Annotated in this window: 44 protein-coding genes; 28 read left to right on the top strand and 16 right to left on the bottom strand. The window is 61.1% G+C overall.

Annotated elements, in window-relative coordinates; translation table 11 throughout:
- Positions 1-237: 237 nt before the first annotated feature.
- The 3 genes from ACODTO_RS23750 to ACODTO_RS23740 all read right to left on the bottom strand — a co-directional run bounded on the left by ACODTO_RS23750 (position 238) and on the right by ACODTO_RS23740 (position 3,665).
- Positions 238-1,332, bottom strand: coding sequence for a DUF1615 domain-containing protein (locus tag ACODTO_RS23750; RefSeq protein ID WP_139641817.1), 1,095 nt, complete (start codon positions 1,330-1,332; stop codon positions 238-240).
- Positions 1,333-1,818: 486 nt separating this feature from the next.
- A complete protein-coding gene (hemB, locus tag ACODTO_RS23745; RefSeq protein ID WP_175385319.1) occupies positions 1,819-2,793 on the bottom strand; it encodes a porphobilinogen synthase in 975 nt (324 codons plus the stop codon).
- Positions 2,794-2,966: 173 nt separating this feature from the next.
- Complete coding sequence (locus tag ACODTO_RS23740; RefSeq protein ID WP_489107134.1) at positions 2,967-3,665, bottom strand: glutathione binding-like protein; 699 nt, start codon at positions 3,663-3,665, stop codon at positions 2,967-2,969.
- Between the two features lie 324 nt (positions 3,666-3,989).
- Here ACODTO_RS23740 and ACODTO_RS23735 point away from each other — a divergent pair, with 324 nt between their 5' ends.
- The gene (locus ACODTO_RS23735) at positions 3,990-4,664 is read left to right on the top strand and encodes a histidine phosphatase family protein (RefSeq protein ID WP_489107133.1); all 675 of its coding nucleotides are present in this window, start codon (positions 3,990-3,992) and stop codon (positions 4,662-4,664) included.
- 205 nt (positions 4,665-4,869) lie between these two features.
- Entirely contained in the window at positions 4,870-5,922 is a 1,053-nt protein-coding gene (locus tag ACODTO_RS23730) for a permease (RefSeq protein ID WP_175361283.1), read from the top strand.
- Positions 5,923-6,147: 225 nt separating this feature from the next.
- Here the strand turns inward: ACODTO_RS23730 and mnmH are convergent, their stop codons facing one another.
- Both mnmH and selD read right to left on the bottom strand, forming a co-directional pair.
- Positions 6,148-7,251, bottom strand: coding sequence for a tRNA 2-selenouridine(34) synthase MnmH (mnmH, locus tag ACODTO_RS23725; RefSeq protein WP_175385317.1), 1,104 nt, complete (start codon positions 7,249-7,251; stop codon positions 6,148-6,150).
- Positions 7,251-8,285 (bottom strand): selenide, water dikinase SelD, encoded by a 1,035-nt coding sequence (gene selD, locus ACODTO_RS23720; RefSeq protein WP_139641808.1) that lies wholly within the window; start codon positions 8,283-8,285, stop codon positions 7,251-7,253. The genes mnmH and selD overlap by 1 nt, the downstream gene beginning before the upstream one ends.
- Positions 8,286-8,478: 193 nt before the next feature.
- Here selD and ACODTO_RS23715 point away from each other — a divergent pair, with 193 nt between their 5' ends.
- The 3 genes from ACODTO_RS23715 (at position 8,479) to ACODTO_RS23705 (ending at position 10,472) form a co-directional block, all read left to right on the top strand.
- A complete protein-coding gene (locus ACODTO_RS23715) occupies positions 8,479-9,429 on the top strand; it encodes a nucleoside-specific channel-forming protein Tsx (RefSeq protein ID WP_489107132.1) in 951 nt (316 codons plus the stop codon).
- Between the two features lie 80 nt (positions 9,430-9,509).
- Positions 9,510-9,794, top strand: a complete 285-nt coding sequence (locus ACODTO_RS23710) for a hypothetical protein (protein WP_489107131.1) — start codon at positions 9,510-9,512, stop codon at positions 9,792-9,794.
- Between the two features lie 90 nt (positions 9,795-9,884).
- Positions 9,885-10,472 (top strand): DcrB/PsbP domain-containing protein, encoded by a 588-nt coding sequence (locus tag ACODTO_RS23705; protein ID WP_175361280.1) that lies wholly within the window; start codon positions 9,885-9,887, stop codon positions 10,470-10,472.
- Positions 10,473-10,778: 306 nt separating this feature from the next.
- On the opposite strand, the gene ACODTO_RS23700 is transcribed toward ACODTO_RS23705, so the two are convergent.
- The 4 genes from ACODTO_RS23700 to ACODTO_RS23685 form a co-directional block, all read right to left on the bottom strand.
- A complete protein-coding gene (locus tag ACODTO_RS23700; RefSeq protein ID WP_489107130.1) occupies positions 10,779-11,495 on the bottom strand; it encodes an alpha/beta hydrolase in 717 nt (238 codons plus the stop codon).
- 63 nt (positions 11,496-11,558) lie between these two features.
- Positions 11,559-12,671: a M14 family metallopeptidase gene (locus tag ACODTO_RS23695; protein ID WP_489107129.1), complete on the bottom strand. Its 1,113-nt coding sequence runs from the start codon at positions 12,669-12,671 to the stop codon at positions 11,559-11,561.
- 101 nt (positions 12,672-12,772) lie between these two features.
- Positions 12,773-13,552, bottom strand: coding sequence for an ABC transporter substrate-binding protein (locus ACODTO_RS23690; protein WP_139641794.1), 780 nt, complete (start codon positions 13,550-13,552; stop codon positions 12,773-12,775).
- Between the two features lie 237 nt (positions 13,553-13,789).
- Positions 13,790-14,224, bottom strand: coding sequence for a rhodanese-like domain-containing protein (locus tag ACODTO_RS23685; protein ID WP_139641792.1), 435 nt, complete (start codon positions 14,222-14,224; stop codon positions 13,790-13,792).
- Positions 14,225-14,325: 101 nt separating this feature from the next.
- Between ACODTO_RS23685 and ftrA the strand changes: the two genes are divergently transcribed.
- A complete protein-coding gene (gene ftrA, locus ACODTO_RS23680; RefSeq protein ID WP_175361276.1) occupies positions 14,326-15,294 on the top strand; it encodes a transcriptional regulator FtrA in 969 nt (322 codons plus the stop codon).
- 104 nt (positions 15,295-15,398) lie between these two features.
- Here ftrA and cobF read toward each other — a convergent pair whose 3' ends face one another.
- Both cobF and ACODTO_RS23670 read right to left on the bottom strand, forming a co-directional pair.
- Positions 15,399-16,154 (bottom strand): precorrin-6A synthase (deacetylating), encoded by a 756-nt coding sequence (gene cobF / locus ACODTO_RS23675; protein ID WP_489107128.1) that lies wholly within the window; start codon positions 16,152-16,154, stop codon positions 15,399-15,401.
- Positions 16,151-16,717 carry a histidine phosphatase family protein gene (locus tag ACODTO_RS23670; RefSeq protein ID WP_139641787.1) on the bottom strand — a complete coding sequence of 189 codons (567 nt, stop codon included), beginning with the start codon at positions 16,715-16,717 and terminating at the stop codon, positions 16,151-16,153. Before ACODTO_RS23670 ends, cobF begins: the two co-directional genes overlap by 4 nt.
- A gap of 286 nt (positions 16,718-17,003) precedes the next feature.
- Here ACODTO_RS23670 and ACODTO_RS23665 point away from each other — a divergent pair, with 286 nt between their 5' ends.
- The 11 genes from ACODTO_RS23665 (at position 17,004) to ACODTO_RS23615 (ending at position 27,103) form a co-directional block, all read left to right on the top strand.
- On the top strand, positions 17,004-17,858 hold the full coding sequence (locus ACODTO_RS23665) for a MurR/RpiR family transcriptional regulator (RefSeq protein WP_489107127.1): 855 nt from the start codon (positions 17,004-17,006) through the stop codon (positions 17,856-17,858).
- Between the two features lie 2 nt (positions 17,859-17,860).
- On the top strand, positions 17,861-18,505 hold the full coding sequence (locus ACODTO_RS23660) for a cysteine hydrolase family protein (RefSeq protein ID WP_139641783.1): 645 nt from the start codon (positions 17,861-17,863) through the stop codon (positions 18,503-18,505).
- Positions 18,502-19,851 carry a glutamine synthetase family protein gene (locus ACODTO_RS23655; protein ID WP_175361273.1) on the top strand — a complete coding sequence of 450 codons (1,350 nt, stop codon included), beginning with the start codon at positions 18,502-18,504 and terminating at the stop codon, positions 19,849-19,851. Before ACODTO_RS23660 ends, ACODTO_RS23655 begins: the two co-directional genes overlap by 4 nt.
- On the top strand, positions 19,835-20,587 hold the full coding sequence (locus ACODTO_RS23650) for an N-formylglutamate amidohydrolase (protein WP_139641779.1): 753 nt from the start codon (positions 19,835-19,837) through the stop codon (positions 20,585-20,587). Before ACODTO_RS23655 ends, ACODTO_RS23650 begins: the two co-directional genes overlap by 17 nt.
- A gap of 61 nt (positions 20,588-20,648) precedes the next feature.
- The gene (locus tag ACODTO_RS23645) at positions 20,649-21,998 is read left to right on the top strand and encodes an APC family permease (protein ID WP_139641777.1); all 1,350 of its coding nucleotides are present in this window, start codon (positions 20,649-20,651) and stop codon (positions 21,996-21,998) included.
- A 126-nt stretch (positions 21,999-22,124) separates the two neighbouring features.
- Positions 22,125-23,141 (top strand): arginine N-succinyltransferase, encoded by a 1,017-nt coding sequence (locus tag ACODTO_RS23640; protein WP_139641776.1) that lies wholly within the window; start codon positions 22,125-22,127, stop codon positions 23,139-23,141.
- Positions 23,142-23,190: 49 nt separating this feature from the next.
- Complete coding sequence (gene astA / locus ACODTO_RS23635; protein WP_464711907.1) at positions 23,191-24,225, top strand: arginine N-succinyltransferase; 1,035 nt, start codon at positions 23,191-23,193, stop codon at positions 24,223-24,225.
- A 192-nt stretch (positions 24,226-24,417) separates the two neighbouring features.
- Complete coding sequence (locus ACODTO_RS23630; RefSeq protein ID WP_489107126.1) at positions 24,418-25,191, top strand: hypothetical protein; 774 nt, start codon at positions 24,418-24,420, stop codon at positions 25,189-25,191.
- Positions 25,188-25,847: a transposase gene (locus ACODTO_RS23625; RefSeq protein WP_175361270.1), complete on the top strand. Its 660-nt coding sequence runs from the start codon at positions 25,188-25,190 to the stop codon at positions 25,845-25,847. The genes ACODTO_RS23630 and ACODTO_RS23625 overlap by 4 nt, the downstream gene beginning before the upstream one ends.
- Positions 25,848-25,866: 19 nt before the next feature.
- Entirely contained in the window at positions 25,867-26,049 is a 183-nt protein-coding gene (locus ACODTO_RS23620) for a hypothetical protein (protein WP_139641773.1), read from the top strand.
- 184 nt (positions 26,050-26,233) lie between these two features.
- Positions 26,234-27,103, top strand: a complete 870-nt coding sequence (locus ACODTO_RS23615) for an isocitrate lyase/PEP mutase family protein (protein ID WP_041022419.1) — start codon at positions 26,234-26,236, stop codon at positions 27,101-27,103.
- Between the two features lie 147 nt (positions 27,104-27,250).
- Here ACODTO_RS23615 and ACODTO_RS23610 read toward each other — a convergent pair whose 3' ends face one another.
- Entirely contained in the window at positions 27,251-28,480 is a 1,230-nt protein-coding gene (locus ACODTO_RS23610) for an acyl-CoA dehydrogenase (protein ID WP_139641769.1), read from the bottom strand.
- Between the two features lie 189 nt (positions 28,481-28,669).
- Here ACODTO_RS23610 and ACODTO_RS23605 point away from each other — a divergent pair, with 189 nt between their 5' ends.
- The 3 genes from ACODTO_RS23605 to ACODTO_RS23595 all read left to right on the top strand — a co-directional run bounded on the left by ACODTO_RS23605 (position 28,670) and on the right by ACODTO_RS23595 (position 31,222).
- Positions 28,670-29,599, top strand: a complete 930-nt coding sequence (locus ACODTO_RS23605) for a LysR family transcriptional regulator (RefSeq protein WP_139641767.1) — start codon at positions 28,670-28,672, stop codon at positions 29,597-29,599.
- Between the two features lie 171 nt (positions 29,600-29,770).
- Complete coding sequence (locus ACODTO_RS23600) at positions 29,771-30,169, top strand: MerR family transcriptional regulator (RefSeq protein WP_024779786.1); 399 nt, start codon at positions 29,771-29,773, stop codon at positions 30,167-30,169.
- 153 nt (positions 30,170-30,322) lie between these two features.
- Entirely contained in the window at positions 30,323-31,222 is a 900-nt protein-coding gene (locus ACODTO_RS23595; RefSeq protein ID WP_139641765.1) for a hydroxymethylglutaryl-CoA lyase, read from the top strand.
- Positions 31,223-31,871: 649 nt separating this feature from the next.
- Here the strand turns inward: ACODTO_RS23595 and ACODTO_RS23590 are convergent.
- A complete protein-coding gene (locus tag ACODTO_RS23590) occupies positions 31,872-33,563 on the bottom strand; it encodes an AMP-binding protein (protein WP_489107125.1) in 1,692 nt (563 codons plus the stop codon).
- A 299-nt stretch (positions 33,564-33,862) separates the two neighbouring features.
- Here ACODTO_RS23590 and ACODTO_RS23585 point away from each other — a divergent pair, with 299 nt between their 5' ends.
- From ACODTO_RS23585 to ACODTO_RS23570, 4 genes are read left to right on the top strand one after another with little or no spacing between them, the layout of a single operon-like run.
- Entirely contained in the window at positions 33,863-35,026 is a 1,164-nt protein-coding gene (locus tag ACODTO_RS23585) for an isovaleryl-CoA dehydrogenase (RefSeq protein WP_024780883.1), read from the top strand.
- A gap of 11 nt (positions 35,027-35,037) precedes the next feature.
- Complete coding sequence (locus ACODTO_RS23580) at positions 35,038-36,645, top strand: carboxyl transferase domain-containing protein (protein WP_175385310.1); 1,608 nt, start codon at positions 35,038-35,040, stop codon at positions 36,643-36,645.
- Positions 36,646-36,658: 13 nt separating this feature from the next.
- On the top strand, positions 36,659-37,507 hold the full coding sequence (locus ACODTO_RS23575; RefSeq protein ID WP_175361263.1) for a gamma-carboxygeranoyl-CoA hydratase: 849 nt from the start codon (positions 36,659-36,661) through the stop codon (positions 37,505-37,507).
- On the top strand, positions 37,504-39,453 hold the full coding sequence (locus tag ACODTO_RS23570; RefSeq protein WP_489107124.1) for an acetyl/propionyl/methylcrotonyl-CoA carboxylase subunit alpha: 1,950 nt from the start codon (positions 37,504-37,506) through the stop codon (positions 39,451-39,453). The genes ACODTO_RS23575 and ACODTO_RS23570 overlap by 4 nt, the downstream gene beginning before the upstream one ends.
- A gap of 29 nt (positions 39,454-39,482) precedes the next feature.
- Here the strand turns inward: ACODTO_RS23570 and ACODTO_RS23565 are convergent, their stop codons facing one another.
- Positions 39,483-40,130 (bottom strand): LexA family protein, encoded by a 648-nt coding sequence (locus tag ACODTO_RS23565; RefSeq protein ID WP_139641753.1) that lies wholly within the window; start codon positions 40,128-40,130, stop codon positions 39,483-39,485.
- Between the two features lie 128 nt (positions 40,131-40,258).
- Here ACODTO_RS23565 and ACODTO_RS23560 point away from each other — a divergent pair, with 128 nt between their 5' ends.
- Both ACODTO_RS23560 and ACODTO_RS23555 read left to right on the top strand, forming a co-directional pair.
- Entirely contained in the window at positions 40,259-40,597 is a 339-nt protein-coding gene (locus ACODTO_RS23560) for a DUF6124 family protein (RefSeq protein ID WP_139641751.1), read from the top strand.
- A 484-nt stretch (positions 40,598-41,081) separates the two neighbouring features.
- Complete coding sequence (locus tag ACODTO_RS23555; RefSeq protein ID WP_175361260.1) at positions 41,082-42,233, top strand: M14 family metallopeptidase; 1,152 nt, start codon at positions 41,082-41,084, stop codon at positions 42,231-42,233.
- Between the two features lie 150 nt (positions 42,234-42,383).
- Here the strand turns inward: ACODTO_RS23555 and ACODTO_RS23550 are convergent, their stop codons facing one another.
- The gene (locus ACODTO_RS23550) at positions 42,384-42,923 is read right to left on the bottom strand and encodes a cytochrome b (protein ID WP_175361259.1); all 540 of its coding nucleotides are present in this window, start codon (positions 42,921-42,923) and stop codon (positions 42,384-42,386) included.
- Complete coding sequence (locus ACODTO_RS23545) at positions 42,920-44,014, bottom strand: catalase family peroxidase (protein WP_489107123.1); 1,095 nt, start codon at positions 44,012-44,014, stop codon at positions 42,920-42,922. Before ACODTO_RS23545 ends, ACODTO_RS23550 begins: the two co-directional genes overlap by 4 nt.
- A 167-nt stretch (positions 44,015-44,181) precedes the next feature.
- Between ACODTO_RS23545 and ACODTO_RS23540 the strand changes: the two genes are divergently transcribed.
- Together ACODTO_RS23540 and ACODTO_RS23535 are read left to right on the top strand one after the other, a co-directional pair.
- On the top strand, positions 44,182-44,688 hold the full coding sequence (locus ACODTO_RS23540) for a sigma-70 family RNA polymerase sigma factor (protein ID WP_139641743.1): 507 nt from the start codon (positions 44,182-44,184) through the stop codon (positions 44,686-44,688).
- Positions 44,685-45,437, top strand: a complete 753-nt coding sequence (locus tag ACODTO_RS23535) for an anti-sigma factor family protein (RefSeq protein WP_175385305.1) — start codon at positions 44,685-44,687, stop codon at positions 45,435-45,437. The genes ACODTO_RS23540 and ACODTO_RS23535 overlap by 4 nt, the downstream gene beginning before the upstream one ends.
- Positions 45,438-45,677 lie beyond the last annotated feature (240 nt).

The raw sequence follows: 45,677 nt of genomic DNA, 5'->3' as shown, positions 1-45,677 counted from the left end.
GCTGAAGGTGGTTCGGATCGCTTGATCGAGAATCGCGTTGCTGAAGGTGGTTCGGATCGTTTGATCGAGAATCGCGTTGCTGAAGGTGGTTCGGATCACCTGACTCAGAATCGCGCATGACCTGCCGCCCTGCTCTGCCCGACAAAAGCCCGGTCTTATCCACCGGGCTTTTTTCATGGTCGCCGTTCGCCAGGCTCTGTGTGAAAAGCTTTGAGTATCAAGGCTTTCATACAGAGCCTAGCGTCCCGCCGACCGCGCCATGCACCGCTGATAGCGCTCGTCCACCCGCTTGGCAAACCATGCAGTGGTCAGCTTGCGGGTGATTTTCGGGCTCTTGAGTACGATCCCCGGCAACACCGCACGAGGTAACGGCTTACCCTCGGCCTTTTCAGCCAGTTCGAAGACGCGCTTGTAGAGTTTACTGTCCTCGAATGCCAGGCTGTCGCCCTGCTCCAACTGATCGCGAATGGTCGGGTTACGCATTCCCAACGATTTCCCAAGCGTGCGCACCGCCAGCTCGGTGCTGCCGGGCATGATGGAGTCATGCTGGATCAGGTCACCGTCGAGGGCGAGAGAAATGCCTGAGGCGCGACTCACGGCATGCTGGAACGCCGCGTTGCGGCTGGCGTACCAACCGGCATTGAAATCGGCGAAGCGATACAGCGGCTCGGTGTAGCTCACCGGATACCCCAGCAAATGCGCAATGCCGAAGTACATCCCACCGCGCCGGCTGAACACTTCCTGGCGAATCGACCCCTCCACCGTATAAGGATAATGTCGGGCATTGGCCTGGGCGAAGGCGATACTGACCTGCATCGGCCCGCCGGTGTGCACCGGGTTGAAACCGTCGAACAACGTTTTGCCCAACGGCACCATGCCAATGAAATCATCGAAAATGCCGCTCAGCTCCTTTTCGCTGCGCACCGCGGCGAGCCGGTCGCTGTAACTCTTGCCGTTGGATGAACGCACCTGGAGTGCGCCGCTGACCAATAGCCCGGGAATATGCAACTTCGCCGCACGGCGATCGATTTCCTGCCGGGCAATCTTGCCCAGTCCCGGCACCGTGGGGTCGGCCTGGAATGTCGACTCCTGCTCAGCGACAGCCAGTACCGAACAGATATTCTGCGTCGTAGGCGGGATCTGCTGCGCGGTTAACGCATCATAGATATCCGTGGCCCAGCCTTCGCGATCCGCGGTCTTGGCCGGCAACAACCGCACGATCTGCGCCTTGACCTCGGCGGGCTGGCGCTCGGGCTCCTGGACCTGACGACTGCCACAACCGGCCAGGACCAGCAGCGCCGGGAGAATGAACAACCATCGATTGAAAGGCATAGGGCTCCATCAGGTTTGTACTCCAGAGCACCATACGATCAAAAGCTGGGACAGGCTATATTCCGTCGTTTGCCACACGGATAAAACCGGCTCGGTAACCACCGGAAAACCCATGTGGGAGCCCGGCTTGCCCGCGAAGACGGTGGCACACACAACATCAATGCAAACTGACCCACCGCTATCGCGAGCAGGCTCGCTCCCACATGGGATCTGGGGTGGATTCGAGTTCGGTGAACACCCTTAAACATTGTGGGAGCGAGCCTGCTCGCGATGACGGCGGCACAATCAACATCGATGCAAACTGACCCACCGCTATCGCGAGCAGGCTCGCTCCCACAAGGGATCTGCGGTAGATTCGATGTCTGTGAACACCCTGAAGCACTGTGGGAGCGGGCTTGCTCGCGATGACGGTGGCACACAAAACATCGATGCACGCTGACCCACCGCTATCGCGAGCAGGCTCGCTCCCACAGGGGAATGGTTGGATCAGATGCCGCTCAGTGCCAGGTCCATCGCAAAGTAGGTGAAGATCAAATCCGCTCCCGCCCGTTTGATCGCGCCAAGGCTTTCTCGCACCACTCGGGCTTCGTCAATGGCGCCGGCCTGGGCGGCGAATTTGATCATCGCGTATTCGCCACTGACCTGATACGCCGACAACGGCAGGTTCGACGCCTGGCGAATGTCACGGATGATATCGAGGTAGGCGCCGGCCGGCTTGACCATCAGCGCATCGGCGCCTTCCTGTTCATCGAGCAGGGATTCGCGCAACGCTTCGCGACGGTTCATCGGGTTCATCTGGTAGCTCTTGCGGTCGCCCTTCAACGCGCTGCCGCCAGCCTCACGGAACGGGCCATAAAGCGCCGAGGCGAATTTGGTGGAATAGGCCATGATTGCCGTCTGGCTGAAGCCAGCTTCATCCAGCGCCTTGCGAATCGCCTGGACCTGCCCATCCATCGCCGCGGACGGAGCGATGACATCGGCACCGGCGCGGGCCGCTGCCACGGCTTGCCGGCCCAGGTTGAACAGGGTCAGGTCGTTGTCCACTTCATGCCCATGAAGCACGCCGCAATGACCATGATCGGTGTATTCACAGAAACACGTGTCGGACATCACAATCATTTCCGGCACAGCGTCCTTGCAGATCGCGGCCATGCGCGACACCAGGCCACGCTCGTTCCAGGTGTCGCTGCCGTCGCTGTCCAGATGATGGGACACGCCAAAGGTCATCACCGACTTGATACCAGCACGGGCATATCGCTCGATCTCGCCAGCCAGTTTCGACTCAGGAATGCGCACCACGCCCGGCATGCTCTTGATCGGCACGAAGTCATCGATTTCTTCTTCGACGAAAATCGGCAGGACCAGGTCGTTCAACGTGAACTCGGTTTCCTGGAAAAGACTGCGCAGGCTGGCATTACGACGCAGGCGGCGTGGACGTGCTTCGGGGAACTGGCTGGACATGGGACTCCTGGGCAAATGGGGGGCAATCACAGGGGGCCAAAGCTTATGCCTTGGCCACCCCGGGTACAAACGACACCTGGAAAACAGTGTGTTACCGGCAGAGCAATAATCCGCTTACACGCTCAGCGAACCGTTGATACAAGTCAGTGCCCTTGAGCCGCACACCGCTCTGCTCACTCGGGAATCTTCAAACCCCGGACCACGGCCGGCCGCGCCAGGAAGCGCTCCAGCACCCGCGTCACGTTGGGGAAGTTCTGGATCCCCACCAGATCGCCGGCCTCATAGAACCCGATCAAGTTGCGCACCCATGGGAACGTGGCAATGTCGGCAATGGTATAGCGCTCACCCATGATCCAGTCGCGCCCTTCCAGGCGACCATCGAGTACCTTGAGCAAACGCCTGCTTTCCTCGACATAACGGTCGCGAGGACGCTTGTCCTCATAGTCCTTGCCAGCGAATTTATTGAAGAAACCCAGCTGCCCGAACATCGGCCCGATACCGCCCATCTGGAACATCAACCACTGAATCGTCTCGTAGCGCGCCGCCGATTCCTGGGCCAGCAGTTGACCGCTCTTGTCCGCCAGGTAAATCAGAATCGCCCCGGACTCGAACAACGCCAACGGCTGGTCCCCCGGACCATGGGGATCGAGAATCGCCGGGATCTTGTTGTTCGGGTTGAGTGAGAGGAATTCAGGGGAGAACTGATCGTTGCTGCCAAAGTCCACTTTGTGGGGTTCGTAGGGCAGGCCGATCTCCTCCAGCATGATCGAGACTTTCACGCCGTTGGGGGTTGGCAGGGAGTAGAGCTGGAGCCACTCGGGGTATTGGGCGGGCCATTTCTGGGTGATGGGAAATTGGGGCAGATTGGGCATGGGAGCTCCATGGCGGAAGGGAAATGCTGGAGCATAATTCAGGATCGGGTGGATGGCATCAGGAAATGCCACCCTCCTGACGGTCACAGAATTCACGCAGGCCGTTATTAATTTCGCAACATCCTGTCGTTAATGTTCATGCCATCTCATGGAAGAGAGCCGTGGCAGGATCGAACCAAAGGGCTTCAGGAGACTCAGAGCAATGCCCCGAGGAATCGAAGCGGCGTAACGACAAGGAAAACATCCGAAGCCAAGGCTTCGCGGTGCCAGGGTTTGTCAGCCTGACTCGAAGCCTGACTCGAGACAGCCGAAGAACATAATCCGATGATCAACCCACTGAAGTTCACCCGACACCTCCAACGCCGTTCATGGCTGATCCTGCCGACGCTGCTCGTGATCTGCGGTCTGGCGTTGTCGCTGGAGTCCAGCGTCAGTCGCGCCCAGCCAGTCGACGGCATCCAGACCCTGGTGTTCCTGCGCCACGCCGAAAAACCCGCCGGCGGCCTGGGCCAACTCAATTGCCAGGGTCTCAATCGCGCCATCGACCTGGCCACCCTGTTGCCGCAAAAGTTCGGCAAGGCCGACTACGTATTCGCGGCCAACCCGACCCGCAACGTTGAGGAAGGCGAGCGGGATAACTCCTATAGCTATATTCGCCCGCTGATGACCATCAGCCCCAGCGCGATCAAACTCGGCTTGCCGGTCAATATCGAGTACTCGGCCAACGACACCAGCGCCCTGGCCGACGAATTGCTGCACGACAAGTACCACAACGCCACCATCTACACGGCCTGGTCCCACGGCTATCTGCCGGAACTGATCAACAAGGTGGCTGGCGAGGCCGTGGGCAAGAAGCAGACCATTGCCGAAGACTGGGAATCGGGGGATTTCGATTCGATGTACGTACTGACCCTGACCTGGCACAACGGCAAGGCCAGCCTCACCAGCCAGAGCTACAAGCAGGGCCTGGATAACAGGCAGGAGACCTGTCCGACGTAAGCGGCAGGCATCGTAGGAGCTGGCGAAGCCGCGATCTTCTGATTTTGATCTTTCGCTTGAGGCTCAATTGTCAGTGGAGAGATCGCAGCCTCGTTGCACTCGACAGCTTCTACAGGACGGAGCCCGGCGCAAGCGCCCTCACCACAGCAAGCGTCCTCGCCACAGGGTATGATGCGTCTACATCCCTACTGCCCGGACCTTCTCCATGTCTTTATCTTCTGCCGCTCCCGTTCGGGGCTGGTCGTTCTGGTGGAAACCCGCCCTGTTCCTGCTGGTGGCTTGCGTCGGCCTGTACTACGTCAAATGGTCGCCCTACTACCTCAAGGCGTTTGTCGCCGCCGATAACCACAGCATCGGCGGTTCGATCCTCAACGATGCACAGACCACGCCGCTGATGGCCGCGCTGACCTACGCCAAGGTGTATTTCCTGGCGATCTGGAAAGCGGCGGTGCTGGCGGTGATCCTGGGCTCCCTGTTGCAGGTACTGATTCCCCGTGACTGGCTGTTGCGCCTGTTCGGCCAGGCCGGCTTTGCCTCGACTCTGCGCGGCGGGCTGTTCGCCCTGCCCGGCATGATGTGCTCATGCTGCGCGGCGCCGGTGGCGGCCGGCATGCGTCGGCAGAATGTCTCGGTGGGCGCGGCGCTGGCCTTCTGGATCGGCAATCCGGTGCTCAATCCCGCGACCCTGGTCTTCATGGGCTTCGTGCTGGGCTGGGGCTTCACCGCCCTGCGACTGGTGGCGGGCATTGTGCTGGTGTTTGGCGTGTCGATGGTGGCCCAGCGCATCGCCCGGCCCGACGTGTTACCCGAGGCGGCCGTCGAAGCCGTGACCGAGGCCAGCGCGGTCGATGCGCAGCCTTTCCTGGCGCGTTGGGGACGGACCTTGTGGCAATTGTTCTGGAGCACCATTCCAGTCTATGTGCTGGCTGTGCTGGTCCTGGGCGCCGCACGGGTCTGGCTGTTTCCCCATGTCGATGGCGCCATGGCCGACAGCCTGGTCTGGCTGGTACCGCTGGCTGTTGTCGGCACGCTGTTCGTGATTCCCACCGCGGCGGAAATCCCTATCGTTCAAACGATGATGACCCTGGGCATGGGCACCGGACCGGCCGTGGCGTTGCTGATGACACTGCCGAGCATCAGCCTGCCGTCGCTGCTGATGCTGCGCAAGGATTTCGATGCCCGGGTGCTGGTGACCGTGGCGCTGTTGACCATGTTGGTCGGCATCGTCTGCGGGTTGATCGGAGCGGTGTTGCTTTAAGGTTTCAAGCCTGACATCACCGCCGGATGATCCACCGCTATCGCGAGCAGGCTCGCTCCCACAGGGGATTGGCAGTGGACGCCTGATCTGAAATAACCCAGAAACCTTGTGGGAGCCGGGCTTGCCCGCGATGGCGGCGGCACAGCCAACATCAATGCAAGCTGGCCCAACGCCTTCGCGAGCAAGCCCGCTCCCACAGGGCTTGCGGTGCGCCTGACCCGGGGTTCATCCTGTCCGGGCGGCGCGCTCACGCAGATACTCGAGCACAGCCGCCTGCTCCCCCGCAAACTCGATCCGACTCCCCTTCTTTTCCCGCTGGAACACGTACATCGGGTCGTAATATTCACGCAGCAACCCGTCGATCCAGCCACGATGCAAGTCGACAGCCCCGCTATCGGCCTGCTCGGCCAAGGCGGCTTCCATGATTGCCATCAGGCGCCGATGACGGTCGCCCCCCAGGCGCTTGTGGATGTTGTTCAAACTCGCCAGCAACCGTTCGGAAAACAGCGAGAACCCTTCCTCGCCATATACGGCGACAAATTCGGCGCTCAGGTTGATGACGTAATCACGGAGAATCCGCTCGACCCGTCGTTCCACACTGTCTTCAAGCCAGACCACCGGGACCTGTTGCATGCGCTGGTACAACGGCAACGGTAACGCGCAGCTGCCGACCATGCGGCTTTCATCTTCCAGCACGAAATGCTCGATACCGGCGGCGCGCTTCTTCAGCACATCCACGGCCAGGCGGTTCTCGAAATCGATGTTGGAAGGCTGCCCCGTGGCCCGCTTGCCGAAGCTGGAACCACGGTGATTGGCGTGACCTTCCAGGTCCAGTCCGTTGCCCAGCTGGATCAGCATCTCGGTCTTGCCGGTGCCGGTCATGCCGCCCAGCAAGACGAAATCACACTGGGCGACCGCCTGCTCGACAGTGTCCAGCAGGAACGTACGCATCGCCTTGTAGCCGCCGCCAACCCTGGGGTATTCGATGCCGGCTTCGTCCTTGAGCCATTGCTGGACGATCTGCGAACGCAGGCCGCCTCGAAAGCAATACAGAACTCCGTCAGGATGGGCCCGGGCGAAGTCGCTCCAGGCCTGGATGCGGTGCGCCTTGGTGTCGCCGGACACCAGCTGATGCCCCAGGACGATCGCCGCCTGCTGACCCTGTTGCTTGTAGCAAGTACCGACCCGCTGCCGCTCGATGTCCGTCATCAGCGGCAGATTGACCACGCCGGGAAAGGCCCCCTTGAGAAACTCGACAGGCGCGCGAGTGTCCATCATCGGCCGGTCATTGAGGAAAATGTCGCGGTAATCGGTAATGTCGTTGCTCATCAAGACACCTCGACCGCGTTGGTCTGTCGCTCGACCAACTCGCCAATCGGCTCCAGCGCAAAGCCCAGCTCCGCGGCTACCTGAAGAAACTCGCCTTCGCCTTGCGCCGTCACGGCGATCAACAGGCCGCCGCTGGTCTGCGGGTCGCACAGTACGCGCTTGTGCAGCTCCTGGACACGGCCGACCCTGCTGGCGTAACTGTCGTAGTTACGTAGCGTACCGCCTGGTACGCAACCCAGGTCCAGGTAGTATTCGACGCCCGGCAGGCGCGGCACCGCATCGTAGCGGATGCGTGCGGTCAACTGACTGCCATCGGCCATTTCCACCAGATGCCCGAGCAGACCGAAACCGGTGACGTCGGTCATGGCCGTCACGCCATCGAGCTTGCCGAAGCGGCTGCCGGGCTTGTTGAGGGTGCACATCCAATCCCGGGCCAGGCCAACGTCGGCGGCGCGCAATTTGCCCTTCTTCTCCGCCGTGGTAAGGATGCCAATGCCCAGGGGTTTGGTCAGGTAGAGGCGGCAACCGGCAGTGGCGGTGTCATTGCGCTTCATGTGGCGCTTTTGCACCAGTCCAGTGACAGCCAGGCCGAAAATCGGCTCAGGCGCATCGATCGAATGCCCGCCAGCCAAGGGTATACCAGCCTCGTCGCACACTGAACGCCCGCCACGGATCACTTCCCGTGCGATTTCCGGGGCCAGCACATTGACTGGCCAGCCGAGAATCGCAATGGCCATCAGCGGATCACCGCCCATGGCATAAATGTCGCTGATGGCATTGGTGGCGGCGATGCGGCCGAAATCGAAAGGATCATCGACAATTGGCATGAAGAAGTCAGTGGTCGACACCACCCCGCGCTCTTCGTCGATGGCATACACCGCGGCATCGTCCCGGGAGGCGTTGCCGACCCACAACTTGGGATCGAGGTTCTGCGCACCGCTGCCGGCCAGGATCACTTCCAGCACTTGCGGCGAAATCTTGCAGCCGCAACCGGCGCCGTGGCTGTACTGGGTCAGGCGAATGGGCTCGCTCATGGGCATACCTCCTATCAGTCAAGGTGAGCGATTCTAGCAGCAACGTCGATGCTCCAGTGCTCATGCCGCAATGGCCAGGGAAAACTGGTACGGGATGTGCAAACGTTTGCGAGCCCCATCAAGGCCTTCTGATCGGGCCATTTTCCTTACATCCAGGAACACGGGCTTCGGCCCGCACGAACAAGGACTTTCCATGCATTTCATTTCCCGGCGTCGCGCCGTGCCCGGCGTATTCGCAGCCTCCCTGCTACTGACCACCGTTACCGGATTACTCAGCACTGCAACCCACGCCGCACCCGCCGAGGCGTCTGCCCAGGGCGAAGCCCTGAGCCCCGAAGCCACTGCGCCAAAAAAAGGCGCCTACCTGTCGGATTGGTACAATCAGAACCTGACGATCATCGGTAGCAAGGACATCAGCTTCGGCCCGCAACCGGTCGACGATGTCTACCTGGAGTATGAATATTTCGGCCGCAAGGGGCCGTTCGAACTGTACGGCTACGTCGACATTCCGAAAATTTTCGACATCGGCAACAGCCACGACAAAGGCGCATGGGACCACGGCTCGCCGCTGTTCATGGAGCACGAACCGCGCATTTCCATCGACTACCTGGCAGGCCGCAGCCTGGCCATCGGGCCGTTCAAGGAATGGTATGTGGCGTTCGACTGGATCTACGACCACGGCAGCAACAGCGCCAATCGCGGTAACACCTTGTACAGCGGACTGGGCACCGACATCGACACCCATTCCAGGGTCAACCTGTCGGCCAACTTCTACGGTCGGTATCAATGGGAAAACTACGGTGCCAGTAATGAATATTCCTGGGATGGCTACCGCGCCCAACTCAAGTACATCGTGCCGATCAGCCGGTTCAGCAACGGTGCATCCCTGACTTACATCGGCTTCACCAACTTCGATTTCGGTTCGGATCTGCACAAGGACAATCCGGCGCGCACCGCCAACGCCACGGTTGCCACCAACGTATTGCTGTACTCCTTCACCCACCTGCGCTTCACCCTGGTGGGCCGTTACTTCCACAACGGCGGCAACTGGGAAGACGGCAGTGAGCTGAACTTCGGCGATGGCAACTTCCGCGCCCGCTCCGATGGCTGGGGGTACTATGCTGGGGTAGGTTATCAATTCTGATCGGGGGCATTGGCGATGGAATTTTCGTTCATCGCGAGAATCACTTGAACATCAACCGCGTGCTCAACAGGAGACTGCCGATGCCCCTTTCCCCCGCCGCTGCCGACAGCACCCACCTGGATTACGGCCTCGACACGCTGTTCGGTCGGGAAACCAAAAGCGTCGACTGTCAGTTCGATGTCAAACGCCTCGATGACGGTGAGCCGCCATGGTTCGCGCTGCACATCCGGCCACCGCTGCCGGAGGATCTGGAGAAGGCCCAGATCGTGGTGTTCACTGCCGAGGGGCGGCGGATCAGTGGGATCGTCCGGCGCGCCGAGCGCCTGGCCGATGGCAGCCTGCAGCTGGATGTCGAGCCTGACTGACGCGTCTGGAAGCCTTCGCAGCACTGGAGTCCGGCGCGATGCCCGTGGGATGATCGGCTTCCAAACACGCCCTCCACGCCGAGAGTTTCAATGTCATTGCTGAGAAAACACACTGCTGCACTGTTGCTGACAGCCGTTGCCAGTCTGGTTGTCGTGCCTGCCTATTCGGCCCCGGCTAAAGCCGCCGGCGATCTGCCGGCTCAGAAAGTATCGATGCTGGGTGGCAAATTTGTCTTTACCTTGCCCAAGGGTTTCACCGCGACTGCCCTGCCTGCCGGCGATGCCGCCCAGGGCACGGCAGGGGCGACGGGGACCATGTACAGCAATGCCACCAGCAGAACCGTGGTGATCACGGCTGAAAACACCATCGTCAATGGTGCGAAGGTGAAGGATGACGATGCTGCGTTTCTCGACACGACCATGGCCGGCTTCGCCGCCCAGCGAAGCAAAGCCTTGCCGGATGCCAAGATCCTCAGCGAAAAAAGCCTGGCCCTCAAAGGCAGTGGCCTGGGCCTGCGTCAACTCGACACCAGCGCCACCCAGGGCGGCGGGCCGACCCTCGACACCACATTGCTGGGAGCCTCCGGCACACGCATGGCCGTGGTGCAGATCATCTCCCGGGCCAGTGACAAGAACGGTCATGAAGCGTTGGTGAAACAGATCGCCAGCGGCAAGTGATGGCCTGGGCGCGGAGTGCCTGAGGGACCGCGTTGCTTCATTCGCGAGCGAGCCCGTTCCCACAGGGGGGCTTCGGTGTGACATGAATCCTGCGAAGGCCTGAACCCAGGAGTGGGAGCGGGCTTGCTCGCGAAGGCGGTGGGTCTGCCTGCCTTGATGTTGGATGTGCCGACGTCATCGCGAGCAGGCTCGCTCCCACAGGGTTTTGCGGTGGGCATAAATCGTGTGAACGCCCGGGAGCAAATGTGGGAGCGAGCCCGCTCGCGATAGCGTCAGCCCATGCAACAGAGATTCAACCTGAAACCGCTAGGGATTGAGCCGCTCCAACCAGGCCCGCAGGTCCTGCGCTTCCAAGGCACTGATGGTATGCCCGACACCCGGATAGGCATGAAACTCCGGCTCCAGGGCCAAGGTCTTCAGGAACGTGTCGGCTTCGGTGCCATCGTGGTAGGGGATGATCGGGTCTGCCGTGCCGTGGCCGATGAACACCGCCAGCGACCGCCGCGATTCGTCGGGGGTCAGCTCGGCTTGCAGCACGGACAGAACCCGCCCGCCCATCGCCGCGATACCACCGACGGCTTCGGGGTGTCGCAGGGCGACTTCGTAGCTCATCATCGCGCCCTGGCTAAAGCCCACCAGATAGACCTGGCTGGCATCCGTCGGGTATTTGGCCCGGGCCTTTTCGATGAAATCCAGCAGCATCTGGCCGCTGGCCTTCAAGTCCGAGGTGTCGCCGTCATAGGCGCCCTCGCCCCGCTTCGCAAACCACTGGTAATGACCGGTCTCCATGGTCTTCGGCGCCCGCACCGAGAGGTAGTTGTAGTGTTGGGGCAGCTCGTCCCTGAGCTCGAACAGATCCTGTTCGTTGCTGCCGGAACCATGCAGGAATATCACCAGCGGCCGGTCCCTGGCCTGCTCGTCGGCCTGGGCCAGATAACTGAGTGGCAAGTCCGTGTGCAGCGAGGGCTGGGCCTGCAACCCGGACGAGACCAGCAACAGGAACAGGGCGAACGCTTTGAACATTGATCTTCCTCCATCATTCGATAGCCCATGGCAAGGGCCGTACGGTGAGGTAGACAGCACTTTTCAGTCGTTGGTCAATTTCCCGGTGCGTATCGGCTCACGTCCCGCCACTTTCGCCTGCCAGATCCCGGGCTGGGTATAACGCCCACGGTCCAGGGCGAACAGCACGCCGCTGGTGCCGGCCCGTACCGTGGTAACCCGATCATCCAACGGGTCGACCACTTCGAACAAGGGGTCGCCCCGCTCCACCCATTCACCCGCCTCGCGCAGGAAACTCACCACGCCATGGTGCGGCGCGAACAGGTACTCGGTGCCCTCGAAAGGAAATCCTTCACAGCATTGGGCTGGCACCGACGGCCAATCGCCGCCGATAAAACCCTGCTCGGCGAGAAACCCGAGGATGGCCTCGCAATTGGCCTGGGCCTGATGCACCCGCGTGTCGCCCATGCTCCCCAGTTCCAGGGTGGTCGCCAGGTTGGCCGGCGGGATCGCCGCCTCGGGAAAAGCCCTGGCCAGACGCAACCAGGGGGTGGAGCAGGATTCGTCGAACGAACTGCCGCCGGAGTCCTCGCACAGCAACGCCACGCCGGCTTTCAACCGTGCAGCCAGGGAGCGCCACTGCGGCCATTGTTGCGGCAAGGCGTACAGATGAATGGCTGCCTCGAAATCGCAGTGCAGGTCGAGGGTGATATCGGCATCGCAGGCATGGCGCAGCAGGAGACGATGCAGGGCTTCGAGCTGCGAAGGGGCTGCCGGCAAATCGTCCAGGACCTGGAGCATGGTCTGGCGGATCAAGGTGATATTGGCCGCCGGATCGTCACCCAATCGGTCGCCGACACGTTGCGCCACCGGGGCGCTGAGCTCCACGAAGGAGCGGTTGAAGTTCTTGCCGCTGCCCAACTCGAAACGCCCCATGTGGGCGCTTTGCAGATGTTGATCCAGGCCGATGGGGTTGGCCACCGGCACCAGCTCGATCACGCCCTTGAGCAAACCCTGGGCCTCAAGCGCGTTGAGCCGTTGCTTCAGCTCCCAAGCCGTGCGCATGCCGGGCAACTCATCGGCGTGCAGGCTGGCCTGGATGTAAACCTTGCGTGGGCCATGGCCATAACGAAACACACTGAGCCGACGTTCGGTGCCGAGGTGGCTCCATGGCAGGGTATGGTCGATGCGTTGCATGAAATCTCCAGATACGAAAGCGCTCATCGCGCAGGGTAAAACAATCGCCCATGAAAAAGGTGGCCGACCGCGTCAACGGTGGGCCACCTTGGTTTCAACGATCAATGCCCGTAGATGTCGAAGGCGAAGTACTTGTCCTGCACTTTCTTGTACGTGCCGTTGGCACGGATTTCGGTGATGGCGGCGTTGAATTTCTCGGCCAGGGCCTGATCACCCTTGCGCACGGCAATGCCGGCACCGCCGCCGAAGTACTTCGGATCGTCGTAGGTTGGGCCAACGAATGCGAAGCCTTTGCCCGCATCGGTTTTCAGGAAGCCATCGTCGAGGTTGACCGAATCGGCCAGCATGGCATCGAGACGACCGGCGACCATGTCCAGGTTGGCTTCCTGCTGGGAGCCGTAGCGCACCAGGTTGATGCCCGCCGGCACCAGCACTTCGGTGGCGAAACGATCATGGGTACTGGCCCGCAGCACACCGACCTTCTTGCCCTTGAGTTCGGTCAATGGGTCCTTGATCCCGGAACCTTCCTTCATCACGAAGCGTGCCGGGGTGTGGTAGTACTTGATGGTGAAATCGACGTTTTTCTTGCGGTCGTCGGTGATGGTCATGGACGACAGGATCGCGTCGATTTTCTTCACCTTCAACGCCGGGATCAGGCCATCGAACTCCTGCTCGACCCAGACACACTTGACCTTCATCTGCTCACACAACGCATCACCGATATCGACATCGAAACCGGCCAGTTTGCCGTCAGGGGTCTTCATCGAGAAAGGTGGGTAACCGGCTTCGATCCCGAGGCGCAACGGCTGGGCGTCAGCGGCCATGGCCGACAAGGACAATACGGACAGTGCCAGGGCACCGAACATTGCTAGCTTCTTCATTTTTGCTCCTGAGTGCGCAGGTTTTTTATTGGCAGATCGTAGGCAGCGTTCGGTTGGCAAAAACCGAAGTGGCCGGGAGTCTAGAGGGGCACTCAGAGGGGAGATTGTGTTGAGGCGACAAATAGTTATAAAAATAACCAGGTGTGTCCGATGTCCTTGAAGTTTGCGAAAAACCTGACAGGACAACTGCTGTGGCGAGGGAGCAAGTCCCTTGCCACAGCAGATCGCTGCAAAAACTCAGCAGTCGCAGCTGACCGCCGTGTCCGCCACCCGCTCCACCAGGCCGGTCAGGCGAAAACCCTCGTCGAGCCAGCCCATGACACCGCCGATCATTTCCTTGACCGGATAGCCCAGGGTCGCCAGGCGGACCGCCGCCTTGTTCGCGCCGTTGCAGTGCGGCCCCGCGCAATAAACCACGAACAGCGTGTTTGTTGGATAAGCGGCCAGCGTCTGGGCGGTGAGCGAACGCGTCGGGATATTGATCGCGCCTGGCACATGACCGCGCTCATAGGCCAGGGCCCCGCGGACATCCACCAGCACAAAATCGACCTCGCCGGCCTGTTGGCTGGCATGAACGTCGGAACAATCTGTTTCGAACATCAGACGACGGCTGAAATGCTGCAAGGCAATGTCAGACGGAGCAGCAGGCACTTCGCTAACCGGGCTGGGCATTGTGGATACTCCAAGGGGGATGGGGGCGTAAGGAGACTTTATCCGCCCTATGCTAACCGCTAAAGTGGCGCACAAGACACTCAGTGGGAATTTTCCGCCAAATGCAGCCCTCCCCCGGCCTGGTCGCCGTCCTCGTCTATGACGGCTTGTGCACATTCGAATTCGGCGTTGCCGTCGAGATTTTCGGACTGGCCCGACCCGAATTCGATTTCCCTTGGTATGAACACAGGATCGTCGCCGTCGATGACGGCCCGTTGCGCGCCATGGGCGGCTTCCAGGTGCTGGCCGACGGTGGCATGGAGCTGCTGGATACGGCCCGGACCATCGTGATCCCCGGCTGGCGCAGTCGCAGCGAGCCACCGTCCGAGGACTTGCTGGAAACACTGCGCAAAGCCCATGCCCGAGGTGCGCGCCTGCTGTCGATCTGCTCCGGGGCATTCGTGTTGGCGGCCGCCGGGCTGTTGGACGGTCTGGGGGCCACGACCCACTGGCGCTACACCGATGAATTGGCCGAAAACTTTCCGGCCATCCTGGTAGATCCGGACGTGCTGTACGTGGATTCGGGCCAGGTCATCACCTCGGCCGGCAGTGCAGCCGGCATCGATGCCTGTCTGCATCTGGTGGCGCGAGACTTCGGCGCCCAGGTCGCCAACACCGTGGCGCGCCGACTGGTGATGCCGACGCAACGCACCGGCGGCCAGGCGCAGTTCATTCCGTCGCCGGTCAGCCGCACCCCGCGTAGCGATCTGTCCGGAGTCATGCAGTGGGCCCGTGAACACCTGCATGAGCCCCTCGGCGTGCGCGAACTCGCCAGCCAGGCGGCCATGAGCGAACGGACGTTCCTGCGCCGCTTTACCCAGGCCTGCGGGCTGTCGCCCAAGGCCTGGCTGCAGCACGAGCGCCTGGCCCGCGCCCGCGAACTGCTGGAAAGCACCCAGGACAAAACCGACAACATCGCGCAGCTGTGCGGCTACCGCTCGGTGGAAAGCTTTCGCGTGGCGTTCCGCAGCGTGGTGGGGCTGGCGCCGTCGGTGTATCGGGAGCGGTTTGGGCGGGGTGAAGCCAGATGATCAGCGATCAAAACTGGCGAGCACCGTTGTGAAGAGGAGATTTATCTGTGGCGAGGGGATAAATCCCCTCGCCACAAAATTGATGCAGCGGCGCCATTCGGATATCAACGCTTGCGCAGTAAATAGGTGTCCATGATCCACCCATTCGCCAACCGCGCCGCCTTGCGGGTACGCTCGATGTCATCGACCACATCCCCCAACCGACCGGCGATGAGCAGCTCATCCGGCGTCCCCAGGTAGGCGCCCCAATAAATATGCGTATCGGGATCGCTCACCTGGCGGTACGCATCCTCGGCATCGAGCATCACCACCACACTCACCGCATCCCCCACCTGGCCCGCCGCCAGCCGCCGCCCGGTGGTGATCTCCAACGCGCCGCCAATGCTGCTCAACGGTACTTTGTGTTGCGCCGCGAGGGCCTGGACGCTGGTGATACCCGGAATCACCTCGAACTCGAAAATGCAGCGCCCCGTCTCAAGAAGGGTCTGCAGGATGCGGACGGTGCTGTCGTACAACGACGGATCGCCCCATACCAGGAAGCCGCCGCACTGCCCGTCGGACAGTTCTTCATTGATCCATCTTTCGAAGGTCGCCTGCTTCGCACGGTTCAGCTCTTCGACACTGCCGGTGTAGTCCGGATCGCCGCGGTGGCGTTCGGGACTGCTGGCTTCAACGAAACGATAGGGACGATCAACGATGTAGCGCGCGCAGATGTCACGCCGCAGGTCCAGCAGTGTGTGCTTGGCGGGGCCCTTGTCCATGAGAAAAACCACATCCACCCGATTCAGGGCCTTCACCGCTTGCATCGTCAGGTAATCCGGATCACCGGCGCCGATACCGATGACTGAAAGCTTCTTCATGCCCGCAACTCCTGGGTGCGCAAGCGCCACACCCCGTTGAAACGCAACTCAAGGGAAGACAACGGTTCGACGTCGATCCGGTTGAAGGCGGCTGCAGGGCATTGCAACACGTTCATCAGGGCCGCCCGGATCACGAACGGATGAGTGATGGCCAGCAAGTGCCCCGGTTCATTTTCCAGGCTTGCCAACCAGTCCCCGACACGGCGGCACAGCCGGTCGATGGACTCACCGCCATGGGGAATCGCATGAGGATCATCGAGCCAGGCTTGCAGGTGTTCCGGTTCGGCCTGGAGCAACGCCTCGATGGATAACCCGCGCCACCGTCCCAGATCACAATCGGCCAGGGCCTGGACCACCCGGAATTCGTCGCCAAACAATGCCGCGGTCTGGCGGGTGCGCAGCTCAGGCCCGCACAGGACGTGCCCGACGTTTCGATACCCGTGACCAGCCTCCGGGCGCCTGGCGAGCCAGTCTGCGTCCAGTGATTCGTCCAGCGCGAAACGCGCCTGTTTCTGAGCGACGGTTCGGGCATGGCTGATCAAGGTCAGACGAGTGGCTTGCACGCGGGACGCTCACACTAACGGGGGTGGATACTGGGATATTTTCGTGTAGGCACCTTATATGAAATCAAATATCCGAGACAAAAAGTCGTTATGTCTGACACGGAAAAAAGCATTGGCTGACATACCACGCCATCCAAGCCTGGACCCCGCCCTACAGGACTTTCGCACCATTTTTGGGCATTTTAAACGAAACGTAAAAACCGCTGGACATGTAGTAGTCGCTACATAAATACTGTTTTCAGGAGTTATGAAAGATATTCAACACCCCATCCAGCAAGGAGCACGGATGCCGCCTCTCAGGGACCTTATTACCGATCCCGGCTTGATCTTGACGCCGTCGGAACGCAAGGTCGTACGTGCTCTGCTTGATCATTACCCGCGCAACGGCCTCGGTCCGATGTCGCGCCTGGCCGAACATGCCGGCGTCAGCGACCCGACCATCGTGCGGCTGGTCAAAAAACTTGGATTCGGCGGCTATGCCGAGTTCCAGGATGCGTTGCTGGTCGACATGGACCACCGACTGCGCTCTCCCCGCACGATGTTGCAGCCTCGGATCAAGTTGCAACAAGGTGACACCTGGAGCCAGTATCTGCTGGCCAGCCAGCGCAGCATCCTGGAAACCCAAGTCCTGACCCAGCCCGAAGACGTGCGCATTCTCGTGCAGTGGCTGCTCGACACCCGGCACCAGGTGCATTGCTTCGGCGGACGCTTCAGCAGCTTCCTCGCCCATTACCTGTTGAATCACCTGCGCCTGCTGCGGGCCGGCTGTTTTGCCCTGGAAGACAACGCCCAACTGCCGGATCGGCTGTTCGATGTGCAGCGCCAGGATGTGGTGCTGATTTTCGATTATCGTCGCTACCAGGCCCAGGCCCTTCGTGTTGCCAGCGCGGCCAAGGAACGCCATGCCCGAGTCGTGCTGTTCAGCGATATCTATGCCTCGCCATTGCGCGAACTGGCCGACCTGATTATCAGCGCGCCGGTGGAGTCAGTCTCAGCCTTCGATAGCCTGGTACCGGCACTGGCTCAGGTCGAAGCGCTGGTCGCCTGCCTGACGTTGCAATGCCCTGGCCTGGCCGAGCGCCTGGACGGTATCGATGCCTTGCGCACCGAGTTCAACACGCATCTGTTGGAGGAAAAATAAGGATGTTCTCGCTCCCTCACCGCTCCCCTCGGGATCTGCCGTTCACCCGCGACCACACGGCATTGCTGCTGGTCGACATGCAACGCGCCTGGCTGGAACCGCAGTTCGATGCGCACCTGGACACACCCGAGGCCGGCTATTTTATCCGCCGCGCCCGCCAGACTGTGATTCCCAACCAGCAACGGCTGCTCGACGGAGTGCGTGCAGCCCGGCAGAACGTGTTGCACACCCATATCGAAAGCCTCACCGCCGATGGCCGCGACCGCTCCCTGGACCACAAGCTGTCGGACATGCACTTGCCCAAGGGTAGCCCGCAGGCGCAGATCATCGCCGAGCTGGCGCCCCTGGAAAACGAGATCGTGCTGCCCAAGACCTCCTCGGGGGTCTTCAACTCCACCAATATCGACTACGTGCTGCGCAACCTGCAGGTCCGACACCTGATCGTCGCTGGCATCGTCACCGACCAATGCGTCGACATGGCCGTGCGCGACGCCGCCGACCGCGGTTATCTGGTCACCCTGGTGGAAGATGCCTGCGCCACGTACACCGAACAGCGTCACCTGGCCTGCCTGAACGCTATCAAGGGTTATTGCTGGATCAGCGACACCGACACCGTGCTCGGTCGCTTGCAGGAGATGCAACCATGAGCCGTCTCGAAGCCGCAACGCTCACTCCGCTGCCCGTCACCACGCTGGTGAGCACCGACCTGATCGGCGTGACCCGAGGGCGCTCGTTTCCCAGCGATGAACTGCCTCACTACGTCACTGCCGGTTGTGGCTGGGTACCGGCCAACAGCGCGCTGACGCCCCAGGACATCATTGCATCGACCAATCCCTGGGGGGCGTATGGCGACCTGCGGCTGGTGCCGGACCTGTCCAGCCGGGTCACCATCGGCAACGGCCCCGACGCCGCGGCCCCGGCGCTGGATTTCATCCACTGTGACGTGCGCGAGACGGATGGCCGGCCCTGGAGCGCTTGCCCACGCACGCTGCTGCATGACGAAGTGGAACGCTATCGCACCCAGTTGGGCTTGCAGGTCTTCGCCGCGTTCGAGCATGAATTCAATCTCAAATCTCCCCTGCCCCAACCCGATCGTCTGGCCTTCAGCCTCCAGGCCCAGCGCCAGCAGGCCGGGTTCGCCGGGTGGCTGCTCAGTGCCCTGCGGGCCGGGGGCGTCGAACCGGAAATGTTCCTGCCCGAATACGGCAAGCATCAATATGAAATCACCTGTCGCCCGACCCTGGGCGTCGCCGCCGCCGATCGCGCGGTGAACGTGCGGGAAATCACCCGCGAGATCGCCCGGCAGATGGGCCTGGAGGCGAGCTTCGCGGCCAAGACTTCGGCAGAGGCCGTGTGCAACGGCGTACACCTGCACCTGAGCCTGCAAGACCTGGATGGCGATCCCGTGCTCCACGACAGCGCGAGCAGCAACGGCTTGTCCAGCCTCGGTCGACACTGGGCCGCCGGTGTGCTGCAGCATCTGCCGGCGCTGTGCGCGCTGACCGCGCCGACGCCGGTCTCCTACGAGCGCCTGCAACCCCATCATTGGAGCGCATCCTACGCTTGCCTGGGACAGCGCAACCGCGAAGCGGCGCTGCGCATCTGTCCGACCGTGAGCCTGGGGGGCAAGCCGCTGGCGAACCAGTACAACCTGGAATTCCGCGCCATGGACGCCACCGCGTCACCACACCTGGCGATGGCGGCCTTGCTGATCGCTGGACGACTGGGCATCGAGCAACGGCTGGCGCTCAATGCCGTCACCGATGAAATACCCGACGACTTGACTGAGGAAGAACGTCGAACTCGTGGCATTATCGCCCTGCCGACCACCCTGGCCCAGGCACTGGATTGCCTGCGTCACAGCGGAGCGTTGTTGGATGCCCTGCCCGGCCCGCTGGTCGAAACCTACTTCGCCTTGAAGGCTCAGGAACTGGCCTTGACCCAAGCGCTGTCACCTGCCGAGCGATGTGAGCACTATGCGCGAATCTATTGAGTGCGCCGAGTCGGGGCTTTACACCGAGCCGCCCTACCGGCTGATCCGGGAGAACGCCGAGCACCCATTGATATTGGTGTGCGAACACGCCAGCCGCTTCATCCCTGCCGCATTGAATGACCTGGGCCTGGACGAGACGGCGGCCAATGAACACATTGCCTGGGACATCGGTGCCCTGGCGCTGGCAGAACGTCTGTCCGAGACGCTCGGCGCAACCTTGCTGGCGGCCAACTATTCCCGCCTGCTGATCGACCTGAATCGCCCGCTCCACGTGCCGGACAGCGTCCCGCCCCAGAGCGAGATCTACCAGGTCCCGGGCAACCAGTCCCTGGACGAAGCCACTCGGCAGTATCGCCAGCAATGCCTGTTCCACCCGTTCCATGACCGGTTGCGGTCGCTGATCGACCAGCGCCTGGCCGACAACCGACCGACGCGAGTGGTGGGCATCCACAGTTTCACCCCCGTGTTCTACGGCCAGCCTCGCGCACTGGAAGCAGGCGTGCTGTTCGCCGAAGCCGCGGACTACGCCCAGCGCATTGTCGATGGGCTGAGCCGGCATTCGCTGCGGGTGGCAGGCAACCAGCCCTACCGGATCAACCCGTTGAGCGACATGACGGTCCCGGTCCACGGCGATGGTCGCGGCCTGGACTCGGTGTTGATCGAAGTGCGCAACGACCTGCTGCGCAGTCCCGAGGCGGTGCGCACCTGGAGCGCCTACCTGGCGCCGCTGCTGTAACGAGCAGCAACAAACGATAGAAAAAACAAAATCAATGATTGGCTGAAAAGGAGAACGGCTTGTGAGTATCGAGGCATTTGGCTACAAACAGGAATTGAAGCGCAGCCTGTCGCTCACGGACCTGGTGGTCTACGGGATGATCTTCATGATCCCCATCGCACCGTTTGGTGTGTATGGCTACGTGAACGCCGAGGCGCCGGGGATGGTCCCGCTGGCGTACATCATCGGCATGGTGGCGATGCTGTTCACCGCACTGAGCTACGGCAGCATGGCCCGGGCCTTCCCGGTGGCCGGTTCCGTCTATTCCTACGCCCAGAGAGGCCTCAACCCACACGTCGGCTTCATTGCCGGTTGGTTGATGCTGCTGGATTACCTGCTGATCCCGCCGCTGCTCTATGTCTACGCCGCCATGGCGCTGAATCACCTGTATCCGGACATTCCCAAGGTCGGTTTCATCCTCGCGTTCCTGGTGAGTGCGACCTTCGTCAACCTGCGGGGCATCACCTTCACAGCGCGGATGAACATCATTTTCCTGCTGGCCCAATTGGTGGTGCTGGGGATTTTCCTGTTCTACGCCTGGAATGCCCTGCACGGTGGGGCCGGTAACGGCCAGATGACCCTGGCGCCGCTGTACAGCCCGGAGCACTTCAACTTCGCCCTGCTGATGCAAGCCGTGTCGATCGCCGTATTGTCGTTCCTCGGGTTCGACGCCATCTCCACCCTGGCCGAAGAAATCAAGGGTGACCCGGGACGCAGCATCGGCAAGGCAGCACTGGTGACCTTGCTGGTGATGGGCGCGATTTTCGTGGTCCAGACCTGGATCGCCACGGACCTGGCGGCGGGCATGGGCTTCAAGTCCGCCGACACCGCCTTCTATGAAATCGCCGAACTGGCGGCCGGCAGTTGGCTGGCCACCCTGACCGCCGTCGCCACGGCGCTGGCGTGGGGCGTGGCGGTGGCGATCACCTCCCAGGCCGCGGTGTCGCGCCTGCTGTTCGGCATGGCTCGGGACGGCAAGCTGCCCAAGGTACTGGCCAAGGTCCATCCGAAACACAACACGCCCTACATGAGCATCTATCTGGTGGCCGTGCTGTCACTGCTGATCTGCTACCTGTTCATCGACGCCGTTGACACCCTGACCTCCCTGGTCAACTTCGGCGCCTTGAGCGGCTTCATGTTGTTGCACATCACCGTGATCAACCACTACTGGCGCCGCCAACGGTCGGGCCAACTGATCCGTCACCTGATCTGCCCGCTGGTGGGTTTCGGCATCGTCGCGGCCATCATGTACAACATGGGCGTGGATGCACAGAAGCTGGGCCTGGTCTGGATTGCGGCGGGCCTGGTCTACCTGTGCGTGCTCAACAAGTTCGGCAGCCACACCGCCCTGCCCGACCCGGCAGGTCATTGAGATTCGGGGCTGGTCGCAGGGATCGGCCAGCCACGGCTGTAGTAGTAAGCGTTACAACGCGTGGACATCGACAGTGATCGTCAAGCCCGGTGCAGTCACCGGGCCCCTGGAACAGGAGTGCAATCCATGCTGGCCTTACGTCCAGTTCAGTTAAGCGATCTGCAACAACTGCAGCAGCTGGCCCGTGACAGCCTGGTGGGGGTCACCTCGCTTCCAGACGATACCGAGTGCCTGCGGGAAAAAATTCTCGATTCGTGTGCGTCCTTCGACACCGACGTGCAGAGCCCGGGCGGAGAAAATTATTTTTTCGTGCTGCAAGACCTGGCGTCCGGGCGCCTGGTGGGTTGTTCGGAAATTCTCGCCAGCACCGGGTGCAACGAACCATTCTACAGCCTGCGCAACCGACCATTCTCCAGCGCCTCCCGGGAGCTGAACATCCGCCACGGCGTGCCGGCCCTGTCGCTGTGCCAGGACCTCAATGGCCAGACGCTGCTGCGCGGTTTCCACATCGACGCCGAACGGGTGCGCACGCCGGAGTCCGAGCTGCTGTCCCGAGCCCGGCTGCTGTTCATCGCCGCTCACCCGCCACGCTTCGCTGATTCGGTCATCACGCAACTCGTCGGTTTCAGCAGCGAAGACGGCCAATCGCCGTTCTGGGACGCCATCGGCCAGCATTTTTTCGACTTGCCTTACGCCGAAGCTGAACGCTTGTGCGGCCTGCAGAGCCGCAATTTCCTTGCCGAGCTGATGCCCCAGTACCCCATTTATGTCCCCATGCTGCCGCCTGCGGCCCAAGCCTGTATCGGCCAGGTGCACCCTGACGGCCAGGAAGCCTTCGACATCCTGGCGCGCGAGGGTTTTGAAACCAACAGCTACGTGGACCTCTTCGACGGTGGACCGACGCTGCACGCCCGCATCGCGAATATCCGCTCCATCGCCGAGAGTCGTATGGCTTCGGCCCGGCAGAGCCCGCAGATTGATGCCCGGGGTCGCTACCTGGTGAGCAACGACAACCTTGGAAACTACCGGGCGATCGTGGCTGAACTGGATGTCGGCACCGAGGACAGCATAGCCCTGACACCCGGGATGCTCGCCGCGCTGGACATCACCGACGGGCAACAAATCCGGGTGGTTGCCTTATGAACATCACGCAACGTCGTGTCCCAGGCCGACACAGTGAAGGAGCTGCATGATGATTGTCCGTCCGGTCGCCATCACCGACCTGCCTTCATTGCTGGACCTCGCCCGCTGCGCAGGCCCGGGATTCACCAGCCTGCCGGCCAATGAAGAACGCCTGGCCCATCGCATACGCTGGGCCCAGCGCACCTTTGCCGGACAAGTCGAGCGGGCCGACGCCGACTACCTGTTCGTACTCGAGGACGATGACCGGCAAGTGGTCGGGATCAGCGCCCTGACCGGCGCGGTCGGTCTGCGTGAGCCGTGGTACAACTATCGGGTCGGGGTCACGGTCAGCTCGGCGCCGAAGCTGGGCATCCAGCGGCAGATCCCCACCCTGTTCCTCAACAACGAGATGACCGGGCAATCGGAGATCTGCTCGTTGTTCCTGCATCCCGCCCAGCGCCAGGGTCATAACGGGCGGCTGCTGTCCTTGGCACGCCTGTTGTTCGTTGCAGAGTTCTCCCAGTTGTTCGGTGAAAAACTGATCGCCGAGTTACGCGGCCATGCCGACGAGCACGGTTGCTCGCCGTTCTGGGACAGCCTGGGACGTCACTTTTTCCAGAAAGACTTCAGCTACGCGGATCAGTTATCCGGCATGGGCAACAAATCGTTCATCGCCGAGTTGATGCCGCGCCAGCCGCTGTACACCTGCCTGCTCACTCAACAGGCCCAGGCCGTGATCGGCAAGGCCCACCCGAATACCGAGCCGGCCTTGAAGATTCTCGGCGCTGAAGGTTTCAGCCATAAGGGTTACATCGACATTTTCGATGGCGGCCCGGTGATCGAAGCGTCGGTCTCGAATATCCGCAGCATCCGCGACAGCCAGTCACTGGTCCTGGACGTCGGCTCGCCGGACGAACAAGCCCCCGTCTGGCTGATCCACAATCGGCGCCTGGAAAACTGCCGCGTCACCAGCGCCAGGGCCCATCAGAACGGTCACAGCCTGGTAATCGACCGTCTCACCGCCAAACGCCTGCAGGTGCAGCCAGGCGATACGGTGCGCGCCGTGCCGCTGCTCGCGCAAGGGCGACAGGCTGCGGCGGCGTAGCAAAGTACACAAGAGTCACCTGCAGCTCCTGGATCAATAACGGCCGGTCGGCAGGGTTCGCCACCCTGCTCCTGGTAACTAGACCAAAGAGAATTAGTTGACTCGTAATACTTGTCGACAATTCCTTAGTTGCCGCTCCCCCCACACAAAACTCATACTTTCTCGCATCGACCCACTGCTGCGAAAACGCTCATGATTAAAGATCTAATTACCAAAAACTTTTCGCCCGAGCACATAGCGAAAAAAATAAAAACATTAGACATGACCGCGCAAGTCAACCAACTGATTAGCCACCTGAATAGTCAACCGTCGTTTGCCAAGGCACAGTCCCGGCGTGCGACCCTCATGAACATCTCCAATCCGCATACCGGAACCCTGCTGTTGCATTGCACTGACATCGGCAATATCAGTATCAGGACACCCACGCCCAACAGCGCTCTTTCGCCCCTCTATTCGGTGCCCGGCCAAAGCATTCTATTTGCGTTGGAGCAGCCGTTCGATGTGCAACTTTATGCGCGCCATGAGCATCAACTGCAACGACTAGACAGCGTTATCGTTGACCAGAAGACCCCGCTCATCATTGACGGCAGTCGCACAGTATTCGACTACGTGCCAACAGAACGGAAAGCTGCCCAGTTAACAGGTCGAATCAACTTGCTGGACAGAAGTTCCGACATCAGCGTATTCGATCGCCTTTCGCTGCAGAAAATAGCCTGGTTGCCTCACGACGAAAGCGCCGCCCGGTTCCTGGTGAGCCTGGAATTGCTCGAAACCCTCCGCGACCCCGGAGGAGCGAAGGTTGCCGAAGAACTGCTTTATCATTACCACCCGGCCGTGGCGTGGAAAGCCTTCCAGCTGCTTTATCAGGCTGACCCGCACAAGGCATTGAACTATGTCCCGCTGTTAAAAAAACTCAAGAACCCACGCCTGGACAATTTGCTTTCTTCCTTGGCGAAGGCGGCATGAACCTGGAAACATTTATCGCGCGCTTGAATACCTATGATTTGCAGCGCGACAAGGACTGCATCATTGACAACCTGCGTCAGTTGGCTTCAAACCGTTCTTTATTAAGCGAGCATCTTTATGCTTCGATCCAGCAGGATGGTTTCAGTACACGCAACAGTCTCTACAATGCCTATGCATTTGTACTGCACAGTAATGATCTATTCACCCTACGCCTGGGATTCTGGTCGCCGGTCAACCTGCATGATGAACATGAAACCTTTATCTATGATCTGAACCACAGTCATGACTTTGAAATGTATGTCGTCGGCTACAGTGGCGATGGCTACACGACAATCATCCGTGAAATACTGGACGACCTGCCATTGCAAGCAGGCAAGATTCCCCGACTGGGAAAACAACGCAGTGTGAAACTTTCGCCCGGCGAAGTCTTATATATGCCGGCCTTGAAGGAAATCCATAAACAGATCGCTCCCCAATCCATGTCCGCATCATTGAGTCTGCTTATTCATCCAGAACACTCGATCCGCGCTGACGAAGCCTGGTGTTTTGATGAGCATTACACGCCGCTTTACCCCGGTATCGCTGCGCAAGAGACAGCACTGTTCACACAGGTGCTGTCATTGCTCCCCCCTCGGCAGTCGTTTGCTGCCCAATAACCAAAAGAAGGAAGAAACCGTGAATAATCCAATGAACAATTGGGATGAAACCCCCATGTTGCGCGCCGCAGCCAATGTGGTCGATACCGCCATGCAGCTCACCAGCGAGATCCAATGCACCATTCCGGGGTTCCCAACGCGCTTCAACGTTGGAAACATCCATGAAATCAAGCAGATCTGGAGCGTGCCGACCCAGGACTGATCAGCCTCCGGATGATCGATCCCTGCGGGCCGTAGACCTTCCAGGCCTGCGGCCTTTTTCGATGCGCGGCAAACATGGCCCATGCGCATTCGTCATCATCTTTACGCTTGCCACGTGATAGCCTTTGGTTCTTTCGGCGTTGACATTTTTGCTCAAGCCCTTCCATTCCATTGGTGGAACTCATATGTCCAGGCTTTCCCATCAAGATTTGCGTCGTAACTTTCGCCAACTCCTGGCTTCCCAGACCTGCTATCACACCGCATCGGTGTTTGACCCGATGTCGGCGCGCATTGCCGCCGACCTGGGTTTTGAAGTGGGGATCCTCGGGGGCTCGGTTGCGTCGTTGCAAGTATTGGGGGCACCGGACTTTGCGTTGATCACCCTCAGCGAGTTTGCCGAACAGGCCACCCGCATCGGCCGTGTGGCCCAGCTGCCGGTGATCGCCGATGCCGACCACGGCTATGGCAACGCCCTGAATGTGATGCGCACCATCATCGAACTCGAACGCGCCGGCGTAGCGGCTCTCACCATCGAAGACACCCTGCTGCCGGCCCAGTTCGGCCGCAAATCCACCGACCTGATCGGCGTGGCCGAAGGCGTCGGCAAGATTCGCGCGGCGCTGGAAGCGCGGGTCGATCCGGAAATGGCGATCATCGCCCGCACCAACGCCGGGATCCTGCCAGTCCAGGAAATCATCAGCCGTACCCAGCAATACGAACGTGCCGGCGCGGACGGGATTTGCATGGTGGGCGTGCAGGACTTCGAGCACCTGGAGAAGATCAGTGAAAATCTGACGGTGCCGTTGATGCTCGTCACCTATGGCAATCCGCTGCTGCGCGACGACAAACGCCTGGCCGAGCTGGGCGTGCGGGTGACTATCGACGGTCACGGCGCCTACTTCGCCGCGATCAAGGCCACCTACGACAGTCTGCGCGAACAACGGCAGATCTTCACCCAGGCCTCTGACCTCAGCGCCACCGAGCTGACCCACACCTACACCCAGCCCGAGGAATACATCCGTTGGGCCGAGGAGTACATGAGCGTCAAGGAATAACTGCGAAATGTGTGTTCACCACAGATCCTCTGTGGGAGCCGAGCTTGCTCGCGATGGCGGAGGGTCAGCCGACTGAAAGAGTGGCTGTGATACCGTCATCGCGAGCAAGCTAGGCTCCCACAGGGGCTTGTGGTGAATGCCGAGCCCTCAGCGCTCGCTACGCAACATCTCCTTGGGCACGTACTTGCCGATTTCAAACTTGCCGATGGCGGCGCGGTGCACTTCGTCCGGGCCGTCGGCCAGGCGCAGGGTGCGCTGCATGGCATACATGTAGGCCAGCGGGAAATCGTTGGACACCCCGGCACCGCCGTGGATCTGGATCGCCCGGTCGATGACCTTCAGGGCCACATTCGGCGCAACCACCTTGATCTGGGCGATTTCGCTTTTCGCGACCTTGTTGCCGACAGTGTCCATCATGTAGGCCGCTTTCAAGGTCAGCAGACGAGCCATGTCGATTTCCATCCGCGAGTCGGCGATCTTGTCGACGTTGCCCCCCAGGCGCGCCAGCGGTTTACCGAACGCGGTGCGACTGACGGCGCGCTTGCACATCAACTCCAGCGCCCGCTCGGCCATGCCGATGGAGCGCATGCAGTGATGGATACGGCCCGGGCCGAGGCGACCCTGAGCAATTTCAAAGCCGCGTCCTTCACCCAGCAAGACGTTTTCGTACGGCACCCGCACGTTATCGAACAACACTTCGGCGTGACCGTGGGGTGCATCGTCGTAACCGAATACCGGCAGCGGCCGCACGATCTTGACCCCGGGGGTGTCCACCGGCACCAGGATCATCGAATGCTGGGCATGGCGTGGCGCATCGGGATTGCTCAGCCCCATGAAGATCAGGATCTTGCAACGCGGGTCACAGGCCCCCGAGGTCCACCACTTCTTACCGTTGATCACCCATTGGTCACCCTCGCGCTCGGCGCGGGCGGCCATGTTGGTGGCATCCGAAGACGCCACGTCCGGTTCGGTCATGGCGAAGGCCGAGCGGATCTCGCCTCGCAGCAGCGGTTCCAACCAGCGTTGCTTCTGTTCTTCATTGGCGTAACGCACCAGTACTTCCATGTTGCCAGTGTCCGGCGCCGAGCAGTTGAACGGCTCCGGCCCCAACAACGAACGGCCCATGATCTCTGCCAGCGGTGCGTACTCAAGGTTGGTCAGGCCAGCCCCCAGTTCGGACTCGGGCAGGAAAAGATTCCACAGGCCTTCGGCTTTGGCCTTGGCCTTGAGCTCTTCCATGATGGCAGTGGGCTGCCAGCGATCACCTTCGGCCACTTGCCGTTCGAACACCGCTTCGGCCGGGTAGACGTAGGCATCCATGAACGCCGTGACGCGTTCACGCAATTCCTGAACCTTGGGGGAATAGGCAAAATCCATGGGCAGCACCTTCTGGGCAGAGGTTGATTTCAGATCATGAAATCGATGCTAGTTCAGCTACGAAAATTTACCTAACCTATTCTCGGCGTGTATTAACATTCATCACCGATATATGGTTCACTGATTCCATCGCCACCCGACACCTCACGACACGCCCGAGAAACCGTCTAAAAACAAGAGTGCAGCGCCATGAATCTGAGCAAGGTCGACCTCAATCTCTTCATCGTCTTCGATGCGATCTACACCGAAGCCAACCTGACCCGCGCCGGGCAGATCGTCGGTATCACTCAGCCGGCCGTGTCCAACGCCCTGGCGCGCTTGCGGGAAACCTTCAACGACCCGCTGTTCGTGCGCACCGCCCAGGGCATGGTGCCCACGCCCATGGCCCAGAACATCATCGGCCCGGTCCGCAATGCGCTGTCGCTGCTGCGGGTGTCGGTGCAGGAAAGCCGGATTTTCAACCCGCTGCAGGCCGTCAAGACCTACCGCATCAGCATGACCGACCTCACCGAAGGCGTGATCCTGCCCCCCCTGTTCCAGCGCCTGCGGCGCCTGGCGCCGACCGTGGCCATCGAGAGTTTTCTGTCCAAGCGCCGCGAAACCACCAAGGAACTGGCTGCCGGCCGGCTCGATTTCGCCGTCGACGCCCCGCTCAATACCGACCCGCAGGTGCGTCACGTCAAACTGATGGAAGACCGTTACGTATGTGCCATGCGCAAGGGCCATCCCTTGGCGGGCAAGGAAAAAATCAGCCTCGATGACTATCTCGCCCAGACCCACGTGCATATCTCCAGCCGCCGCAATGGGCTGGGCTATGTCGACCTGGCCCTGGGCAAGATGGGCATCCAGCGCAAGATCGCCCTGCGCTCACAGCATTACTTGATGGCCTCCCAGGTATTGCAGCAGACCGACATGGTCATGACCGTTCCCGAACGGTTTGCCCGTCGCCACGACCTGCATGCCTTCCAACTGCCGGTCAACGATGTACCGCCGGTGGAAACCCATCTCTATTGGCACGAAAGCACCGACCAGGACCCGGCCAACCGCTGGATGCGCGAGCAGATGATCGAGTTGTGCCAGCAGGTGACGGCCCATGAGAAAAAGCTTGAGAACGCGTAGGGGATCCATGGTGGGAGCGAGCCTGCTCGCGATGGCGGCAGATCAATCAACAACGAGGTTGGCCGATCCACCGCTATCGCGAGCAGGCTCGCTCCCACCGGTTTCATTGCTTGACGTGAACGTCAACCTGACATTAGCTTAGCGCCAGCCCCTATCGTTTCGAGCGCGTCCATGAGCAGTCAGACCTACAGCATCTCCGACCTCGCCCGGGAACTGGACATCACCACCCGGGCCATCCGTTTTTATGAAGAGCAAGGCCTGCTGAGCCCGGAGCGACGGGGTCAGGAGCGCATCTACTCACCGCGGGACAAAGTCAGCCTGAAATTGATCCTGCGGGGCAAGCGCATCGGTTTTTCCCTGGCCGAGTGCCGCGAGCTGATCGAACTCTACGACCCCTCCAGTGGTAACCAGAAACAACTGCACAGCATGCTGGCGAAAATCACCGAGCGCCGGGAGCAACTCGAACAGCAACTGCTGGACATCGAACAGATGAAGCTTGAGCTCGACACCGCCGAAGAACGCTGCATCCAGGCACTGGAGCAGACGCTCAAGGGTCAGGAAGCTGTATAGCTGTCATACCCATCGTGGGAGCGAGCCTGCTCGCGATAGCGGTCTAACCGCCAACATCAATGTTGTTTGACATACCGCTATCGCGAGCAGGCTCGCTCACATTGGATCGCCGTCGCCCCCGGTATATTGGCAACCCATTAAAGGTCTATCCCCATGTCCCTTCCCTCCTTTGTACGCTTGATCGAAGTCGGCCCCCGCGACGGTCTGCAGAATGAAGCACAACCCATCAGCGTCGCCGACAAGGTACACCTGGTGGATGCACTGAGTGCCGCCGGCCTGGGTTACATCGAAGTCGGCAGCTTTGTCTCGCCCAAGTGGGTCCCACAGATGGCCGGTTCCGCCGAGGTGTTCGCGCAGATCCAGCGCAAACCCGGCGTCACTTATGGCGCCCTGGCGCCGAACCTGCGAGGGTTTGAGGACGCGCTGGCGGCCGGCGTGAAGGAAGTGGCGGTATTCGCCGCCGCGTCCGAAGCGTTCTCCCAGCGCAACATCAACTGTTCCATCAAGGAAAGCCTGGAGCGCTTCGCGCCGATCATGGAAGCCGCCAAGCGCAACGGGGTCAGTGTGCGCGGCTACGTTTCCTGCGTGCTGGGCTGCCCTTACGAAGGCGCCGTCAAACCCGAGCAAGTGGCCTGGGTCGCCCGCGAGCTATATGCAATGGGCTGTTACGAGGTGTCCCTGGGCGACACCATCGGCACAGGCACCGCTGGCGCCACGCGCAAGCTGTTCGAAGTGGTTTCGGCGGACGTTCCCCGGGACAAACTCGCCGGTCATTTCCATGACACCTACGGCCAGGCCTTGGCGAACCTGTATGCCAGCCTGCTCGAAGGCATCGCCGTGTTCGACAGCTCCATCGCCGGCCTCGGCGGTTGCCCCTATGCCAAGGGAGCCAGCGGTAACGTCGCCACCGAAGACGTGCTGTACCTGCTCAATGGCCTGGGCATTGAAACCGGCGTCGACCTGGACGCGCTGATCGCCGCGGGTCGACAGATCTGTGACGTACTCGGGCGCCCGACCGGTTCCCGCGTCGCCAAGGCACGCTATGCCCAATGAGGTGTTACCGCACCGGCTGTGAAACGAGTAACACGGAAACAATTTGTCAGATCCATTCAGTCACTTTATTCGGCCAAAAAACACAAGCTATTGATCTATAAAGGATTTTAAAAGTTGGCACGACACCTGCTATCTCTCTGGCATAACAAGAATAAAAAAAAGCGACAAACCCAATAAAAACAAGACGAAACGACTCTGACATAACAAAAACAACACGGCAGAGACGCAGCTAACAGATTTTTTTGGAGAAGATAGGCTTTTCAGGGTGCTCTCAGGAGCAACCCGCAACCGGGCAGAGAACAATAAGACTACCTTCAGGTAGGACCCGAATCGGTTGGATCGCAAGGCGAAAAAAGCAGATCAGCGCTCAAAAAAATACGTTTGCTCTTGATCCCGGATGGGGATCGCCCAAAACAGCGGTAAAGGGTCACGGCTACCAAAAACAACAACAGGCCGCCCCTCAATAATAAAAAAGAGCACGCGACGACAAAATTAAAGGGGAGCTTCGGCTCCCCTTTGTGCTGTCTGGTGATTGACTTTTTTTGTGGTAGCGAGCCTGCTCGCGATGAGGCCGTGTCAATCGACATCCCTATCAACTGACAGACCGCTATCGCGAGCAGGCTCGCTCCCACAGGTGTTGTGGCGAGTCTTATCGATCGCGCAGTTCTTCGATGCTGATCTCACGCATGCGGAATTTCTGGATCTTGCCGGTCACCGTCATCGGGAACTCCTCGACGAACTTGAAGTAACGTGGCGTCTTGAAGTGGGCGATGCGCGTCTTGCACCAGGCCTGCAACTCCTGTTCGGTCACGCTGTGCCCGGGATGGAACTTGATCCAGGCCACGATCTCTTCGCCGTAGCGCGAACAAGGGATGCCGATCACCTGCACATCGGCCACCGCAGGATGAGTGAAGAAGAACTCTTCCAACTCACGCGGGTAAATATTCTCGCCACCCCGGATGATCATGTCCTTGTTACGTCCGACAATGCGGACGTAACCCTGCTCGTCCATGGTCGCCAGGTCACCGGTGCGCATCCAGCCATCCCCATCGATGGCCTCGGCGGTGCCCTTGGGGTTGTTCCAGTAACCGAGCATCACGCTGTAGCCACGGGTACACAGCTCGCCGATGGTGCCACGGGGGACGATGTCGCCGGCCTCGTCGATAATTTTGCTTTCCAGTTGCGGCTGAGTGCGGCCGACGGTGGTAACGCGCAACTCCAGTTCGTCTGAAGGACCGGTCTGCAACGACACCGGGCTGGTTTCCGTCATGCCATAGGCAATCTGCACCTCGCTCATGTGCATGTCGTTGATCACCCGCCGCATCACTTCGATCGGGCAGGTCGAGCCGGCCATGATCCCGGTGCGCAGGCTGGACAAGTCGAACCCACGTCGCTGCGGTTGATCCAGCATGGCGATGAACATGGTCGGCACACCGTATAGCGCGGTGGCTTTTTCCTCGGCCACGGTGCTCAGGGTCAGCAAGGGGTCAAAGGCGTCGTTGGGGTAGATCATGGTACTGCCGTGGGTCAGGCAGCCCAGGTTCCCCATGACCATGCCGAAGCAATGGTAGAGCGGCACCGGGATCACTAGCCGGTCATTGGCGCTGAGCTCCAGGCTTTCGCCCACCATATAGCCGTTGTTGAGAATGTTGCGGTGGCTGAGGGTCGCGCCCTTGGGAAATCCGGTGGTGCCTGAGGTGTACTGGATGTTCACCGGTTGCTCGACATGCAGGCTGGTCGCGCGCTCGGCCAGCTCTCCAGGCGAAACCGCCGTGCCCAGGTCTGCCAGTTGCGACCAGGGTAGAAACCCTGACGGTGGCTGGGGATCGAGACTGATCACACCCCGCAGGTCCGGCAAGCGTTCGCAGTTCAACTGGCCGATCGACTGTTCCGCCAGCTCCGGCACGAGGGTTTGCAGCATGGCGTGATAGTCCGAAGTCTTGAACGCCCCGGCGCACACCAACCACTGGCACCCGGACTGCTTGAGCACGTATTCCAGCTCGGAACTGCGGTAGGCCGGGTTGATGTTGACCAGGATCACACCGATCTTCGCGCTGGCGAACTGGCTGATGCACCACTGGGCGCAATTGGGGGCCCACACGCCGAGACGATCACCGGTTTTCAGGCCCAACGCCAGCAAGGCCCGGGCGTGCAGATCGACCGCTTCAGCCAGTTGCCGCCAGGTATAACGCAGCGCTTGATGGCGAACCACCAACGCCTCGTTATCGGGGTAACGGGCCACGGTCTGGTCAAAAGCCTGGCCGATGGTCTGCGTCAACAAGGCCTTGGCCTGGGAGCCGCGGGTGTAGCTGAGCTGCGAATGCGAACCGGGTTGATCCATGACGCCCCCTCTTGTCTTTATTAGTGGGTTGCTACGCTTGAACCTGTGAAGCCAAAGCCCGTGGGAGCCAAGCTTGCTCGCGATGAAGGCGCCTCGGTTCAACGCCGGAAAATGGCGTTATCGTTCATCGCGAGCAAGCTCGTCTCCCACAGGGTCACGCCGTCAGCCGCATCTACTCTGGACCAAGTTGACGTTAACGTAAAGGTGATTGACAGTCATTTATTGCAGGCTTACGTTAACGTAAAGGTGAGAGCACTCTTGTCCCTCTCCACACCCGATAAAAAAGCCAAAGGTGTCCCATGAGCTACCCATCCCTGAATTTTGCCCTCGGTGAAACCATCGACATGTTGCGCGACCAGGTGCAGGCCTTCGTCAAGGCCGAGCTGGCGCCTCGGGCGGCGCAGATCGATGTCGACAACCTGTTCCCCGCCGACATGTGGCGCAAGTTCGGCGACATGGGCCTGTTGGGTATCACCGTACCGGAAGAATACGGCGGCGCCGGCCTGGGCTACCTGGCCCACGTGGTGGCGATGGAGGAAATCAGCCGCGGTTCGGCCTCGGTCGCCCTCTCCTACGGCGCCCATTCCAACCTCTGCGTCAACCAGATCAACCGCAACGGCAACCACGAGCAGAAATCCAAATACCTGCCGAAGCTGATCAGCGGCGAACACATCGGCGCCCTCGCCATGAGCGAGCCGAACGCCGGCTCCGACGTGGTTTCCATGAAACTGCGGGCCGACAAGCGCGGCGATCATTACGTGCTCAACGGCAGCAAGACCTGGATCACCAATGGCCCCGACGCCAACACCTACGTGATCTACGCCAAGACCGACCTGGAAAAAGGCCCCCACGGCATCACCGCATTCATCGTCGAGCGTGACTGGAAAGGCTTCAGCCGCAGCAACAAGTTCGACAAGCTCGGCATGCGCGGCTCCAACACCTGCGAGTTGTTCTTCGACGACGTCGAAGTGCCGGAAGAGAACATCCTCGGTGTGCTCAACGGCGGCGTCAGGGTCCTGATGAGTGGCCTGGACTACGAACGGGTGGTGTTGTCCGGCGGTCCCACCGGGATCATGCAGGCGTGCATGGACCTGATCGTGCCCTACATCCACGATCGCAAGCAGTTCGGCCAGAGCATCGGCGAATTCCAACTGATCCAGGGCAAGGTGGCCGACATGTACACCCAGCTCAACGCCAGCCGCGCCTATCTGTATGCGGTGGCCCAGGCCTGCGAGCGCGGCGAAACCGCCCGCAAGGATGCCGCCGGGGTGATCCTCTACACCGCCGAGCGCGCCACGCAAATGGCCTTGGATGCCATCCAGATCCTGGGCGGCAATGGTTACATCAACGAATTTCCGGCCGGGCGTCTGCTACGTGACGCCAAGTTGTACGAAATTGGTGCCGGCACCAGTGAGATCCGTCGGATGCTGATCGGTCGCGAACTGTTCAACGAAACCCGCTAACGGAGCTGACCATGGCCACGCTGCACACCCAGCTCAACCCACGTTCGCCGGAGTTCATCGCCAACCGTGACGCTATGCTCGAACAGGTCGGCGCCTTGCGCACCCTGCTCGCGCAAGTCCAGCAGGGCGGCGGACCCAAGGCCCAGGAGCGGCACACCTCACGGGGCAAGTTGCTGCCTCGGGAGCGCATCAACCGGTTGCTGGACCCCGGTTCGCCCTTCCTGGAAATCAGCCCGCTGGCGGCCTACGAGGTTTACGGCGAAGACGTCCCTGCCGCGGGGGTGATCGCCGGCATCGGTCGCGTGGAAGGCGTCGAATGCATGATTGTCGCCAACGACGCGACGGTCAAAGGAGGCTCCTATTATCCGCTGACCGTGAAGAAACACCTGCGCGCCCAGACCATCGCTCAACAGAATCGCTTGCCTTGCATTTATCTGGTGGATTCCGGCGGTGCCAACCTGCCGCGCCAGGACGAAGTGTTTCCGGACCGGGAGCACTTCGGCCGGATCTTCTTCAACCAGGCCAACATGAGCGCCCAGGGCATCCCGCAACTGGCGGTGGTCATGGGTTCGTGCACGGCCGGCGGGGCGTACGTTCCGGCAATGGCCGATGAAGCGATCATGGTCCGTGAACAGGCGACCATCTTCCTGGCCGGCCCACCGTTGGTCAAAGCCGCCACCGGCGAGGTGGTCAGCGCCGAGGACCTGGGCGGCGCCGATGTGCATTGCAAGATTTCCGGCGTGGCCGACCACTACGCCGACAACGACGAACATGCCCTGGCCCTGGCCCGCCGCAGCGTCGCCAACCTCAACTGGCGCAAGCTTGGCGACGTGCAGCCACGCACCCCGATCGCTCCACTGTATGCGAGCGACGAGCTGTATGGGGTGGTGCCGGCCGATGCCAAGCAGCCTTTCGATGTCCGGGAGGTGATTGCGCGGCTGGTGGACGGTTCGGTGTTCGATGAGTTCAAGGCATTGTTCGGCACCACACTGGTGTGCGGCTTTGCCCATCTGCACGGCTACCCCGTCGCGATCCTGGCGAACAACGGCATCCTGTTCGCCGAAGCTGCGCAAAAGGGTGCGCACTTCATCGAACTGGCCTGCCAGCGAGGCATCCCGTTGTTGTTCCTGCAGAACATCACCGGCTTCATGGTCGGTCAGAAATACGAGGCCGGCGGCATCGCCAAGCATGGTGCGAAACTGGTCACCGCGGTGGCCTGCGCCCGGGTGCCGAAATTCACGGTCATCATTGGCGGCAGCTTCGGCGCAGGTAACTACGGTATGTGCGGACGAGCCTACGACCCACGTTTCCTGTGGATGTGGCCAAATGCGCGGATTGGCGTGATGGGCGCCGAACAGGCCGCCGGTGTGCTGGTGCAGGTCAAGCGCGAACAGGCCGAACGCAGCGGCCATCCGTTCAGCGCCGCCCAGGAAGCCGAGATCAAACAACCGATTCTCGATCAGTACGAAGAACAGGGTCACCCCTACTATTCCAGCGCGAGACTGTGGGACGACGGCGTCATCGACCCGGCCCAGACCCGCGACATCGTGGGCCTGGCCTTGTCCGCGTCACTGAACGCACCTATTGAACCGAGCCGCTTCGGCGTGTTCCGGATGTAACCGGGGAATGCCCATGGAACACTTCAACACCCTCGAATTGCTGACCGATCCCCGCGGCGTTGCCACTCTGTGGTTGAGCCGCGAGTCGAAGAACAATGCGTTCAACGCCGAAATGATCCGCGAGCTGATCCTCGCGCTGGACCAGGTCAGCAGCGATCAAAGCGTGCGCTTCCTGCTGATCCGCGGACGTGGCAAGCACTTCAGCGCCGGCGCCGACCTGGCCTGGATGCAACAGTCGGCCGAGCTCGACTACCACACCAACCTCGACGACGCCCGGGAACTGGCGGAGCTGATGTACAACCTCGCCAAGTTGAAGATTCCGACGCTGGCAGTCGTCCAAGGCGCGGCCTTTGGCGGCGCGCTGGGGTTGATCAGTGCCTGCGACATGGCCATTGGTGCCGATGACGCGCAGTTCTGCCTGTCGGAAGTGCGCATCGGCCTGGCGCCGGCAGTGATCAGTCCGTTCGTGGTGCAGGCCATTGGCGAACGGGCAGCCCGGCGTTACGCCCTCACCGCTGAACGTTTCGGCGGACAACGTGCGAAAGAGATCGGTTTGCTGTCGGAAAGTTACCCGCCTGAGACGCTGAATGATCAAGTCGCGCAGTGGATCGATAACCTGTTGCTCAACAGCCCGGCGGCCATGCGCGCCAGCAAGGAACTGCTGCGCGAAGTCGGCAACGGCGCCCTGACCCCGGCATTGCGACGTTACACCGAGAATGCCATCGCCCGCATCCGCGTCAGCCCGGAGGGGCAGGAAGGCCTGCGCGCCTTTCTGCAGAAGCGGCCGCCGAACTGGCAGGCCGAGTCGCCCCCTGCCCCTTCGAAACCTGCCCCATCGAAACATAAGGAGCCCCGTCGATGAGCGCCCCAGTCCTCACCACCGTGCTGGTGGCCAATCGCGGTGAAATCGCCTGCCGCGTGATGCGTACCGCCAAGGCCATGGGCCTGACCACGGTTGCGGTGCACAGCGCCACCGACCGCGACGCCCGCCACAGCCGCGAAGCCGACATCCGGGTCGACCTGGGCGGCAGCAAGGCGGCCGATAGCTACCTGCAAATCGACAAGTTGATCGCTGCCGCCCAGGCCAGTGGCGCCCAGGCTATCCACCCTGGCTACGGTTTTCTTTCGGAGAATGCCGGGTTCGCCCGGGCCATCGAAAACGCCGGGCTGATTTTCCTCGGCCCGCCCGCCTCGGCCATTGACGCCATGGGCAGCAAATCCGCGGCCAAGGCCTTGATGGAAACCGCCGGCGTGCCCCTCGTGCCCGGTTACCATGGCGAAGCCCAGGATCTGGAGACGTTCCGCGCCGCCGCCGAGCGCATCGGTTATCCGGTGCTGCTCAAGGCCACCGCCGGGGGTGGCGGCAAGGGCATGAAAGTCGTCGAGGACGTCAGCCAACTGGCCGAAGCCCTGGCCTCGGCGCAGCGCGAGGCGCAATCGTCGTTCGGCGACTCGCGGATGCTGGTGGAAAAATACCTGCTCAAACCACGTCACGTTGAGATTCAGGTGTTCGCCGACCAGCATGGCCATTGCCTGTACCTCAACGAGCGCGATTGTTCGATTCAGCGTCGTCATCAGAAAGTCGTGGAAGAAGCGCCAGCCCCAGGCCTGACCCCGGAACTGCGACGGGCAATGGGCGAGGCTGCCGTGCGCGCAGCCCAGGCGATTGGCTATGTCGGCGCCGGCACGGTGGAGTTCCTGCTGGATTCGCGGGGCGAGTTTTTTTTCATGGAAATGAACACCCGGTTGCAGGTCGAGCACCCGGTCACCGAAGCGATCACCGGGCTTGACCTGGTGGCCTGGCAGATTCGCGTTGCCCAGGGCGAGCCGCTGCCGATCACCCAGGAACAGGTCCCACTGTCCGGCCACGCCATCGAAGTACGGCTGTATGCCGAAGACCCGGCCAACGACTTCCTGCCGGCCACCGGGCGCCTGGCGCTGTATCGCGAATCGGCCGAAGGACCGGGGCGACGGGTCGACAGCGGCGTCGAAGAAGGCGATGAGATCTCGCCCTTCTACGACCCGATGCTCGGCAAGCTGATTGCCTGGGGCGAGGACCGTGAACAGGCGCGGTTGCGGCTGTTGAGCATGCTCGACGAGTTTGCCATCGGCGGTTTGAAAACCAACATCGGCTTCCTGCGTCGCATCATTGCCCACCCGGCCTTCGCCGCAGCTGAGCTGGACACCGGTTTTATCCCACGCTACCAGGCGCAGTTACTGCCAGCACCTGGTGAACTGGATGACGACTTCTGGTCCACAGCCGCCCAGGCTTTCGCCTTGGGTCTGACACCACGGATACGCCCCGACGACGCCGCTTCCCCCTGGTCCGATATCACCGGCCTGCGTTTGGGACTGCCAGGGGAAACCACGTTGCATTTGAGCTGTGAAGATCAGGATCGGGCGATGACGCTGGACGTCCAGGGCATAATCGCCGAGCTCCGCGGCGAGCATCTGGTGGTCGGCCACAACGGCCTGCGTCGAAGCCACCGGGCCATCCGCCAGGGCCACAGCCTGTATCTGCAATGGCAAGGCGATCTGCGTCGCGTCGAGCTGTACGACCCGCTGGCCGCCGCCGAAGCCAGCCACAGCCACGAGGGCGGCCTGACCGCTCCCATGAATGGCAGCATCGTGCGGGTGCTGGTGAGCCCCGGCCAGGCAGTAGAGGCTGGCGCGCAACTGGTGGTCCTGGAAGCGATGAAAATGGAACACAGCATTCGTGCACCCAAGGCCGGAGTGATCAAGGCACTGTATTGCCAGGAAGGGGAAATGGTCAGCGAGGGCAGCGCACTGGTGGCATTCGAGGAGTAGGTATCGGCCCCGTCCAAGGGCCGATCCGATTAGAACCTGATGGTGGCCTGTACGACCACACCGATGATGCGGCATTGCTCGGTGTACAGGCTTTTCGGGTAAGTCGGGTTGAGCGGGACCAGGTACTGCTGCCCGCTCTCCTCGATCAATTTACGGAAGGTTGCGTCGCTGCTGCCCGGCAACTGGGCAACCACCAGCTTGCCGGGCACCGCCTCGATGGCCGGGTCCACCAGGATCGACATGCCCTCGGGAATGCTCAACCCGGTCGGTGCGGTCATCGCATCGCCCATCACCACCAGCCAGAAGGCATCGCCTTGGGCGTGGTAATCCGTCAACTCATAACGCGCCTGGCTGTAGTGCTCAGGATCGACCTCGCGAACTTCGCCGACGTCGTGCCAATCACTCACCGGGTAGCGGAAGTACGGGTTGTACTTCTGCGCCAGGGTCATGCCCTCTTCGGTAGACGTATCCGGCTCGCGGATCACCATCGCCACTTCGAGGAACTCCATCCCCAATTCCTGCAGGACCCGGTTCATGTCTTCGACACTGGGTTGCCGGCGCTTGGTCAGCCAATGGCCGACACCGCCTTGTGACATGCCCAGACGCTCTGCGAGCACCACTTGCGTGACGCGCAGCTCCTTCATTTTGGCCTTGACCAACTCTATCCATTTATCCATGAGCGGCACGATACGTGGATGACTCCGACCATCAAAACACATATTGTAGTATTTAAATTGTCGTCACAATTACGATGCGTACTATTCTGGATTGAGGATTTCAGCCCACTACGGAGAACCTCGACACCATGGATACCTTCAATAAAGACGAGCCCAACAGCCCTTTCCACACCCCGTTCCCCTCGCTACAGGATTGCCCGGCCGCCCAACGGGCCCTGGACTATTACTTGAAACCGGGTGTTTCGGATGAACAGGAACACCGCTTCTTCGACGTGAACCGTAATATCAAGGGCGAAGAAGCTCTTGTCCATGCGTGCGATCTGCTGCGCTGTGCGGCAGCCACCGCCCACGAGTCCGCCAACCGGTTACAAGGTTCGAACCGTGACCTGGCATTTTCGGTGGTGCACATGATTGATCTGGCCAAGGTCATGCTGGACCGGTCCCTGGACGGCTACCCGGCTCGATAAGCAGCGGGGTCAGCGAGAACGGAGCCGCGGATACCGGCGTCAGGAAATATTTTCCAATGTGCGCAATAAAAACATTTGACTTGCAAATGATAATGATTATTATTGCATCAACTGATCGCGAGATCGGTCGATAGTCCAGAAGGCCTTAGGTCGGACTTCTGGAGTATCTCCTAATCAGGCTAATCACGGTTTTTGACCCGGCTCTTTGCCGGGTCTTTTTTTGCCGATTTTCCGGCTTATGGCTGCAGGCGAATAAAGTCCCTGACCGGGGTTACTGATTCCACGACGGTGATGATTTTCCATTTTTCAAAGCCCCGCCAGACCGGCCAAAACTATCGACAGGCAGCACTTGAGAATCAGGTGCGGACTCTCTAAGCTGCTTCTGCGTCCAGGGAGGACGCCCCCTGTTTTATGACGCAAATCGTCCCGATCTACCCTTCCTTGCGTGTAAAGTAACGGTCATGGAAATCCTCTCAAAGGAATCGTGACCGTGGCTAAATCGTCTTTTGATATCAGTGCCAATTTCGACAGCGGCAATATCCAGGTCGTGGACATTAGCAACCCGTTGCAATCTCTGCTGAAAATCCGTCCCGACACCCGCAGCGCCCACTTCCAGTGGTTCCACTTCAAGGCCAGTGGCCTGCACGTTGGCCAGGAACATTCCTTCCGCCTGCTCAACGCCAGTCAATCGACCTACAGCAAAGGATGGCCGGGTTACCAGGCCGTTGCTTCCTACGATCACGTCAACTGGTTCCGTGTACCCACCCAGTTCGAAGGCGACTCCCTGCGTTTTTACCTGGAAGCCGAACAGCCCCACGCCTGGTTTGCCTACTTTGAGCCCTACAGCCGTGGCCGTCATGACTGGCTGATCGAGCAGGCACAGCACAAGGCCGGAGCCGATCTGCTGGCCACCGGTAAAAGTGTCGAGGGACGTGATATCCAGTTGCTGCGTAAAGGCAGCGGTGCCGAAGGCCGACGCAAGGTCTGGATCATCGCCCAGCAGCACCCCGGCGAGCACATGGCCGAATGGTTCATGGAGGGCGTGATCGAACGTCTGCAGGATCAGGACGACGCCCAACTGAACCGGTTGCTGGCCAAGGCCGATCTCTATCTGGTGCCGAACATGAACCCGGACGGTGCGTTCCATGGGCATCTGCGTACCAACGCCATGGGCCAGGACCTCAACCGTGCCTGGCAGGACGCCAGCCCGGAGATCAGCCCCGAGGTATTTTTCGTACAGCAGCAAATGGAAAAGTATGGCGTCGATCTGTTCCTCGACATCCACGGTGACGAGACCATCCCCCACGTCTTCACCGCCGGCAGCGAAGGCAACCCCGGCTACACGCCCCGCATTGCCAAGCTCGAAGAGCGCTTTCGCAGCCACCTCAAGCACCAGACCAAGGACTTCCAGACCACCCATGGCTACACCCGCGACGAACCGGGCCAGGCGAACATGACCTTGGCCTGCAACGCGGTCGGCCAGAAATACGACTGCCTCTCCCTGACCCTGGAAATGCCGTTCAAGGACCACGACGACCACCCGAACCCGCACACCGGCTGGTCCGGCAAGCGCTCGATGCAACTGGGCAAGGATGTGTTGAGCACTGTGGCGGATATGGTCGATGAGTTGCGCTGAACCAGCGACCTGATATCAACCTGTGTGAGGGGCTGTAGGAGCTGGCGAAGCCTGCGATCTTTTGATCTTGATCTTCACTCTGGACTCAATTGCCAGGGGAAGGATCGCAGCCTCGTTGCACTCGGCAGCTCCTACAGGGGCCGGCAAGACTCAAGCTTTATCTCGACCGCGCAACATGCTGTCCAACACCTCATCCCGCCGCACCCAGCCGTGAAACAGCGCCGCCGCCAGATGTACCAGCACAGTCAGGAACAGCAGGTAGGCCAAGTACCCGTGGGCCTTGCGCAACCATGCGAACGTCTGGGCATTCGCCGGCAGAATCGAGGGCAGTTGCAGCGAGCTGCTGAGCATCACCGGGTCCCCCGCCGCAGAAATCATGCCCCAGCCCAACAGTGGCAAGATCAACATCAAGGCGTACAACAGGACATGGGAGGCCTTCGCCGCCAGCACCTGCCAGCCCGGCAGATCCCTCGGTAATGCCGGTGGGCGCGTGGTAAAGCGCACCGCCAGGCGCACGATCACCAGCAGCAGAATCGCGATGCCCAAAGGCTTGTGCAACCGGAGCAGCCACTCATGACGCTCGGACACCGAGGCCACCATGCCCGCGCCAATGAACAACATGGCGATGATCATCAACGCCATCAACCAGTGGAGCAACCGGGCCAAGGGTGCGAAGTGACGGGGGCTCATGGGCGGGTCTCCTGGGTGGCGGGCAACTGGCTCACTTCGCTGGTACGCCGCAGATAGGAACTGGCATACGCGGCGGAACGCGCGGCCAGCAGCGGGTCTTCGGAACCTTCGATACCGCTGGGCAGGATCAGCGGGTCATAGTTGATGTCACGGCACTCGCCGTTGTCCTGCGCCTGGGTACTCTCCAGCACCAGCGTGCCGGCATTGAGCACCTTGCGATCCGTGGGCCAGGGCTTGCTGGCGTCATTCACCGGATCGCCAGGATTGGCCAGGGTGATGTCCAACCGCCAACGCAACGGTCCGGCGGCGAGACGCTTGGTCAGATCCTGCTCCAGGTAGTCGGCGCCCTGGGCGGGTGGCGCATCCGCCGCGTCGGCGGTCAGCGGGACCACGCCCCAGCGCACCGCCTGACGTCGCCCGGCCGGATTGACCAGGTAAAACGCATTGATGCCGTTGTAGGTTTCGGTGGCATAGCTGGCCGACGGCTTGGCAGTCTTGATCCACTGCAGGAACGGCACGGCTTCCGGGTGAGCGGCAAAGAACGCCGGCACTGCCGTCGGGTTCGGTTTCCCCGTGGCGGGATCCGGTGACTGGGCCTGTTGAAACTGATAGAACGCCTCAGGCGTGCCCACCGGGAACACCGGCATGCTGTTCATGCCGGTACGCCATTGCTGGCCGTTGGCCTGGGTGAAACGCAACGCCAGGCTGCGGATCGGTACGCTGCCGTCCGGTGCATAAGGGTTGCCGCTGGGCAAGGCGAAACGTCCAACAACCGGCGTCCGGGCGTCCATGAACACCTGGGCGCTGGAATAGGCTCGCGCCTCGCCGCTGCTTTCGAAATAACCGGCGACACAGACACCCTTCGAGTGATTGCGCCGGAAGCCCGGATGAACCCCATTGTTCTTTTCCAGCACGTTGACCAGTGCTTTGGGTGTCAGGCGCTGTGGGTCAAGGGTGCCATTGACGTAGGCAAACACCCCGGCCAATGCGGCAACAATCACCGCAATGCCACCCAGGCGCAGGGTCAGGCTGGCGGCACTCAACGGCGGCCGATCCGATGCGGGGTCAGGTGAAGAGGAAGGATCAACCATGACGAAGCTCCAAGGCTCAAGGCCATTTGAGGAAAGGACCCGTCAGACGAAGGCCCGATGGTTTTATTCCCATACCGCGTATTTATTTTTCCTACGCTGGAATAATCTCGTTTGGGGATCGTCTTTCCAGTCTCACCCAGCGACGGCTCACCGGACGCCAAACGCCCATGAACGAAATCGATGACCAGTTGCGCATGCTCATCCCCCGACTACGGCGGTTTGCCGTGTCGCTGACGCGCAACCCCAGCAATGCCGACGACCTGGTGCAGACGTGCCTGGAGCGGGCTTTGTCAAAATGGAACGACAAGCGTCCAGACGGCGATCTGCGAGCCTGGCTGTTTTCCATCCTGTATCGGCAGTTTCTCGATGCCCACCGCCGTTCCCGACGCTACGCCCGCATGCTGGAGTTTTTCACCGGCCGCGACGATACGCATCCCTCGGCCGAGCGCAGCGTGATCGCCCAGTCGTCGCTCCAGGCCTTCGACCAACTCACCACCGAGCAGCGGGCGCTGTTGCTGTGGGTGTCGGTGGAAGGCTTGAGCTACCAGCAAGTCGCCGACATCCTCGGCGTGCCGACCGGCACCGTGATGTCGCGCCTGTCCCGCGCCCGCCAAGCCTTGCGCCAACTCAGCGAAGGCGAAATCACCCGCCCCACCCTGCGGATACTCAAATGATCAGCATGCCCCCCAGCGACAGCGACCTGCACGCCTACGTCGATCGCCAATTGAGCGAGGCCGACCAGCGCCTGATGGACACCTACCTCGGCAGCCACCCCGACGTCGCCGCTCGGGTCCGGGCCTGGCAACAGGACGCGCTACGCTTGCGCACTGCCTTGAGTGGAGCCTTGCAACAACCGGCCAATCCGGCCCTCGACCCGACGTCGATTCGCCAACGGCTCAGACATCGCTCACGCCGACACCTGGCCAGCGCCGCGATACTGTTGCTGGCCGTCAGCGTGGGTGGCTTCGGTGGCTGGCAGGCTCGTCAAATGACCCTACTCAGCGCCGCCCAACCCATGGCTGACGCCTTGCAGGCCTATCGGCTGTTCGCCCAGCAAGGCATCCTCCCGGCCGATTACCAGACCGGCGACGAAAGCAGCATGCAAGACTGGCTCGACCGTTACTTCAGCGACGCCAATCGCCTGCCGGATCTTTCCGGCGCGGGCTTCAAGCCGGTCAGCGGCCGCTTGCTCAGCACCGAGCAAGGCGCGGCGGCGATGATCGTCTACCAGGACGAAAGTGGTCAGAAGATCAGCTTCTACGTGCGCCCACCAGGGCCGAGGAATTTCCTGCTGCCCCGTGGCAGCCGGCGCGACGGCGAGTTGCAGGCCGAATACTGGTCCGGGCCGGGGTACAACTATGCGGTGGTGATTCCCAGTGACACGCCGGCGGCCCAAAAACTCAAGCAGACCCTGGACTTCTGACCCCCGCCGCCATCCCCTGCGGGAGCGAGCCTGCTCGCGATGGCGGACTGACATCTGACATCAATGTTGACTGAGCCGTCGTCTTCGCGAGCAAGCCCGCTCCCACACTGGAGCTGCGGATGGCCGCAGCATCGCCGTACCTGTGGGAGCCGGGCTTGCCCGCGATGGCGACGGCGCATTCAACAGGGGGCAGACTGATCCACCGCTATCGCGAGCAGGCTCGCTCCCACACTGGAGCTG

It is taken from the genome of Pseudomonas sp. FG13 (genome assembly GCF_057809755.1).
This window is presented reverse-complemented; position numbering and strand designations above follow the sequence as displayed.

What these genes read in the sequence shown, in the direction of transcription:
- ACODTO_RS23750 (WP_139641817.1), bottom strand. Translation starts at nt 1,332, where the DNA reads ATGCCTTTCAATCGATGGTTGTTCATTCTCCCGGCGCTGCTGGTCCTG.
- hemB (WP_175385319.1), bottom strand. Translation starts at nt 2,793, where the DNA reads ATGTCCAGCCAGTTCCCCGAAGCACGTCCACGCCGCCTGCGTCGTAAT.
- ACODTO_RS23740 (WP_489107134.1), bottom strand. Translation starts at nt 3,665, where the DNA reads ATGCCCAATCTGCCCCAATTTCCCATCACCCAGAAATGGCCCGCCCAA.
- ACODTO_RS23735 (WP_489107133.1), top strand. Translation starts at nt 3,990, where the DNA reads ATGATCAACCCACTGAAGTTCACCCGACACCTCCAACGCCGTTCATGG.
- ACODTO_RS23730 (WP_175361283.1), top strand. Translation starts at nt 4,870, where the DNA reads ATGTCTTTATCTTCTGCCGCTCCCGTTCGGGGCTGGTCGTTCTGGTGG.
- mnmH (WP_175385317.1), bottom strand. Translation starts at nt 7,251, where the DNA reads ATGAGCAACGACATTACCGATTACCGCGACATTTTCCTCAATGACCGG.
- selD (WP_139641808.1), bottom strand. Translation starts at nt 8,285, where the DNA reads ATGAGCGAGCCCATTCGCCTGACCCAGTACAGCCACGGCGCCGGTTGC.
- ACODTO_RS23715 (WP_489107132.1), top strand. Translation starts at nt 8,479, where the DNA reads ATGCATTTCATTTCCCGGCGTCGCGCCGTGCCCGGCGTATTCGCAGCC.
- ACODTO_RS23710 (WP_489107131.1), top strand. Translation starts at nt 9,510, where the DNA reads ATGCCCCTTTCCCCCGCCGCTGCCGACAGCACCCACCTGGATTACGGC.
- ACODTO_RS23705 (WP_175361280.1), top strand. Translation starts at nt 9,885, where the DNA reads ATGTCATTGCTGAGAAAACACACTGCTGCACTGTTGCTGACAGCCGTT.
- ACODTO_RS23700 (WP_489107130.1), bottom strand. Translation starts at nt 11,495, where the DNA reads ATGTTCAAAGCGTTCGCCCTGTTCCTGTTGCTGGTCTCGTCCGGGTTG.
- ACODTO_RS23695 (WP_489107129.1), bottom strand. Translation starts at nt 12,671, where the DNA reads ATGCAACGCATCGACCATACCCTGCCATGGAGCCACCTCGGCACCGAA.
- ACODTO_RS23690 (WP_139641794.1), bottom strand. Translation starts at nt 13,552, where the DNA reads ATGAAGAAGCTAGCAATGTTCGGTGCCCTGGCACTGTCCGTATTGTCC.
- ACODTO_RS23685 (WP_139641792.1), bottom strand. Translation starts at nt 14,224, where the DNA reads ATGCCCAGCCCGGTTAGCGAAGTGCCTGCTGCTCCGTCTGACATTGCC.
- ftrA (WP_175361276.1), top strand. Translation starts at nt 14,326, where the DNA reads ATGCAGCCCTCCCCCGGCCTGGTCGCCGTCCTCGTCTATGACGGCTTG.
- cobF (WP_489107128.1), bottom strand. Translation starts at nt 16,154, where the DNA reads ATGAAGAAGCTTTCAGTCATCGGTATCGGCGCCGGTGATCCGGATTAC.
- ACODTO_RS23665 (WP_489107127.1), top strand. Translation starts at nt 17,004, where the DNA reads ATGCCGCCTCTCAGGGACCTTATTACCGATCCCGGCTTGATCTTGACG.
- ACODTO_RS23660 (WP_139641783.1), top strand. Translation starts at nt 17,861, where the DNA reads ATGTTCTCGCTCCCTCACCGCTCCCCTCGGGATCTGCCGTTCACCCGC.
- ACODTO_RS23655 (WP_175361273.1), top strand. Translation starts at nt 18,502, where the DNA reads ATGAGCCGTCTCGAAGCCGCAACGCTCACTCCGCTGCCCGTCACCACG.
- ACODTO_RS23650 (WP_139641779.1), top strand. Translation starts at nt 19,835, where the DNA reads ATGCGCGAATCTATTGAGTGCGCCGAGTCGGGGCTTTACACCGAGCCG.
- ACODTO_RS23640 (WP_139641776.1), top strand. Translation starts at nt 22,125, where the DNA reads ATGCTGGCCTTACGTCCAGTTCAGTTAAGCGATCTGCAACAACTGCAG.
- astA (WP_464711907.1), top strand. Translation starts at nt 23,191, where the DNA reads ATGATTGTCCGTCCGGTCGCCATCACCGACCTGCCTTCATTGCTGGAC.
- ACODTO_RS23630 (WP_489107126.1), top strand. Translation starts at nt 24,418, where the DNA reads ATGATTAAAGATCTAATTACCAAAAACTTTTCGCCCGAGCACATAGCG.
- ACODTO_RS23625 (WP_175361270.1), top strand. Translation starts at nt 25,188, where the DNA reads ATGAACCTGGAAACATTTATCGCGCGCTTGAATACCTATGATTTGCAG.
- ACODTO_RS23615 (WP_041022419.1), top strand. Translation starts at nt 26,234, where the DNA reads ATGTCCAGGCTTTCCCATCAAGATTTGCGTCGTAACTTTCGCCAACTC.
- ACODTO_RS23610 (WP_139641769.1), bottom strand. Translation starts at nt 28,480, where the DNA reads ATGGATTTTGCCTATTCCCCCAAGGTTCAGGAATTGCGTGAACGCGTC.
- ACODTO_RS23605 (WP_139641767.1), top strand. Translation starts at nt 28,670, where the DNA reads ATGAATCTGAGCAAGGTCGACCTCAATCTCTTCATCGTCTTCGATGCG.
- ACODTO_RS23600 (WP_024779786.1), top strand. Translation starts at nt 29,771, where the DNA reads ATGAGCAGTCAGACCTACAGCATCTCCGACCTCGCCCGGGAACTGGAC.
- ACODTO_RS23595 (WP_139641765.1), top strand. Translation starts at nt 30,323, where the DNA reads ATGTCCCTTCCCTCCTTTGTACGCTTGATCGAAGTCGGCCCCCGCGAC.
- ACODTO_RS23590 (WP_489107125.1), bottom strand. Translation starts at nt 33,563, where the DNA reads ATGGATCAACCCGGTTCGCATTCGCAGCTCAGCTACACCCGCGGCTCC.
- ACODTO_RS23585 (WP_024780883.1), top strand. Translation starts at nt 33,863, where the DNA reads ATGAGCTACCCATCCCTGAATTTTGCCCTCGGTGAAACCATCGACATG.
- ACODTO_RS23580 (WP_175385310.1), top strand. Translation starts at nt 35,038, where the DNA reads ATGGCCACGCTGCACACCCAGCTCAACCCACGTTCGCCGGAGTTCATC.
- ACODTO_RS23575 (WP_175361263.1), top strand. Translation starts at nt 36,659, where the DNA reads ATGGAACACTTCAACACCCTCGAATTGCTGACCGATCCCCGCGGCGTT.
- ACODTO_RS23570 (WP_489107124.1), top strand. Translation starts at nt 37,504, where the DNA reads ATGAGCGCCCCAGTCCTCACCACCGTGCTGGTGGCCAATCGCGGTGAA.
- ACODTO_RS23565 (WP_139641753.1), bottom strand. Translation starts at nt 40,130, where the DNA reads ATGGATAAATGGATAGAGTTGGTCAAGGCCAAAATGAAGGAGCTGCGC.
- ACODTO_RS23560 (WP_139641751.1), top strand. Translation starts at nt 40,259, where the DNA reads ATGGATACCTTCAATAAAGACGAGCCCAACAGCCCTTTCCACACCCCG.
- ACODTO_RS23550 (WP_175361259.1), bottom strand. Translation starts at nt 42,923, where the DNA reads ATGAGCCCCCGTCACTTCGCACCCTTGGCCCGGTTGCTCCACTGGTTG.
- ACODTO_RS23545 (WP_489107123.1), bottom strand. Translation starts at nt 44,014, where the DNA reads ATGGTTGATCCTTCCTCTTCACCTGACCCCGCATCGGATCGGCCGCCG.
- ACODTO_RS23540 (WP_139641743.1), top strand. Translation starts at nt 44,182, where the DNA reads ATGAACGAAATCGATGACCAGTTGCGCATGCTCATCCCCCGACTACGG.
- ACODTO_RS23535 (WP_175385305.1), top strand. Translation starts at nt 44,685, where the DNA reads ATGATCAGCATGCCCCCCAGCGACAGCGACCTGCACGCCTACGTCGAT.